At 61.1% G+C, this 46,685-nt stretch carries 29 protein-coding genes; 23 read left to right on the forward strand and 6 right to left on the reverse strand.

Annotation, left to right across the window (positions count from 1 at the left end; genetic code table 11):
* The 4 genes from B5F70_RS09380 to B5F70_RS09395 all read right to left on the reverse strand — a co-directional run.
* On the reverse strand, window positions 1-703 hold a 703-nt coding region (locus tag B5F70_RS09380), incomplete at its 3' end, for an AAA family ATPase (protein ID WP_158094980.1).
* Window positions 704-714: 11 nt separating this feature from the next.
* Window positions 715-1,818 (reverse strand): DNA polymerase III subunit beta, encoded by a 1,104-nt coding sequence (gene dnaN, locus B5F70_RS09385; RefSeq protein WP_087205311.1) that lies wholly within the window; start codon window positions 1,816-1,818, stop codon window positions 715-717.
* A 249-nt stretch (window positions 1,819-2,067) separates the two neighbouring features.
* Window positions 2,068-3,846, reverse strand: a complete 1,779-nt coding sequence (locus B5F70_RS09390) for a DnaA/Hda family protein (protein WP_087205312.1) — start codon at window positions 3,844-3,846, stop codon at window positions 2,068-2,070.
* Window positions 3,847-3,862: 16 nt separating this feature from the next.
* Window positions 3,863-5,173, reverse strand: a complete 1,311-nt coding sequence (locus B5F70_RS09395; protein WP_087205313.1) for an ATP-binding protein — start codon at window positions 5,171-5,173, stop codon at window positions 3,863-3,865.
* 353 nt (window positions 5,174-5,526) lie between these two features.
* Here B5F70_RS09395 and rpmH point away from each other — a divergent pair, with 353 nt between their 5' ends.
* The 9 genes from rpmH (at window position 5,527) to B5F70_RS09440 (ending at window position 11,349) form a co-directional block, all read left to right on the forward strand.
* Complete coding sequence (rpmH, locus tag B5F70_RS09400; RefSeq protein ID WP_019127408.1) at window positions 5,527-5,661, forward strand: 50S ribosomal protein L34; 135 nt, start codon at window positions 5,527-5,529, stop codon at window positions 5,659-5,661.
* A 20-nt stretch (window positions 5,662-5,681) separates the two neighbouring features.
* Window positions 5,682-6,014, forward strand: a complete 333-nt coding sequence (gene rnpA / locus B5F70_RS09405; protein ID WP_087205314.1) for a ribonuclease P protein component — start codon at window positions 5,682-5,684, stop codon at window positions 6,012-6,014.
* Window positions 6,015-6,021: 7 nt separating this feature from the next.
* Entirely contained in the window at window positions 6,022-6,234 is a 213-nt protein-coding gene (gene yidD, locus B5F70_RS09410; RefSeq protein WP_087205335.1) for a membrane protein insertion efficiency factor YidD, read from the forward strand.
* A 27-nt stretch (window positions 6,235-6,261) separates the two neighbouring features.
* Entirely contained in the window at window positions 6,262-7,032 is a 771-nt protein-coding gene (locus B5F70_RS09415; protein ID WP_087205315.1) for a YidC/Oxa1 family membrane protein insertase, read from the forward strand.
* An 89-nt stretch (window positions 7,033-7,121) separates the two neighbouring features.
* Window positions 7,122-7,709 carry a R3H domain-containing nucleic acid-binding protein gene (locus B5F70_RS09420; RefSeq protein ID WP_087205316.1) on the forward strand — a complete coding sequence of 196 codons (588 nt, stop codon included), beginning with the start codon at window positions 7,122-7,124 and terminating at the stop codon, window positions 7,707-7,709.
* Between the two features lie 122 nt (window positions 7,710-7,831).
* Window positions 7,832-8,575, forward strand: a complete 744-nt coding sequence (gene rsmG / locus B5F70_RS09425; RefSeq protein WP_087205317.1) for a 16S rRNA (guanine(527)-N(7))-methyltransferase RsmG — start codon at window positions 7,832-7,834, stop codon at window positions 8,573-8,575.
* Between the two features lie 855 nt (window positions 8,576-9,430).
* Window positions 9,431-10,231, forward strand: coding sequence for an AAA family ATPase (locus B5F70_RS09430; RefSeq protein WP_087205318.1), 801 nt, complete (start codon window positions 9,431-9,433; stop codon window positions 10,229-10,231).
* Window positions 10,224-11,102, forward strand: coding sequence for a ParB/RepB/Spo0J family partition protein (locus tag B5F70_RS09435; RefSeq protein ID WP_206383549.1), 879 nt, complete (start codon window positions 10,224-10,226; stop codon window positions 11,100-11,102). The genes B5F70_RS09430 and B5F70_RS09435 overlap by 8 nt, the downstream gene beginning before the upstream one ends.
* Window positions 11,092-11,349 carry a hypothetical protein gene (locus B5F70_RS09440; protein WP_087205319.1) on the forward strand — a complete coding sequence of 86 codons (258 nt, stop codon included), beginning with the start codon at window positions 11,092-11,094 and terminating at the stop codon, window positions 11,347-11,349. The genes B5F70_RS09435 and B5F70_RS09440 overlap by 11 nt, the downstream gene beginning before the upstream one ends.
* A 307-nt stretch (window positions 11,350-11,656) precedes the next feature.
* Here B5F70_RS09440 and rlmN read toward each other — a convergent pair whose 3' ends face one another.
* On the reverse strand, window positions 11,657-12,703 hold the full coding sequence (rlmN, locus tag B5F70_RS09445; protein ID WP_087205320.1) for a 23S rRNA (adenine(2503)-C(2))-methyltransferase RlmN: 1,047 nt from the start codon (window positions 12,701-12,703) through the stop codon (window positions 11,657-11,659).
* A gap of 154 nt (window positions 12,704-12,857) precedes the next feature.
* Between rlmN and B5F70_RS09450 the strand changes: the two genes are divergently transcribed.
* From B5F70_RS09450 to B5F70_RS09505, 12 genes are all read left to right on the forward strand, one after another.
* The gene (locus tag B5F70_RS09450) at window positions 12,858-13,895 is read left to right on the forward strand and encodes a D-alanine--D-alanine ligase (protein ID WP_087205321.1); all 1,038 of its coding nucleotides are present in this window, start codon (window positions 12,858-12,860) and stop codon (window positions 13,893-13,895) included.
* A complete protein-coding gene (locus tag B5F70_RS09455) occupies window positions 13,895-16,801 on the forward strand; it encodes a helicase C-terminal domain-containing protein (RefSeq protein ID WP_087205322.1) in 2,907 nt (968 codons plus the stop codon). The genes B5F70_RS09450 and B5F70_RS09455 overlap by 1 nt, the downstream gene beginning before the upstream one ends.
* 903 nt (window positions 16,802-17,704) lie before the next feature.
* Entirely contained in the window at window positions 17,705-19,093 is a 1,389-nt protein-coding gene (gene dnaB, locus B5F70_RS09460) for a replicative DNA helicase (protein ID WP_087205323.1), read from the forward strand.
* Window positions 19,094-19,378: 285 nt separating this feature from the next.
* Complete coding sequence (locus B5F70_RS09465) at window positions 19,379-20,635, forward strand: ATP-binding protein (RefSeq protein WP_087205324.1); 1,257 nt, start codon at window positions 19,379-19,381, stop codon at window positions 20,633-20,635.
* Between the two features lie 179 nt (window positions 20,636-20,814).
* Window positions 20,815-22,107 carry an adenylosuccinate synthase gene (locus B5F70_RS09470; RefSeq protein ID WP_087205325.1) on the forward strand — a complete coding sequence of 431 codons (1,293 nt, stop codon included), beginning with the start codon at window positions 20,815-20,817 and terminating at the stop codon, window positions 22,105-22,107.
* Window positions 22,108-22,257: 150 nt separating this feature from the next.
* Complete coding sequence (locus B5F70_RS09475; protein ID WP_087205326.1) at window positions 22,258-23,172, forward strand: DegV family protein; 915 nt, start codon at window positions 22,258-22,260, stop codon at window positions 23,170-23,172.
* Between the two features lie 177 nt (window positions 23,173-23,349).
* Window positions 23,350-24,645, forward strand: coding sequence for a phosphoribosylamine--glycine ligase (gene purD / locus B5F70_RS09480; protein WP_087205327.1), 1,296 nt, complete (start codon window positions 23,350-23,352; stop codon window positions 24,643-24,645).
* A gap of 754 nt (window positions 24,646-25,399) precedes the next feature.
* Complete coding sequence (locus B5F70_RS09485; RefSeq protein ID WP_087205328.1) at window positions 25,400-34,780, forward strand: FctA domain-containing protein; 9,381 nt, start codon at window positions 25,400-25,402, stop codon at window positions 34,778-34,780.
* A 1-nt stretch (window position 34,781) separates the two neighbouring features.
* Complete coding sequence (locus B5F70_RS09490) at window positions 34,782-35,126, forward strand: MarR family transcriptional regulator (RefSeq protein ID WP_087205329.1); 345 nt, start codon at window positions 34,782-34,784, stop codon at window positions 35,124-35,126.
* A gap of 1,032 nt (window positions 35,127-36,158) precedes the next feature.
* Window positions 36,159-36,779, forward strand: a complete 621-nt coding sequence (locus tag B5F70_RS09495) for an NUDIX hydrolase (protein ID WP_087205337.1) — start codon at window positions 36,159-36,161, stop codon at window positions 36,777-36,779.
* A gap of 486 nt (window positions 36,780-37,265) precedes the next feature.
* The gene (locus B5F70_RS09500) at window positions 37,266-39,041 is read left to right on the forward strand and encodes an ABC transporter ATP-binding protein (RefSeq protein ID WP_206383551.1); all 1,776 of its coding nucleotides are present in this window, start codon (window positions 37,266-37,268) and stop codon (window positions 39,039-39,041) included.
* Window positions 39,042-39,461: 420 nt separating this feature from the next.
* Window positions 39,462-40,334: a hypothetical protein gene (locus B5F70_RS09505; RefSeq protein ID WP_087205331.1), complete on the forward strand. Its 873-nt coding sequence runs from the start codon at window positions 39,462-39,464 to the stop codon at window positions 40,332-40,334.
* A 181-nt stretch (window positions 40,335-40,515) separates the two neighbouring features.
* On the opposite strand, the gene B5F70_RS09510 is transcribed toward B5F70_RS09505, so the two are convergent.
* Window positions 40,516-41,409, reverse strand: coding sequence for a PfkB family carbohydrate kinase (locus tag B5F70_RS09510; RefSeq protein WP_087205332.1), 894 nt, complete (start codon window positions 41,407-41,409; stop codon window positions 40,516-40,518).
* 329 nt (window positions 41,410-41,738) lie between these two features.
* Here B5F70_RS09510 and carA point away from each other — a divergent pair, with 329 nt between their 5' ends.
* Both carA and carB read left to right on the forward strand, forming a co-directional pair.
* Entirely contained in the window at window positions 41,739-43,133 is a 1,395-nt protein-coding gene (carA, locus tag B5F70_RS09515) for a glutamine-hydrolyzing carbamoyl-phosphate synthase small subunit (RefSeq protein WP_241145967.1), read from the forward strand.
* Window positions 43,134-46,418: a carbamoyl-phosphate synthase large subunit gene (gene carB, locus B5F70_RS09520; protein ID WP_087205334.1), complete on the forward strand. Its 3,285-nt coding sequence runs from the start codon at window positions 43,134-43,136 to the stop codon at window positions 46,416-46,418. It begins immediately after the preceding gene.
* The last annotated feature ends 267 nt before the right edge of the window (window positions 46,419-46,685 follow it).

Below are 46,685 nucleotides of genomic sequence, written 5' to 3' on the forward strand. Positions count from 1 at the left end.
GGTGCGCCCCCGCCGCGCCCCCGTCGAGCACCGTCGGCTCATAGGCGATATCCGCCCCCTCGCCGGGCGCGATGGCCGCATACGCCTCCACAAACCGCGCGCGAAGCCGTTCGAGCAGCGCCAGGCGGTGCACCATGAGCGACGACCCCGCCTGCGCGAGCGCGTCGTTCCACGCAACGAGCATCTCGCGCGTGCACCACCGCTCCTTGAGGAGGGCGTTGCGCTGCTCCACGAGGCGCTCGTAGGTGCCCAGAAGCTGCGCGTACTGCTCGTTGAGCTGCACGCCGAATCCGTCGAGCGCCGCGCGGCGGACGCTTGCCGAGCGCTTGACCATGTCGAGGTCGTCCGGGCAGAACAGCACGCTCGGCACCACGCCCCGCACCCCGGCGGCGGGGCACTTCTTACCGTTGCGGGTAAACGAGCGCTTGCCGTCGGTGACCGTGCAACCCAAGTCGACCACGCGGCCGTCGCCCTCAAGGCGGAGGGCGAGCGAGCACGCGCTCTCGCCCTCCGCCACCAGTTCAGAGGGCGCGGGCTTGCGAAAGCTCGTGCCCGACGTCAGAAGCTGCAGCGCCTCGATAAGATTCGTCTTACCCTGCGCGTTGCGCCCCACGAGCACGGTCACGCGCGGGTCGAGCTCGAGCGTGTACGACGCGTAGCTGCGGTAGTGGCGCACCGTGAGCGTGCGCGCAAAGATCGCCACGTCCCGCCTCGCTAGATGCGCACGGGCATCACGAGGTAGAGGTAGTTGATCTTGTCGTAGCTCTTGAACACGCCGGGCGCCTGGTAGCTCTTGAGCTCGAGCGTGATCTCCTTCTCGCGGTTAAGCACGTTCAGGCAGCCAAAGATGTAGTGGTAGTTAAAGGCGATGGTGCCGCTCTCTCCCTCTGCCTCCACGTCGATGGTCTCCTGGGCGAGGTCCTGGTCGCCCGAGATGGAGGAGAGCGAGAGCGTGCCGGCGTCCGTATCGATCTCGATCTTGACCGCGGGGTTGCTGCTCGCGATGACAGCGACACGCTTGAGCGCCGCGTTGAAGGAGGCGACGTCGATCTTGACGCTCGTCATGCACGACGTGGGGATCAGCTGCTTGTAATTGGGGTACGTGCCCTCCAGACGGCGCGAGACGTAGCAGGTGTTGCCCGCCTCAAACACCACTTGGGTGTCGGTCGCCCCCACGAGGATCGCCGGCTCGTCGCGCATGATGGAGAGCGCGTCGTTCATGGCCTCGGCTGGAATGTTGATTTCAAAGGCGCCCTCGAGCGTCGAGGTCTCCACCTGCGTGTCGCATACGGCCAGACGGAAGGAGTCGGTCGCCACAAGGCGCAGCGTATTGTTCTCGACCGTCATGTGCACGCCGCCTAGGATCGGGCGCGCCTTGTCGGTGGAGGTGACGCGCCACACGCGTGCCGTCATCTCGGTCAGGATGTTCATCGGCAGCTCGACGCTCGCCTCGATTGCGTACGCCGGGAACTCCGGAAAGTCCGCCGGATCGAGCGTGTTCAGGCGCACATGCGATTTCTGGCAGGTGATGGCGATCTGCCGGTCGACCGTCTCAAAGGCAACGGCGGCGTCCGGAAGCGTCTTGATGAGGTTGGCGAGCATCTTGCAGGGGATGACGGTCGCGCCCTCCTCCTCCACGTGCGCGGCGATGCGATGGCGGATGGACGTGGTGTAGTTGGACGTCTGAAACTCGAGGACACCGTCGGTCGCGCGGATGAGCACGCCCGCCAAGATGGGCAGGGTGGATGAGGTTGCAACACCTTTCTGTACGGTGGCTATCGCGTCGGCGAGAGATGACTGGCTTACGGTGAACTTCATGGCGCGCCCTTTCTTTTATATATAAGTTCTAACTACCAATGATAGTAATAAGACGGTTGATGGTGTGGATTGTGCGCATTCCCCCTGCGTACGGCCTAAAAGTTATGCGCCGTTGCGCAGTGGATAACGGGGCTGGTTTTCCACTGCGGGCCCCTGTGTAAAAGTTTTCCCGCATGCCGCTTAGGTTATCCACAGGTTATGTCCCACCTTTCCCGTCATTTTCCCCACGTCCGATCGTGCCCGTTGCCGCTAGGAGCGCAGCATGATCTTGTTGCGCAGCGCCTGCAGGTCTTCGGCAAACGAGCGGTCCTTCTTGAGGCCCTCGACCACCTTCACCGAGTGCAGGATCGTCGTGTGGTCTCGTCCGCCAAAGGCGGCGCCCACGGCCACGCCCGAGATCTCGCACATGTCGAGGGCGAGGTATGCCGCCACGTGCCGCGCGCGCACGATACCTGCCTGGCGTCGCGGCCCGATGAGGTCGGCGTGGCTCACGTGGTAGAAGTCCTCAACCACCTTCTGCACCGTCTCGACGCTGATGCGCTTGTGCGCCGAGTCGAAGTATTCGTTGGCGATGCGGTCGATGTCCTCGGCGGTCAGGTGCTCCCCCGCCTGCTCGCGCTCAAACGACTCCCCCGCGCACCGCTCGCAGAAGCTCTCGAGTTCGCGGATGTTGGTGCCCGAGACGCTCGCCATGTGCTTGAGGTCGTCTTCGGTGAGGTGGCCGCCGCCCGTGCGGATGGACGAGAGGAGCGACTGGTCGCCTCGCGGCGCCCCGGCGTCGTCGGCGGCCGGAAGCACCGTGTTCTCGTAGTAGTGCCGCAAGATCATGTACTTCATCTCAAAACCGGGCTCCGAGACGAGGCAGAGCATGCCGGCGTTAAAGCGGCTCGTCAGGCGCTCGTCCATGCCGAGGTTTTTGGGTGCGCGGTCTGAGGCGATGGCGACCTTCTTGTTGTTGCGGATGAACTCATCCATCAGGCTGAAGAAGTTGTCGATGGACGCGGTCTTCCCGATGATGTTCTGGATGTCGTCGATGATGAGGACGTCGGCATCGTGGTAGTCGCGCAGGATGGCGCGGTGCTGGTCTTTCTGCAGCGCGACCTCGTTGATGAAGTCGTCGATGTAGGCCTGGCTGTTGGCGTACTTGACGCGCAGGTGCGGGCAGTTCTCGTTGAGGTAGTTCTTGATGGCGAGCAGCAGGTGCGTCTTGCCGAGCCCTGACTTGCCATAGATGAAGAGCGAGCTGTAGCTCTCAGGGTCCTCGGCCGTGGCGGCAAAGCGGACGGCCGAGTTGTACGCATGCTTGTTCTCGTCGCCGTAGACGAAGTTCTCAAAGGTGAATTTGGAGTTGATGGGTACCGCGGGATAGCTCGCCGCCGGTGCGGCAGCGTTCCCCGTGCCAGCGGTCTGCGCGGCGGGCGCGGTTGTCCCTACGGCATGGGCCGGGGCCTGGCTCATGGAGCTCATGAGGCGCTTGAGGTCGCCCGCGCTGATGGTGTTGACCACCTTGACGCGCGCCTCGCCCTCGTCATCCGCCGGCTCGCTCGAGGCGATGCTGATGGCTGGCGCCGGTGCAGGCGCTATCGTCGGTGCGGCTGCTACGGGCGCGGGTACGGCGGCATGCGATGCCGCTGCGGCAGCCGTCGACATGGCAGGCGCCGCCTGCGCGGGCGCCGCGGGAACGGCTGCGGATGCGGTCTCCATCGTCGCACCCATGGCAGCCGGCGCGGGTGCGGGCTGCGGCGCCTGAACGGTTTCCCGTGAAACGTTCTCAGCCGCCGGCAGCGCTGTGGTCACGGTGAGCGAGACGGGCGCGAACGCGATTTCCTCGAGGTAGCGCTCGATGGTGGCGCGCTGTTTTGTGAGCGCGGCTGCGGCAAAGCGCGACGGTGCCTCAAGGGTGAGGGTCGTGTCCGTGAGTTCGAGCCCGCGCGACTGCTTGAGCATGTTGATGAGGCGCGCGTCGATTCCGTCACGCTCGCAGAACGAGATGGTATCGTCCAGGATGATCTGCGCTTCGTTGTCCATGGTCACCTCGCCCTACTTAAGAATGACTGCGCGCCCAGCTCGCGCCCAGCTCGGTCAGGTAATACTTCTGACCCTGCTTGACGGTAAAGCCGCGCTTGCCCAGTGTAGCAAGCTCGCGCGACCACGTGGGGCCGGACTGGCCGTAGGCCGCGGTGAGCTCCGAGGGGCCGGCATGACCGTGTTCCAGCAGGTAGGAGAGGGCAAGGCGACCGCGCTCGCTCACGATGAGCTCGCCCGCGGGCATCGTCGCGCCATCCCCCTCTAAGGGAGAATGCGCAGGTTGCGGCCCTGGTGCGGGCATTGTGGAAAACTCATGTCCCGTCTGTGGAAAACTCGCAGACGGTTGTGAATAGCCGGGGACCGGTTGCCATCCGGGTGCGGACGGGTACGTCGGCCAGGCGGGATATCCCCCTGCCACGGGCGCGTACGGGTTGGCGTAAGGGTTCTGGTACGGATACTGGTTCGCATAGGGCTGGGGGTATCCCGTTCCGTAGGGAGCGGGATACGGTCCGCCATAAGCTGGGGGCTGCACAGGCGGCTGCTGCTGGTCTGTGGGCACCCCGGGTGCGCCCTGCCAGCCCTGCGGCGCCCCGGCTCCCTCGCTCCAAGGTTGCGCCGCAGGGTTCGCCGTCTGCTCCTCCCAGGGGCTCGGCGGCGTCGTGCCCGCTGCGCTCTGCGTCCTTTCATCCACCGGGCGCACGGCCGCCCCACGACCGCCCGCACGCTTTATCTCGAGAACGCGCTCGGGATCGGTGCTTACGGTCACGACGGTTCCGCCGCCGAGGTTGTTTTCGATGGAGACGGCCCCTCCTGCCGCCTCGAGGTATTGCTGGACCATCGGCAGGCCGGAGCCGGTGCCGCGGATATACCGCTTCATACTGCGATTCGCCGAGGTCACGCCAAACTCGAAGGCCCGCTCCTTGTCGGCTATGCCCGGTCCTTGGTCGGCGAACCTGATGGTGTTGCCGCCGTCCAGAATCGAGATGATGGGTTCGACGAAGTGCGCGTGAATGAAGTTCTCCACTATCTCGCGGATAACCATGAGCGAGATAGCGCCCCCCTGCTCCTTCATGGCGCGGTAGACCGTGTTGGTCACTTCCTCTAGATAAGAGCGTACGGGGCCGGGCTCGATCACGATGACGCGCGGCGTTGCGTAGAGGTCGTCGTAGACGGAGATACGTGTCGCATAGGCCGCCGTCTCTGCTTTGCCGGCGGCCTCGGAGGGCGCAGCTCCCGGCTGCTCCGTGGCCGGCGTGGCGTCCGGGAGGTGCTGATTGTCCGGCGCCGGGTCGCCCGAATCGACAAAGGGATAGAAGTCGTCAGCCATGGTCTCTCAATCTCCGTTGGTGCGGTGTATAGATAGTAGCTCACCTGAAAGGTTTCAAACCTTTCCACAGGTTTTCAAAACATGTTGAAAACTGAAGAAAACGAGTGAAAAGTTATGCACACACCTTGCACAACCTGTGGAAAACTCCGAAATATGGATGAAAAGTCGTGAAAAGTTCGAATGCGCCTTCAGAGCGGCGTCGAACGCCTGTGATGAGTTGTCGTTAACCTGCGGAGATTTGTTGACATTGCCCAGATGTATTCCCTACAATCTGAAAGCTCACGTGCATAAACCGCATGTCGTGCATCATCCACTCGTACGCATGCTAGAAACGCAGCAGGAGGATTGTAACCATGAAGCGTACCTACCAGCCTAACAAGCGCAAGCGCGCCAAGACCCACGGCTTCCGCGCCCGTATGGCCACCAAGGGCGGCCGTGCCGTTCTCGCCCGTCGTCGCGCCAAGGGTCGCAAGCGTCTCACCGTCTAGTCGTTCTTGCTAGGTTCCGTATGCAGACCATCAAGTCTCGTCCGGACTTCGAGCGCGTCTATACCGAGGGAAGGCGCTACAACCATCCCCTGATGCGTATGGTGATAGTTGATTCTGTAAGCGAAGGCGGCCCTGGTAGGGTCGCCTTCGCTGCTCCTAAGCGTCTGGGAAACGCGGTGTGGCGCAACCGTTCAAAGCGGGTCATGCGGGAGTGTGCCCGCGCAGTGGGTGTTCCGGTGGCCGGCAAGGACATCATCCTGTTCGCCACGCGCGGCACCGCAACTGCGTCGGCCGATTCGCTCATCCAAGCCCTTCAAGGGCTCTGCAGGCGGGCGGGTGTCACCCTTGGCTAGCGCTGCGCTGCTTCGCCGGTGCGCAATCGCACCCATTCGGTTCTATCAGCGACACATCTCGCCGATGCTCCCGGATTCGTGCATTTACGTGCCAACGTGCTCTCAATATGCCGTCGAGGCTATAGAAAAGCACGGTGTTCTGTTCGGCATATTCCTGGCCGCGCGCCGTATCCTGCGGTGCAACCCGCTCCATGCGGGTGGCTACGACCCCGTCCCGTAGCGGGTCGGGACACGGAGGATTTCCATCATGTGGGATTGGATCGTCAACATTCTCTTCGAGATCCTGCGCCTCATCCAGAGCTTTGCTGTCGACTGGGGCCTGTCGATCGTCATCTTGGTGCTGATTGTGCGTCTGCTGCTGACGCCGCTTATGATCAAGTCCACCAAGTCGACGGCGCGCATGCAGGTGCTTCAGCCCAAGCTGCAGGAGATTCAGGACCGCTATGCGGATGATCCGCAGCGCATGAACGAGGAGATGCAGAAGTTCTACTCGGAGAATAAGTTCAGCCCGCTGGGTGGGTGCCTGCCGCTCCTCATCCAGATGCCGATCCTTATCGCGCTCTTCACGCTGCTCTCCAACCTGCAGAACTACTTCGAGGGCACGTCCTTCTCGTTCTTTAATATCCTGCCGGATCTGACCGCCACCCCTGCTGGCACCATGGCCGAGGGCATTGCGGCCGCCCTGCCGTACCTCATCTCGCTGGTGCTCTTCGCCGTGCTGACGCTGATTCCGCAGCTGTACATGTCGCGCAACCAGACGGGTGCGCAGGCCTCTACCATGCGGACCACCTCGGTCGTCATGGCCGTCATGATGCTCTTCATCGGTTGGGGTCTTCCCGCCGGCGTTCTGCTGTACTACGACGTCTCCACTGCCTGGCAGGTTGTTCAGCAGGTCTTCATTACGCAGCGCGTGATGGAGAAAGCGAAGGCCGATGAGGAGGAGCGCCTCAAGAACGCCCCGATTGAGGTCGACGTCGTGCGTCGCGAGCGCAAAGCGCGCCCGCATAAGAAGCACTAACGCGCTATAGTGGGAGACGGCTGCTGCGGCAGCCGTCTTTTTCTATCTCATTGGGAAATATTAGGTACCTAACAAAATGTGAGGCACGTATGTCAGACGCTTCTGTTGAGTTTGAAACCGCAAACGATGTGCAGGCTACCGCCGATGCTGATGTCGTCACCGGTCCCTATGCTGCTATTGAGCAGAAGTACAAGGCTGGTGAGGAGTTAACTGACGAGGAGATCGATACGCTCGTAGATGTGGCTCTTACCATACTCCGTGAGTTTCTGGGCTTCTTCGATGCTGCTGATGCGCCTATTGATGAGTACGACGGTGATGAGGGTGAGATCATCCTTGATATCACCGCTCCCAATCTTGCCGTCCTCATCGGCCGTCACGGGCGTACGCTTGAATCTTTCCAGACTATGTTCTCTCTGCTGCTGAGCCGCAAGCTTGGCTTCCGATTCCCCATCGTGGTCGATGTCGAGGGCTACAAGAGTCGTCGTCGCGATAAGATCACCGAGATGGCGGAGCGTGCTGCATCTCGAGCTATTCGTCAACATGGGTCCGTATCCCTTCAACCGATGAATGCCTACGAGCGCCGCCTTGTCCATCTTGCGCTTCGTGAGAACACAAGGGTTGAGACTCATTCTGAAGGCGTTGACCCTGATCGTCGTGTAGTTATCTCAGCTATCTAGTGTCTTAATCTAGTTGCCTTCTATTTTAGGTATGCTTAGGAGACGCACTTGGTGTGTCTCCTTTTTATTTGACTGAAGTTCATGCTTCATAGGTTTCTGTCATTGATGAGGTTCTTTTGACTATGTGTACCGCTTTTCTTAATCCTGAGTCAGATGCTTTGACTTCTGAGTTCTTGCGTCTCTGTTCCGAGAATGCTCTGAGTATTTCTCCTGAGATTGCCGAGAGGTGCGTCCAGCACTTACTATTTGTTCTTGAGGTGAATAAGACTACCAATCTCACTCGTATTACTGATCTTCATGAAGCCCTTGTGCTCCATCTCTTTGATTCTCTGACTCTTCTCTCTTATCTCTGTGCTGCACCTGAGGGACCTTGTCTTGATATGGGAACTGGTGCCGGTTTCCCTGGTATCCCTCTTTGTCTATGCTCCGATCGTCATTTCACTCTGTTGGATTCTGTTGGAAAAAAGGTCCGTGCGGTTTCATCTTTCATTGAGTCATTAGGGTTAGCGTCAAGATGCGAAGCCGTTCAGGATCGCGTTGAATCCTTCGCTGCTTCTCATCCGAGTTCTTATGCTGTTGTTACCGCTCGGGCTATGTCGTCGCTTCCTGTTCTCGTCGAGTATGCCGCACCCTTACTAGTCTCCGGGGGCTACTTACTCGTCAGCAAGGGTAATCCAACTCGTGATGAGCTTAATCATGGGAACCGCGCCGGAAAGATTTGTGGCATGCGTCTTGTCAAACAATCCTCTCTTGAGCTTCCGCTTGAATTAGGCCATCGAGAGATCCTTGTTTACGAGCGATATGCAAAACCACAAGTTGTTCTGCCTCGAGCAATTGGTGCTGCTAAGAAAGCGCCTCTCTGTTGATTACACTTCTGACGATGCAACATCTGTCTAACGTTCTTGCTTTATGACATGCCCTCAATCCTATGCTGCTCGCTCACGGATTGAGGGTTTCTGTTTCTGTTCTATGTTCGTCTTTACAAGGCGTTGCTATGAAATCGACTCACATGACAGCGTGTAATCATCTTATTTGGTGGTGACTGTAAGGTTATATGTCTGAGGAGAGTATCTGTACTCCATAAATCTGTTTTCAACCTTGCGTTCGCTCAGTTACACAGTATGCTATGCCTTTTAGATTCGTAAACGCATCTACAGCTAACTATATTGCTTCCATTCCTTTTCGTCACTTAACTAAGCACGCCCTACGGTCCTACATAGGGTGTGTATATCACTAATTACCAATGTCACAGTGTTTCACGTGAAACACTTTCATTCAGTGTTTTTCGTTTATCGAATGCTAGGTAGGCTGATCAATTTGCTCAGGTCTACTGTTCACGTGAAACATATGCTCCGAAATGATTCTTAATGAGTTCGATCTGAGTCCCATTTCATTTTTGACCATCTAAATGATTTCTACAGCTGAATCACGCTGTTCTATTAGGAGGTACAAACTCGAGCTAGAATTGCTGTATTACTTCATCCCCATCAGATACCACCGTCAATTTGAGAGTTTGTCGACAATTAGTATTCAATTCAATTTGATTAATTGAGATTCATAAATTGTCTTCGATACATATTCGTTCTCAATCTTCAATATATGGCTTGTCATTATGTTTCACGTGAAACATAATGAGCCTATGAGTCGTTTCATGTTGGTTGTTTCACGTGAAACATGCCTCATGTTGCATCAAACACGCTTAAAATAGACAAGGAGGCAGTGTGGGGTTTAGAGATACAAAGCGTTCGAAGAGCGCGAAGCCGACACGTGTGATAGCAATAATCAATCAAAAAGGCGGTGTTGGAAAGTCAACGACTGCAGTGAATCTAGCGGCTGCGCTTGGCGAGAACAATAAGAAGGTCTTACTGGTTGATTTTGACCCGCAGGGAAACAGTACCAGTGGATTTGGTATTGAAAAAGAAGAATTAAGCCAGTGCATCTATGATGCTTTGCTTAACGATGTGCCGGTCGAAGACCTTATTCATGATACCGACAGTAAAAAGGTCTTTGTTGTGCCGGCTACCATACAGCTTGCGGGTGCAGAAATCGAGTTGGTCTCAGCGATGGCGCGCGAAACTCGATTAAAAGAGCTGCTAGCACCAGTACGTGATGAGTTCGATTTCATATTCATCGATTGCCCTCCTTCACTAGGTTTGCTCACCATCAATGCGCTAACGGCCGCAGACAGCGTATTGATTCCCATTCAGTGCGAGTATTACGCACTTGAGGGCGTTACCAAGCTATTAGAGTCTATGAGAATGGTTAAGTCTCGCATCAATAAGGATCTGGATACCTTCGGTGTCCTTATGACTATGTATGACTCACGGACTTCGCTTTCAAACCAGGTGGTTGATGAGGTTCGAAACTATTTTGGCGATAAGACATTTAAGACGTTGATTCCGCGTACCGTCAAACTATCTGAAGCCCCTTCGTTTGGTATGCCGGTAATTGAGTATGCTCCCAACAACAAGGGTGCAAAAGCATATCGAGAGTTAGCGAAAGAGGTGATGAAGCGTGCCTAGTCCAAAAAAGAAGGCATTGGGTCGTGGTCTGAACGCGCTTGTTGGCGAGGCTCAGTATGAGACAGGTAACAGCGGGTCTGAAACCAAACTCTCAATTGGAGATATCGTTCCAAACCCTAATCAGCCGCGAACTCATTTTAATGAAACCGAGCTGAATGAGCTGAGTGAATCTATCAGAGAACATGGTGTCCTGCAGCCGCTGCTTGTACGTAAGAAGGGCAGTAAGTACGAGATCATCGCAGGAGAGCGTCGCTATCAGGCATCAAAGCTCGCTGACCTCACCGAAGTGCCTGTTATCATCAAGGATGTTGATGATCAGCAGATGATGGCTCTTGCTCTTATCGAGAACCTGCAGCGCTCGGATTTGAATCCGCTTGAAGAAGCGAAGGGATATCGTCAGCTCATCGATGCGAGTGGCATGACGCAGGATGCTCTCTCCAAAGCTGTCTCCAAGTCCCGCTCTGCAATAACAAACTCTCTGAGGCTTCTCGATCTACCCGAGCAGGTTCAGCAGCTTATATTTGATGGGCAGCTTACTGCAGGCCATGCAAGGGCTATCCTTGCAGTTCCGTATGAGGATGCGCGGATCAAGCTTGCTGAGCGGGTTGTCAAAGAGGGTTTGTCGGTACGTGCGACAGAACATCTTGCACCGTTGTTTTCTGTCGGAGATACACCGAAAGCTCCTCGACCTGTTACCCCTCAGTCCTTTAAAAAAGCGGCTCGAGTGTTGCGCCAGCGGTTTAATACAAACGTACGCGTGAAGAGCACTCGAGGTAAGAATAAGATTGAGATCGAGTTCAAGGACGAGGACGAGCTGAAGAGGATTCTCTCTGAGATGATACTTACAGAAGGTGATTCGGATGAACAATAAGGTTGTGACAGCTTTGATCTTCGGTGGCGCTGCGGTAGCTATTGGTTCGTTTGTAGGTTACAAGCTAGCAACTGACAAAGAGCTGCGTGAGTATCTGCTGCGCAACGTGCAGGATGCATTCAACATCTCGAAGCGTAAGGTCGCAGGTATGACAGAAGATGTTGCAATGCGTACGGCACGGATGACGAGAAACCCAAAGATTAATCAGGAGTGGGTCGAGAATCAGTGGGAGGCTATCGGGTTCTAGGACGGTTCAGCTGAGAATAGGCAATAATAAGGTACCTAACTGATATCTCATTAGGGATGGGTCAGGCCAGACAGAGCAGCGGCTATAGGCCACAATGCACCAGGCGTTGCGTGTGCGGGTGGCACTCATTGAGATGGACGGTCTGTTGTCGATCCGGATGATTTGATGCGGCAGGTACCCGAGCGCTTAAGAACTCGGTATCTTAACTCTTATGGTGTTTCACGTGAAGCGCCCGGAACCAAATGAATGGTTCCGGGCGCTTTGTCGTACGCATGGAGCGTTGTGGGGGCGTTTCGCTCCCCTATCGCTAACGCGCGTTGATGATACGCTGCTTTAGCTGTCCGCAGGCCGCATCGATATCAGAGCCGCGAGAATTGCGGATAGTGGCTTCGATACCGCGTGAGGCGAGCATGTTCTGCAGCTTCTCGACCTTCTCAACCGGAGAGGGGCGGAACGGGCTGTCAGGGATGTAGTTGAGCTGAATAAGGTTCACATGACAGAGCGTTCCCTCGCAGAAGTCGCACAAGGTGAGCATCTCAGGGTTGGTGTCATTGATGCCGTCGATCATGGCGTATTCGTACGTGGGACGGCGACCGGTCTTCTCGACATAGTCCTGCAGCGCCTCATGGAGACGGAGCAACGTGAACTTCTTGACGCCTGGCATAAGCTGGTTGCGCGTCGCCTGTACGGCGGAATGAAGCGAGATAGCGAGCGTAAACTGCTCGGGAAGTTTGGCAAAATCGCGAATCGCGGGGATGATGCCGCAGGTAGAGACGGTAAGGTGCCGGGCACCGATATTCAGGCCCTCAGGGCTGTTGAGCATGCGCAGCGCCTTGACGACCTCGTTGTAGTTGGCAAAGGGCTCGCCCTGTCCCATAAAGACGACGCTCGTGACGCGCTCGCCAAAATCACGACCGACATGGATGACCTGGTCGACGATCTCTTGCGCGGTAAGCGAGCGGGTGAGGCCGGCGAGGCCGGTTGCGCAGAAGGAGCAGCGCATGCCGCAGCCCGCCTGCGAGGAAACGCAGACGGCAAGTTTGCCGCGCGAGGGCATGCCGACGGTCTCCACAGCGACGCCATCGGTGAATTGCAGCAGGTATTTGCGCGAGCCGTCGCGTGAAACCTGCTTTGCGACCTCAACGGGAATGTTGAAGCTAAAGCGCTCGGCGAGCGATGCGCGGAGGGCTTTGGGAAGGTTGGTCATCTCGTCGAACGAGGTAGCCTGCTTCTCTCCGAGCCACTCGATGAGCTGCTTGGCGCGGAAAGCGGGTTGGCCGAGTTCGGCGACGAGTGAGCGCAGCTCCTCGTGTGTGAGCGAGCGGATGTCGCGCAAAGGCGCAGATTGTTCCATAGCGAACCTTTCTGGTGGCCGCCGCCGTGCGATATGTGACGTTTTGAATGGGCGCGCCGGCGCGGCGGTGGTGGTTGAGCCTATAGAATAGGATACCGTGAGTGAGATAGGGCACCGAGAGCGATGCAAAAACATCGCGAAGGGAGCGGTCGCTATGACAGAAAAGGCACGAGAGTCCATGCGTGTGGTCGTACTTGCGGGCGGTATTTCCGACGAGCGGGAGATTTCGCTCAACTCGGGCAAGAACGTGTGCGCAGCACTCACCGAGGCAGGCTTTGGCACGGTGGAGATGCTCGACCCTGCAGCAGGGGATTTTATCGACCGGCTCCGCGGCGGTGCCTACGACGTCGCCTTCCCAGCACTCCACGGTAAGGGCGGCGAGGACGGTCAGATCCAGAGCGTGCTGGAGTTCTGCGGGGTCCCCTACACCGGTTCGGGTGTTATCGCGAGCGCCTGCGCGGCGGACAAGGCCGTCTCGAAGGCGCTGTATCAGCATGCGGGGATTCCCGTCGCGCGTGACATGGTGTTCGAGCGCGGGGAGGGCGTTGATGCGAAGGCCGTTGTGGCCGAGCTGGGGAGCGAGCTCTTCGTCAAGCCGGCCGTCAACGGGTCGAGCTACGGCGTCTCGTGCGTGCATAGCGCCGCCGAGCTTATGCCCGCCATCGAGCGTGCGGCCGAGCACGGCGGTAAGGTGCTCGTTGAGCAGCGTCTGGTGGGTACCGAAATCACGGTCGGCGTCTACGACGCACCGGATGCGCTTCGCGCCCTGCCGGTGGTGGAGATCCGCCAGCAGGAGAACGCCGAGTTCTACGACCTCAACGTGAAGTACATCGATCCTGCCGAGGTGCACCGCATCCCCGCGCAGATCGCGCCGGAGGACTACGCGCGCGCCCAGGAGCTCGCCTGCCGCGCCCACGAAGCGCTCGGATGCACCGGGTTCTCACGGAGCGACTTTATCGTTACGTCGGAGGGGCCCGTTATTTTGGAGACCAACACCACGCCGGGTATGACGGATACGTCGCTGTATCCGGACGAGGTGCGCCACGCCGGCCTCGCGTTTAGCGAGGTGTGTGCCCGCCTGATCGAGCTCGCGCTCGACGGCACGCGCGCGCACCTTCTCTCGGACCCGCGTGTTCCGGCGGACCTCACGCCCTCGCGTTACCCGCAGCTCTGGGGGCAGGCGTGCCGATAATGGGGAGCGTGCCGGCGGCGCTCGCATCGGCGCTCATGCCCGACACACCTGCGTTTGTGGCGAAGCGGTACGCAACGCTTGCCGAGCGCGCCCGCACACGGAGCTTTGGCCTGCTCAGCGATGACGTCGTTATCCTCGACACCGAGACGACGGGTCTTTCTGCGCAGGAGAACGAGCTGATTGAGATCTCGGCCGCACGGCTCGAGGGCGGTGCCATCGCGGAGCGGTTTGACACGTTTGTGCATCCCACGGGTCCCATCCCGCCGGAGATCATGGAACTCACACACATCACCAACGCCGATGTGGCCCATGCGCCGAGCGCGCGCGACGCCGTGGCGGCGCTGGCCGATTTTGTGGGCGGACGGCCGGTGGTGGCGCACAACGCTACGTTTGACCGGACGTTTATCGAGCATGTGCCCGGCGGCGTTGCCGTGAGCGACCTCTGGATCGACTCCCTCGCACTGTCGCGCATCGCCTTGCCGCGCCTCGCCTCCCATAAGCTGGCGTCGATGGCGGAGCTCTTTGGCTGCGCCTCGGTATCGCATCGCGCGTGCGACGATGTCGACGCGCTCGCGGGCTTGTGGCCCATCCTGCTCACGGCGCTCTCCGATCTGCCCGAGGGCCTGGTGCGGGCACTGGCTGACATGCACCCCGAGGTTGCCTGGCCGTACCGGCCGCTCTTCTCGTATCTGGCAGAGGAGGAGGTCTCCGCGGCGCCGTTCTCGCTCGCGGCGGCCCGTGCGCGCGTGCTCGAGGCGGATGCGTCCCCTCAGCATGTCGATGTGGACGAGCTGCCCGCGTTGAAGGTCCCTACGCGTGACGAGATTGAGCGGGCCTTTGCCCCGGGCGGGCTGGTGGCCGCGATGTATCCCGAGTACGAGCCCCGTCCCGAGCAGGTGGCGATGGCGCTCGAGGTGCGCGACGCCCTTGCGACGGGCACGCACCGTGTGGTGGAGGCGGGCACGGGCGTGGGCAAGTCCGTCGCCTACCTGGTGCCGCTCGCCCTCACGGCAAAGCGGAACAACGTCACCGTGGGCGTGGCCACCAAGTCGAACAACCTGGCTGACCAGCTGATGTTCCACGAGCTGCCACGCCTTGCGCGCGAGCTCGACGGCGGTCTGGGGTACACCGCTCTCAAAGGATATGACCACTATCCCTGCCTGCGTAAACTCGAGCGACTCCGCCGCAGTACGGCGGAGATCAAGACCAACCGCGACCCGGCGGACACGCTTACGGCCATAGCGGTCATCTACGCGTACGTGTGCCAGTCGCCGGAGGGCGACCTGGACGCACTCGGTATCCGCTGGCGGAGCGTCGACCGCTCGAGCCTTACCACGGGGTCGCGCGAGTGCGCCCGCCGCCTCTGCCCGTTCTTTCCCGACAAATGTCTGGTGCATGGCGCCCGCCGCCGCGCCGCGCGCGCGGACGTAGTGGTGACCAACCATTCGCTCCTGTTTAGAAACGTGCAGGCAGACGGCAAGATCTTGCCACCTATCCGTATCTGGGCGGTCGATGAGGCGCACGGGATCGAGGCGGAGGCGCGCCGTCAGTGGGCGGTTGAGGTCTCTGCCGAGGAGGTGCGCGCGCTCTTCGAGCGGCTGGGCAACGACAAGACGGGTGTGCTCGGGCGGCTGCTCTCCGAGGTGGCCCAGTCGGATGCCGCCACCCTCTTTATGGGGCTTCTCGCCAAGGCGAATGCTTCGGTGCAGCGCGCGTCGCTCGTGATGGCGGACGTGTTCGACCTCACGCGCGACGTGGCCCGTGCGGCCCGTGAGCGCGGCTACGACAGCGCAAACGTATGGGTGAGCCCGGAGTTGCGCGCATCTGACGCGTGGGCGGAGCTGGCAGAGGCCGGCACCGTCGCCGTCGACGCGCTCGATCAGTGCGACAAGAACCTCAAGGCGGCCGTGGAGACGCTCGGTGCCGAGCGGCCGGAGTGGGTTGTCGACCTCGCGGACGCCGAGCGGCGCCTCGCGGAGGTGCTCGCCGGCCTCAAGCTCGTGCTCGCGGGCGAGGACGAGCACTACGTGTACGCCCTCCACGTCAATCAGCGCCTGCGCGCGGGCGGCGAGGCGCTCTCGGCGGAGCGCATCGACATCGGGCAGGTGTTTGCCGAGCGCTGGTATCCCGAGATGCGGAGCCTTATCTTCGCCTCGGCCACGCTCTCGGTGGCAGATGACTTCAAGCACTTCAACCGTGCCGTCGGCTTGGACCTGCTCGAGCCGGGAGCATCGCGCGCGCTCCATCTCGACTCGAGTTATGACTTCGACCGCAACATGGCGGTGGTGGTGGCGGGCGACCTGCCCGATCCCCGTAATCGCGACGCGTACCTTACGGCGCTCGAGCGCCTGCTGGTGGACGTGCACCGCGCCATGGGAGGATCGGTGCTCACGCTTTTCACTAACCGGCGCGATATGGAGGACCTCTACGAGCGCGTGGAGCCCGCCCTCGCGCGCGACGGGCTAGAGCTCGCGTGCCAGACCCGGCAGGCGTCGACGCGTCGCCTACGCGACCGGTTTATCGCCGAGAAGGGCTCGTCGCTGTTTGCCCTCAAGGCGTTTTGGGAGGGGTTCGATGCGAGCGGGGAGACGCTCCGCTGCGTGGTGATTCCAAAACTGCCTTTCGCGCGGCCGACCGACCCGCTCTCGTGCGAGCGCGACCTGCGCGAGAAGGGGGCCTGGGGCCGCTACGTATTGCCCGAGGCGGTACTGGAGCTCAAGCAGGCAGCGGGCCGCCTTATCCGCTCGTCGTCGGATACGGGCGTGCTCGTGCTGGCGGACTCCCGCCTAGTGAGCAAGGGGTACGGCAAGAAATTCCTGTCTTCGCTCCCCACGGGGGCGTACCAGCGTATCGACGCGGCGCAGGTGGGCCGCTATCTGGAGCTGTGGCGGCGCAGCCACGAGTAGGAGGCAAGCGGGAGGCGAGCCGCGGGGATAACATCGGCGGATTGTATGTTTGGGACCCCGCGGGGAGAAAAGCCGCGGATTGCATAGGCAGATGGTATGTTCTGATTTCGGATCGGAGAGGTTCCAGCTCAGAGGGGTGCAAAGGTGGGGCGGATTGTATGAAAAGATACAATCCGCCTCATCTTTACCCTGCTTTTCATACAATCTGCCACTTCTCTCCCTTTTCTGCGCGGACATACAATCTGCCGTTTTTCTCCCGTTTGCCCTAGAGCATGCAATCAGACGATTCCTTCCCCTTACCTGCGCGGGCATTTCGAGTTATTCGACCTTGTGCGCACGCCTGTTCCCTTGACAGATGCGAGGAGTAAGAAATCCACAGGTAGAGTGTCGTGGGTCGCGTTTTAAGAACCACCGATTGTCAGCAAACGGTCAGATGCAGGGCCGCTCTTCGGTAGCATGACCATACCATCTACCTGCGGATTTACAGAAACATAGCAATCTACCTGCGGATTCACTAACTGCACACAACTAGAGGCATAAGGGGAACGTAAGGGACGCGGTGCGCGAGGGGCGACGACGACGACCCGCTGCCTGTGGAAAACATACGGGTGGACGCACCGCCGCATTGTGGAAAACATTGATAACTGCCATTCGCGCAGGGTCATCATGGCAAAGTTATCCCCCACTTGTACAGGGCTGAGCGCGCGCATGTGGAGACCTCCCTTACCCGGCGCGCTGCCGGCCGGCACACGGGCGTGCGCGGGGCAAAAGCGCATACGGAATCTCGCGATTTGCGTGTCCGCATGCCGGTGCGTGTCGTAGTATGGGTGCTCCCAGAGTCAGAACGGGCGCCTCGCGCCGCGCCTGCACCGGCGCCCCGCCCCGCTATGTGAGAGGAGTCCCATGCCCGACGATTACGGATACGAGCTCTCCACCAACGAGCGCGCCGCGCGCCAGGGGCTCCCCAACAACACCGAGGCGGAGGCCACGGTGCTCGCGGCCATGCTGCTCTCACCCGAGGTGGTGCCCGACGCCATCTCCCAGCTGCGCCCCGAGGACTTCTACCGCCCGGCGCACCGCACGCTCTTTCAGGCGCTCATCGAGATGAACGAGCGCAGCATCCCCATCGACTCCATCTCGGTTATCGATTACCTCGTCTCCATCGACAAGCTCGCGGCGGTTGGCGGCGAGGCCTACATTTTGGAGCTCGTGGGTAACACGCTCTCGCTCGTCAACTGGCAGCACCATGCGGGCATCGTCCGGCGCGACTCCATGCTGCGCGAGATCATCGGCGCCACCAACCAGATCAACGCGCTTGCCTACGATGCCCCGCTCGACACCAAAGAGGTGGTGGAGCGGGCCGAGAGCATGCTCCTCTCCGTTACCGAGCGCGAGGTCTCGACGGCGTACCGCTCGCTTACCGAGTTCATGATCGAGGCGTACAACGAGGCGGCCGAGGTCTGCGCTGCGGGCGGGCAGGCACACGGCGTGCCGACGGGCTTCCCCAGCCTCGACCGGCTCCTGCTCGGCTTCCGTGAGGGCCAGCTCATCATCGTGGGCGCGCGCCCCGCCGTGGGTAAGACGTCGTTCGCACTCAACCTCGCGTTAAACGCGGCGGCGGCGGGCTTTACCGTCGGCTTCTTCTCGCTCGAAATGAGCGGTAAGGAGATTGCCCAGCGCCTCATCTGCGCGCACGCGATGCTCTCCATCTCCGACTTCCGCACCGGCCGCATCACGCCCGAGCAGTGGGCGAGCATCAACGAGGCCACGCAGGAGCTCTCGAAGCTCGACATCCTTATCGACGACACGCCGGGCACTACGGTGACCGAGATTCGCGCCAAGGCTCGCCGCATGCTGCACAACAAGGAGCACGCGGTGATTCTGATCGACTACCTGCAGCTGGTGAGCCCGCCGCCGGGCCGCCGCGCCGAGAGCCGTACCGTCGAGGTCTCCGAGATGAGCCGTGGCCTCAAGATCATGGCGAAGGACCTCGAGGTGCCGGTTATCGCGCTGTCGCAGCTCTCGCGTGCCGTCGAGAGCCGCACCGGCAAGCGCCCGCAGCTCTCCGACCTGCGTGAATCGGGCTCCATCGAGCAGGACGCCGACATCGTTATGTTTCTCGACCGCGCGGCGGACGAGACGGAGGCCTCGCGTGATGACCGCCCCGACCTGGGCGTCACGCGCATCATCGTCGCCAAGAACCGTTCGGGCCCCATTGGTGACGTTGATCTGGCGTTCGTGCCCGCCTCGACTAAGTTCTACGAACTCGACGCCGTGCACGACGAGGGGTAGCGCGACACACTCAAGTCGTTTATGAGCGTTAATTGCGTGCTTTCGCGATGACACAGCTTAGGTTTCGTTGAAAACGGGAACGTTTGGGCAGGAAAGTGCTTTATTACGATAAAGTGATTTTTGCGAGCCGGTGCGTTTACGCTCATAAACGACTTGAGCCATGCTTCATCACCCCCCATCGGCCCCTTTCGTTGCAACGATAATGCAACGAAACTGCTTTCGTTGCATTTGCGAGTGAATCGAAAAGCCTTTCGTTCTATAATTGATGCAACGAAAGGGGATGCCATGAGAGAAACCCGCGATTTAGAGTTCAAGCAGTCTGTTTCAAAAACATTCCTTAAGACGGTGAGTGCCTTTGCCAATTACGGTACAGGCACCATCCTGTTTGGAGTCGATGACGACGGAGAAGTTATCGGGCTTGAGGATCCGGTCGGTGATGCTCTCAAAATCGAGAATATGATCAATGACTCGATTGACCCGGTGCCCCGCTACTCTCTTCTTGTCGATGAACAAGCAAAAACGGTGGGCCTTAGGGTGTACGAGGGAAGAAGTAAGCCGTACCTTTATGCAAGAAAGGCGTATCGTCGGGGTGACTCTGCAAGCATAGAGGTCGATAGAGTTGAACTCTCTCGACTCATTCTCTCGGGGCAAAACATGACATTTGACGAGGCGCCGTCAAATGGAACCGATTTCTCGTTCGAGGTACTGTCGGAACGCATCATGTCTCACCTCGGTCTAACAAGTTTTGATGACAACACCTTGCGAACGCTTGGCCTTAAATTGCCCGATGGCAGTTACAACCATGCAGCAGAGATACTTGCAGATCATAACGACCTCGCGGGTGTGGATATGGTTCGCTTTGGTGCAACCATAAGCGAGTTTCTCGACCGTAAGACCGTCACGGGAGTGTCGGTATTGCAACAATACGATGCAACACTGGAGTGGTACGAGAGATACTGCACCTACGAGGTGGTAGAAGGGGCGTTGCGTAAGAAGGTGGAGCGCATTCCGCGGGAGGCGTTCAGGGAGGCAGTTGCAAACGCTCTCGTTCACCGCGTGTGGGATATTCCTGCAAACGTGACCATCGGTATCTATGACGATAAGGTTGTCGTCACATCTCCCGGGGGCTTGCCGGAAGGGATTAGCGTGGATGATTACCTCGGAGGAGGCATATCGGTTCCGCGGAATCCTCTTATTGCCAACGTCTTCTTCCGACTTGACTATATCGAGCAATTTGGAACGGGCATTACGCGCATCAACGATGCGTATGAAGAGGCGCTGGTCAAGCCAACGTATGAGGTGCGCGAGAGCTCAATGGTGGTGACCTTGCCCTGTGTTACCGCGGTTTCGGGAGGGATTCTTCCAGACGAGTCCTTGGTGCTGCAAACATTGAGTCGCACACTGCTTCTTTCTCGCGGTGATGTTGAGCAGCGAACCGGCTTTACCAAGAGCAAGACGATACGGATCCTCAACAATCTTGTGCAGCGCGGGCTTGTTGCGGCAGAAGGAGAAGGTCGGAGCCGGAGATACCGTAGGGTGTAGCGAGCGCAGACGCCATGGACATTCATGCCCGCACGCCACTTGCCCCCGCCTACCGGTTGAAACGGCGCGAATACCGTGCGCGCTGTGTGGCGAAGGTGGCCCGCGGCTATAATAGAGAGGTTGTTTAGTTTTTGTCCGGGCTACGGCTGCGTGGCACGGGCGCTAGGTGAGGAGACACCATGTCGTCGACCGTGTTAGTCGGAACCCAGTGGGGCGATGAGGGCAAGGGCAAGATCTGCGACCTGATCGCCGGCGATTTCGATTGCGTCGTACGTTATCAGGGCGGCAACAACGCCGGCCACACCATCGTTGTGGGCGACAAGAAGTACGGTCTCCACCAGGTGCCGTCGGGCATCATGTACCCCCAGTGCATCTCGGTCATCGGCAACGGCTGCGTCGTCAACCCGGCGGTGCTCCTCGAGGAGATCGACATGTTTGAGGCGGACGGCATCTCGACCGCCAACCTCAAGGTCTCGGGCAACGCGCATGTCATCATGCCGTACCACATCGACCTCGACGGCGCTTACGAGGAGCTGCTCGGCAGCCACAACATCGGCACCACCAAGCGCGGCATCGGGCCGTGCTATCAGGACAAGATGGCGCGCATCGGCATCCGTATGCAGGACCTGCTCGACGAGGGTGTGTTCCGCGACAAGATGGCCCGCGCGCTCGACCGCGTGAACCCGCAGCTCGAGCTCATTTTCCACCGTCCGACCTACACCGTCGATCAGATCTGCGAGACGTATCTGCCCATGGCGGAGCGCCTGCGCCCCTACATCACCGAGACCGGCCTTCTGCTGGGCGAGCTCGTGGATGCGGGCGAGCGCATCCTCTTTGAGGGCGCCCAGGCGACGCTGCTCGACATCGACCACGGCACGTATCCGTATGTGACTAGCTCCAACTGCACCGCCGGCGGCGCCGTGACGGGTTCGGGCATCGGCATGAAGAACGTCGACCGCGTGCTCGGCATCATGAAGGCCTACATCACGCGTGTGGGGTCGGGCCCCATGCCCACCGAGCTCGCCTACGAGACGCCCGAGGGGCGCACGCTGACCGAGCAGGGCTATGAGTACGGCGTGACGACCGGTCGCCGCCGTCGCTGCGGCTGGTTCGACGGCGTGATTGCCCGCTATGCCGCCCGCGTGAACGGTCTCACGGACATCGCGCTCACCAAGCTCGACGTGCTCTCGGAGTTCGATACCATCAAGCTGTGCGTTGCCTACGAGTGCAACGGCGTGCGCTACACCACCGTGCCGGAGCACGAGAGCGCCTTTGCGGCCGCCGTGCCCGTGTACGAGGAGATGCCCGGTTGGCGCGGTGTCGACATCTCGGGTTGCCGCAGCTTTGACGAGCTGCCCGAGGCGGCGCAGAACTACGTGCACCGCATCGAGGAGCTGGCAGGCACCAAGGTCTCGTTTGTGTCGGTCGGCCCGGGCCGCGACCAGACGATCGAGTGCGGCTGGGAGCACTAGGGGCTTTTTAGGCGAAGCCTCGCTCCCTCTCCTCACGGGCTATCCATCCCTAACACCTCGCCGAAAATCGTCAACGACCACGCAACATCGCCTCGCATTGGGGTACGCTTGTGAGGTGTGTGCTAGGGGTCCGCTCGGAGAGGAAACACGATGAACCAGTTCGCCGTCGTAACGGATAGCGCCGCCGACATCCCGCTTGCTCTGGCTGAGAAATGGGGCATCCATGTGGTGCCGCTGCATGTGGTGTTCCAAGGTAAGGACTATCGCGACGGTGTGGACATCACCACTCCCGAGCTGCTGAGGATGATGGACGGCGCCGAGGCCCTGCCCGTAACCTCGCAGCCCACCCCGGCGGACTTTCTCGAGGTGTACAAGGAGCTCTTTGAGGCCGGTTACACGCAGATTCTCTCAATCCACCTCGCCCGCGCGCTTTCCGCCACCATCGAGAGCGCCCGCGCCATCGCCGGGCAGATTCCCGAGGGGCTGCGCCTTGAGGTGGTTGACTCCTGCACCGCCACGGTCGCCCAGGGCGCCATGGTGCTCGAGGCCGCGGTCATCGCCCAGCGCGGCGGCACCATCGAGGAGGCGCTCGAGCGCATCGATGCTATCCGCCGGAGCTATCACATCTACTTCTCGCCGGATACGCTCGACAACCTGGTAAAGGGCGGCCGCGCCACCAAGGCGCAGGGGTTTGCCACCACGCTCCTCAACATCAAGCTCGTCATCGGCCTTTTGGAGGACGGCTCCATTGAGGTCGAGAAGAAGGCCAAGGGCGTTAAGGGCGCCATCTCGCATATGGCCAAGCAGGTTGCGGCGGACGCCGAGGCGACGGGCGAGCTCATCTACTACGTGCTGCACACCAACCAGCGCGAACGCGCCTATCAGATAGCCGAGACCATCAAAAAGACCGGCGCGCCCGTTCGTGAGCTCACGGAGGGCACCATCGGCCCGGTCATCGCGACGCACGTGGGTGAGGGCGCCATCGGCATCTTTACCATGCCGGCGGCCCTGCACGCTCCCGAGCTGGACGATCTGGCGGATTATCTCACACCGAATTTCTCGTAAGTCTGCATACCATGCATGCCCGGTGCGCAGATGGAGTCCTGCCGATCCGTTTCTAAATACGCGGTCACTCAGCACCGTTGGCTGGTAGAGTAGAAGGTGGCGAATACATCGAGCCCAGGCACCTGATGCCTGGGCCGTGTGGGCGCGCCTGCGGGCGGGCCGGGAGGAGCTGATCCCATGGGGAACACCATCAACATCCTGCTGCTGGGCAGCGGCGGCCGCGAGCACGCGTTGGCGGCCAAGCTGGCCGAGAGCCCGCGCTGCGGCGAGCTCTTTATCGCGCCGGGCAACGGCGGTACGCTCGCGGTGGGCGAGAACGTCGCGCTGGACGAGAACGATCCGGCGGCGGTGGCCGACTTCGCGCGCGAGACCAACTGCGGTCTGGTGGTCATCGGCCCCGAGGCTCCGCTGGTAGCAGGCGTTGCCGACGCCGTGCGTGCGGCGGGCATCCCCTGCTTTGGCCCCGGTGCCGCCGGCGCGCAGATGGAGGGTTCCAAGAAGTTCTCCAAGGAGCTCATGGGGCGCGCCAACATCCCCACGGCCGCCTACGGGAGCTTTACCGAGCTCGAGCCGGCACTCGCCTACGTGCGTGTGCAGGGTGCGCCCCTCGTGGTAAAGGCCGACGGCCTGGCTGCTGGCAAGGGCGTTGTGGTTGCATCCACGCTCGAGGAGGCCGAGGACGCGGTGCGCGCCTGCTTTGAGGGCGCGTTTGGCGCCGCCGGCTCCACGGTGGTTATCGAGGAGTGCCTGACCGGCCCCGAGTGCTCGCTTTTGGCCTTTACCGACGGCAAGACGGTGCGGCCCATGGCGACGTCGCAAGATCACAAGCGCGCCCTCGAGGGGGACCTCGGCCCCAACACGGGCGGCATGGGTGTGTACAGCCCGGTGCCCATCGTGACGGAGGCAGAGCATGCCGAGATGGAGCGCATCATGGCGGCGACCGTGGCCGAGCTTGCAGCCGAGGGTATCGACTACCGCGGCTGCCTCTACGGCGGTTTCATGCTCACGCCGGAGGGTCCCAAGGTGCTGGAGTTCAACGCGCGCTTTGGCGATCCGGAGACGCAGGTTATCCTGCCGCGCCTGGAGAACGACCTCGTCGAGGTTATGCTCGCGTGCGCCAACCAGACGCTTGATGAGGTGGAGCTCAGCTGGCGTCCCGAGTGGGCGGTAAGCGTGGTGCTCACGAGTGCGGGGTACCCGGGCAGCTACGAGAAGGGCAAGGTTATCACCGGTATCGAGGATGCCGAGGCCATGGAGAACGTGACGGTCTACCACGCCGGCACCGCCGTCAACGATGCGGGCGAGCTGGTTACGGCGGGTGGCCGCGTGCTGGATGTAACAGCGCTGGGCGAGACGTTTGAGGCGGCGCGCGACCTCGCCTATGCCGCCTGCGAGAAAATCTCCTTCGAGGGCAAGACGCTGCGTCGTGACATCGGCCTGCGCGCCCTCAAGGGCCGTGAGGCGTGGGCGTAACAAGCTGATTGCCAACCGAGCGCCGTTGCAGCAACTTCGGCGGTAGTTGCATGGCAATCGATTGAGGGCGGGGTCTGCACAGGCCCCGTCTTTGGTCTAGCGCATAACCTCAACGTGAGGTCAACCTTAGGGTTTAGCACGAGGCTAAATTGAGGTTTAGCGTGCACCTAGATGAGGTTTAGCAAGAAACCAGCAGGTAAAAGCCTAAACATCACCAGAATCCTAAATTGAGGTTTAGGATGAGGTTAATGAGGTTTAGGCGTTACTTGGCCGTGCGGCGTGCGGGGATTATCCTGCCCTCGGGCAATCGGCCGCTCGCGGATGATCATGGGATAGGGTGCAGCTCGGTGGAGTCTAGGTGACCGGTATAATGGACAGCCCCTAGAATCCATGAGGTATTACGTAATAGAGACCAATACACCCCGTCTAGCAGGACGGACGTTCTCAAATTCTTCAAGGTGAGCGGTCCGAATAGGGGTATGAGCGGTATCTCGCACGACACGAGTGTTATTCGACCATTACGCAAAACTTAAAGATGAATATAATTTAGATGTGGAAAACATTGGCTATTACCTGCATAAATAACAAGCCACATACCCCGTACATTAGGTAGAGGGGGTACATATTTAAGCAAATCTTAAACCTTAAAGCGAAACTAGAATGTTCCATGTCTATCGCTATGCCGTGGCGATAGCTGTGCGCAAATGAACCAGAACTGCCCGCGCACATTGGAGGAGAAGGATAGGTGTCGCTGATGTACTTGGGAAAGAAGAAGCGGTTTGGAGGACGGCTCTTTGCCCTGCTTGCCGCTCTGCTGGTCGTCGCAAGCACGCTCTTTGCCGTGCCGGCATACGCTGCCGATGGATCCACTTCGGGGAATCCCGTAGCGGACTTCTTCGGTGGTATTGCACAGACGCTTGGTCTTGCACCGGTGGATGAGAGCCCCAATGTTCAGGTGCTCTCGACCGAGGGTGCCGATACCGTGGTCGATCCCAACACGACAAATGTCTGGACTAACTTCACGCGTCCGGGCGGCCAGCCGTCTACGCAGAACGTCGGTCGCATCTGGACCGACAAGAGCGTGTTCGACGGGGATTACTCGTTCACTAACGACAACGATGCCGGGCTGAACGGCAAGAAGGTGGAAAAGGGCGACTCCGACTTCCTTGTGAGCCTGTCCGCGCTCTCGTCGACCTCGAACCTCAAAGAGATGGTCAAAACCAGCCAACCGCTCGATATTGTGCTGGTGCTCGATACCTCTGGTTCCATGAGCGGCAGCAAGATGACCAATCTCAAGAACGCTGCCAACAGCTTTATCGATGCGACGGCTGAGAACAACCGCGGGCTCGAGCAGGACCAGCAGACGCGTCTTGCAATAGTCCGGTTCGCGAGCGGAGCGAACACAGAGCGGCAGCTGAACTATGTAACCGACCAGAACGTTCAGCAGTACAAGAGCACCATCAATGGTTTCCGCGCGAGCGGCGCCACATATGCTGAAGAGGGTCTGCAGCAGGCGCAGAATGAGCTCGACCGCAACGGGCGTGCTGACGTGCAGCAGATCGTCATCTTCTTCACCGATGGTGAGCCGAACCATCAGAATGGGTTTGATAACGTAGTCGCTGCCGAGGCGGTCAACACTGCCCATGAGATGAAGCAGGACGGGACCATCGTCTATGCGATCGGCGTTATGAACGGGGCCGATGCATCGGTAACCGACGACGACGGCTTCAACGAGTACATGAACGGTGTTTCCAGCAACTATCCCAACGCAACCGCCAATGGTTCGAACGGTAGCTTTTTTGATTGGGATGGCTATTACAACACCACCTTCGGCGAGCGCGCCGAGGGTGACTACTACAAGGCTGCTTCCGACCCGGATTCAATCGAAGAGATCTTCGACGAGATCTCCGATGAAGTTCAGCAGGGTGTTGGTTCCGGTTCCCCCATTGAGGAGAACACTCAGCAGGGCAACACCGAGCCCGGTACGCTTACGTTTGAGGATCAGCTCGGCAACTACATGCAGGTGACGGGCACGGGCGCTGGTACCGGTAAGATTCAGCTTGCCTATGGTGACCAGATTTACACCAGCGACAATAAGACCACCCTAGGCAATACCGATACCTATCACTTCAGCGGCGCTGTAGATGGCAACGCGGTCTATGGTGCAGCCAACCTTTCCGATTTGGTGGTGACCGTCGAGCGCAGCGATGACCTCGCTACAGGCGACAAGATCACCGTGACGCTTCCCGCCTCGCTGCTGCCCATGCGTCACTATGACGTGGATACCGACGCCAACACCATGACCGTGTCGCAGGCATACCCCGTCCGCCTGTTCTACGGCGTGAGCCTCAAGGCGGACGCGAAGACCGCGCTCGGCACCCCGACGAGCGAGGTATATGCTGACATTGTCAAGTCCCAGACGTCCGACGATGGTGCTTCCATCGACTTCTACTCCAACAGCTTCACCAAGGGCGCTGCCGATGGTTCCACCACGGCGTCCTTCTCTCCCAACGCGGGCAACAAGTTCTACTACTACACGCAGGACACGACGCTCTACACCAATCCGGAGTGCACAACTGAGGCGAACTGGAATACCGCCAGAAACGCCAACACGCTCTACTACAAGGACGTGTACTGGGTCCAGACCGGAGACGGCAACGGGGCGCGCGAGGTGACCGACGGCTACGGCACCGTGACGAGCGGTACCGCCGAGTGGAACGCTATCGTGAGGCCGTACCAGGGCGGTGCGTACTACATCCCCGCGAACACCCAGCGCACGGAGCGCCCGCATACCCTGACGGATGGTAAAGACTCTAACGCTACCGGCACGGCGGCTAACGTCCTGAACCCGTCGTGGACCGAGGCCGGTGATGTGACCCAGGCGCTCGGCAACAACGGCAAGCTGTCGTTCGAGAAGCCCGGTTCGCTCGAGATCAAGAAGAATGTCGATTGGGGCAACGCTTCCGATCAGACCAAGCAGGACAAGAACGAGTTCACGTTTGACATCACGAATGCAGCCGCTCCGACTGGTGAGGGCGAGGCAACCGAGCCTCTTGCCGGTACGTACAACTACTACGTAGGCGATTCTGATACCGCTGCCGGTCAGGTGACGTTCACCAACGGCTCGGCAACGCTGACCGTTGACGGTGGCACCACGGTCCGCATTGACGGGCTTCCCGCTGGCACGACGTTTACCGTGACCGAGCAGGGTGTCGGTCAGAACGGCTGGACGGTGACGGACGCAACGAGCCAGGAGAATGTCGAGAACACCAACACTACGGATGGTGTTGTGACTGGTACGATTCCTGCTGGCTCGCAGGCATCGCTCACGTTCAGCAATGCATATCATGCGAACGAGGTGAATCTCAGCGCTAACACTACGCTCAAGGTGCAGAAGAATCTCGAGGGCCGCGATTGGCGCGACACCGACTCCTTCGACTTCACGATTACTGGATTCCGCGCGCCTTCGGTCGTTGATCCGGTGCCCGTACCCGAGGACACTGTTATAACCGTTGACGCCAGCACGGATGCGTACACGGCATCCTTCGGGGACATCACTTTTGATACACCTGGTGAGTATCGTTACGCCATCCAGGAAAATGGTGATCCCGAGCAGCCCATCGCCGGTATTGATTACTCCGACGCCATCTATCGTGTAACCGTGATGGTTGGCGACAGCGGAACCGGCTCGCTCGTCATTGACTCGGTGAAGATTGAGCTTATGTACGACGACGGCGGCAACCTGGCGAATACGGAGAACGAGGGCACGCCTGTTGAGGGCGATACGATGGCCTTCAAGAACACCTACAACGCCAGTACCGATACCGAGGGCATCCAGGGCAGGAAGGTTTACAACGACACCACGGGAAACAACCCCTACGAGGGTGGTAAGTTCAGCTTCAAGCTTGAGGCCCAGGGTGGCTTTGTGACCGGTAGCGGAAATGTTAATAATCTGACGATCCCCGCCGCGAACACCCCGATGCCGGATAACGCACAGGATAATGCGGTCACTACATCTAACGTGGGCGAGAACTTCACCTTCCCGACGATCACCTTCGACGGTAACGACGCGGGCAACACGTATGTCTACAAAGTGACCGAGGTTAATACCGGCGAGGCTGGTATGACCTACAGCGCTGCCGAGCATACGGTTCAGATTAGCGTCGAGGAGGTAGCCGGCGCTGACGGTACCCACATCGTTGCGACGGTACAGGCTCCGTATAACAACCCCCAGAACCTCGTGTTCGAGAACACCTACGATCCTGCCGATGCTACCTTGACAGGTGCTGACGCCATCCACGGCACGAAGACGCTCACCGGCCGCGACATGAAGGACGGCGAGACCTTCTACTTCCAGCTGACGGCAACGAACGCCGCCGCTCAGAGCGTGCTGCCCAATGCCAAGACGATTGAGGTGACGAGTCTTACCGACGGTTCTGCCAACTTCGACTTCGGTGAGATGTCCTTCTCCAAGGTGGGCAAGTATACGTTCACGGTGAACGAGGTTGCCGATCAGAACGGCACCGAGACCACCAACGTCTCCGGCATGACCTACGACGCCAACATTTGCACTGTGACGGTAGACGTGACGGACAACAAGCAGGGCGCTCTCGTTGCCGATGTGACCTACAGCAACGACGTGAACAGCTCGGTGACCGACAAGGCTCAGTTCAACAACACCTACGAGGCGTCCATGAACTACGGCGCCGAGGGTGCTGGCGGCATCGTGGTGACCAAGACGCTGAATGATCGTGCCGAGGAAAACAACACCTTCCTCTTCACCATCACGGGTGAAAACGAGGAAGATACCGCCAAGCTGCATGATCAGGACCGCAAGTTCAGCCATGGGCCGCTGACGCCCGGTGTTCCCAATGAGATGGAGAAGCTCCAGCAGCTGACCTTCGACGAGACGGACGCCGGCAAGACCTATACGTTCATTGTTGACGAGCTTGAAGACGAGTTCGGTCCTAACGAATCCGCAGATACACTCAAGGGCGTTGACTTCGACCAGTCCCAGTACCGCGTTGACATTGAGGTGCTGGACAACGGCGACGGCACCATGCATACCGTCACCACGGTGACAAAGACCATGGACAGGAACGGCTCGGCCGTGAACGAGGCCGTGTACGGTCCCTCGGATTCTGCAACTGATGGCTATACGGCCCCGAAGTTTGGCTTCGTGAACGACTACAACCCCGATCCGGCTGTGGTTGGCGGCAGCGCTGACGCAAAGATCCAAGTGACCAAGACCGTTGAGGGTGCGGATTCCGCGGCGGACTACACCTTCACGCTGACGCCCGTGGACCCGGACCAAGCTCAGTACATCGAGGGCCTGACTGACGGCAAGCTCGAGGTTTCCACCAACGGGACCATTGCCGAAGGCACTTCCCAGACGGTCGAGTTCGGTGAACTCAGGTTCACCAAGGCCGATTCGTATGGCTTCATCGTGAAAGAGAACCAGCCTGCCGAGGATGCTGGTTGGACGTTTGACGATGCGGACGGCGACGACGCTACCGACACGCACTACGTAGAGATTGTCATCACCGACAAGAACGCCGAAGGCAAGTATGACGGCAAGCTCTACGTTGAGAGCGTGACGAGCGATGCCGGTGCGGACCAGCCGGTTCAGATCACCAACAGTTACAAGGCTGACCCGGTGGTCGTGGGCGGCGAAGATGCCGAGCAGCAGATCACTGTTCAGAAGAGCGTGACGGGTGATGACACCGCTGCAGACGCTGAGTTCAACTTCCTGCTTGAGCCGGTGGTGGACGACACCAACACCGAGGCTGTATGGAGGGCCAACGTTGAGGCCGCGGAAGCAGGCTTCGAACCGAAGACCACCATTACCGGCGGCGTGACCACTGACACTCCCAAGACCGCTACGTTCGGCGGCATCAGGTTCAAGGCTGCGGGCGACTATACCTTCAAGGTGACCGAGGTTGAGGGCACCGACGATCAGGCCGATCCGAGCGGCTGGACCTACGACGGTCACGAGGCCTTCGTAACGGTCCATGTCACCGACAATGGCGAGGGCAAGCTCGGGGCAACGGTGAGCTATAACAACGACGGCGCCACGGGTGCGGATAAGGGCGTTACCAACGCCGCCGCGTTCACCAACACCTATACCGGTAGCGGCGAGCTTGACGGTGCGACGGACCTTGTGGTGACCAAGAACCTGGTGGGCCGCGATTGGACCGCCGATGACGAGTTCACCTTCTCGATTGCAGCGGGCGATCCGACAACGCAGCAGGCTGTTGATGCTGGGAACGTGACGTTGCCCGACAGCCCGATTACCATTGACTCCGAAACCAAGAACCACATTGCGGCATTTGGCAACATCCAGTTCTCTGGCTCGGGTGAGCATACCTACACGTTTGTTGTGAAGGAGAATGTGCCCGAAGGTGCCAATGCCGACAACGGCTGGACTTTTGACCACCTCACTTATGACAACAGCTTCAAGACGGTGACGGTGCACGTGACCGACAACGGCAGCGGTGAGCTGACGGCAGAGCTTGTTGATGAGTCGAGCGACGAGTTGACCTTCACCAATGTGTACTACAACCCGGATGAGGCCAAGGAATCTGCACCGGCTGAGGGCGACACCAACGGCGTGCAGGTGGGTGACATCCTGACCTACACCATCGACTGGGCCAACAACGCTGTGAACGAAAATGGTGTGCCTGTTGCCGCTGAAGTGACTGTTACCGATAAACTGCCGGTTGGCTTGGTGTACGTTGGCGTGCCCGAGGGCGCAATCAAGCCAACGAGCGTTTCCGATGATAACAAGACCATCGTTTGGGAACTTGGCAAGCAGGCCGTTGGCGCTGCGGATACCCTCACCTTCAACGCGCGGGTGACCGAGGATGCGGCACCTGCGGGCGAGGTGAACAACCAGGCCACGGTGACGGTTGGCAACAACGAACATGAGACCAACACCACCCACGACGAAATTGGCACTGGCAATCTGACCATCTCCAAGACCGTAACGGTTGACGAGGAGCAGGGCACCCAGATTGACACCAATAAGGCGTTTACGTTCACCATTGCTCTCACCGACACTGCCGGTAACCCGTTGACCGGTGCGTATACGCTGGGCAATGTTCCGGGCGAAGAAGCACCGCAGCTCATCTCCTTCGCTGGTGATGAGGCGGCGGAAATCCCCGCTGGCAGCGCTGTGGTGACGCTGAAACATGGCGAGAACATTGTGATTCAGGGCCTGCCTGAAGGCGCTTCCTACACGGTGACCGAGAACCTTAACAATGCCGAGGGCGGCGCTGACTACGGCTACGCGCAGGTTGCACCGGTTGACGGCGAGCAGGCTGCAGCGCCGGCTACGGGTACCATCCCGGTGGGCGACGAGAACGCCTCCGCTGAGTTCGTGAACGCCTACAGCACCGATCCTGGCGAGGTGCCTGGCACAGGCGATGTGGACAAGGCCTTCAACCTGACCAAGCAGTTCACTGGCCGCGACGGCAACGCATGGCTCAAGGGCGACCAGTTCAGCTTCACGCTGACTCCGGTTGATGGGGCGCCTATGCCCACCGAAGGCCTGAACGAGGACGGCACCAAGACCGTGACCGTTGGCGTCGCTAACGTGGCAGACCCCGAGAACGGCATCGCGTCTATCAACTTCGGTGATATTACGTACGCCACGGCCGGCACCTACAAGTACACGGTGACCGAGACCAACGCAGGCGACACCATCAACGGCGTCACCTACGACGGCGATACCGTGGACATCACCGTTACCGTGACCGACAACGGATCGGGCAAGTTGACGGCTGCAGTCGCTAAGACCGACGAGGATGCAAACGCGTCCTTCACCAACACCTACGACTCCACCATCCACTACGGTGCGGATGGCAAGGGCGGCCTCACGATCACCAAGCAGCTCAACAACCGCGACATGACGGCCGGCCAGTTCACCATGACGGTGACGGCTGCAGACGATGCTTCTGCCGAGAAGATTGGCGGACAGACGGTCGAGCTCAAGTCCGCGGCGGCTGCGGCCAACACGGCTGCGCCTGTGACGGGCAGCCCGTTTGACAACGTGACGTTCAACCTCGACGACGCGGGTAAGACGTTCACCTACACCATTGCAGAGACGGGCACCGCGCCTGCGGGCTATCAATTCGACACTAATGTCTACACGGTGAGTATCACGCCGCGTGACAACGGCGACGGTACGATGACCGTAAGCACGCAGGTTACGAGCGAGGGCGGCTACAACGAGATGACCGAGGGCGTGGCGACGGTTCCGTTCGTCAACACCTACGACCCCGATCAGACCACCGTGGGTGCCAACGGCAGCGCAAGCATCGTTGCCCACAAGACGCTCGAGAACGATGACATCGCCAACTACAAGGGTGCCTTCACCTTCAAGGTGACTGGCGGTGATACCGTGGTAGCAACGGGCTCTAACGATGCTGCGGGCAACATTACCTTCAGCGATATCGCCTACACGAGCGAAGAGCTCTACAAGGCAACGCACGGCGGCTCCGATGTCATCGGCACCGCCACCATGAAAACCGATGAGACGACGGGCAACGAGGTCTACACCTTTGCGTACTCTGTGACCGAGGATGCGCTTCCGGGCGATAACGGTGTGAGCTACGTTTCCGGTAACGGTGGTGTGACGGTGGTTGTGACCGACGATCACTCCGGGAAGCTCTCCGCCGAGGTCGTGTACGACAATGATGCCCAGAGCATTGAGTTCGTGAATGCGTACGGTACGGGTACCGATGGCGCCACTACGCTGACTCTTGCGGGCTCTAAGCAGCTCGTTGGCGTGAATGGCGCTCAGGCCCCGGCGCTTAAAGCCGGTCAGTTCAACTTCAGCATTGTGGGCAACGCGGCCACGGATGGCACGCGCGCTCCGATGCCCGAATCCGCGACGGCTACTAACGCTCAGAGTGGTGCGGTGAGCTTCGGTCCCATCACCTACACGATGGAGAACGTCTTTGGTGCTAAGGCTTCGGCAACCGACGAGTCCGCGACAAATGAGGGCATCGAGACCTACACCGCCGGTCGCACCAAGGAGTTCACCTACACCGTGACCGAGAATCAGGGCGGCGAGGTTATCGACGGAATCACCTACGATGCCTCCTCCCAGACCATCGAGGTTACGGTGACCGACGAGGGCGACGGCAAGATTTCCGCAGCCGTGACGGGCGTGTCCGACGCGGCGAAGGGCAATGACGACTTCACCTTCGTGAACACCTATGCGGTCACTCCGGTTGACTCCACGCCCACCGGCAATGGTGGCTTGACCTTCACCAAGGTGTTCGACCCGCAGTCCGGCACGCGCCAGCTGGCCGAGGGTGACTTCACCTTCCAACTGACCGACGCTGCGGGCAAGGTAGTGGCCACTGGCACGAACGACGCCAACGGCAAGGTGGCCATGAGCGCCATTAGGTTTACGCAGGCTGGCGATTACAGCTACACGCTGAGCGAGGTAGTGCCTGAGGGTGCCACCCCCAACGCTGACGGTAGCTACACGCTTGACGGCGTGACCTATCTGCCCGCTCAGTACACGGTGACGGCCCATGTGATGGACAACCACAACGGCACGCTTACCGTGACCTGGGACATGACCAACGCCGATGGCGATGCGACGACCACCGCTGAGTTCGTGAACGTGTACAACGTTGATCCCACCACGGTGACCTTTGGTGCCGCGAAGGCGCTCGAGGGCCGCGAGATTGCCGAGGGCGAGTTCGAGTTCGAACTCAAGGGCGCTCAGGGCAACGTGGTGGCAACGGCGACGAACGACGCGGACGGCGCGGTGACGTTCGAGCCGCAGACCTTCGGCGATGCGGGCACCTACGAGTTCACCATCTCTGAGGTGCAGGGCGATGCCGAGGGCGTGACCTACGACACGACGGTTTACAATGTGGTTCTGACGCTTGTGGACAACGGCAGGGGCGGTCTTGAGGTCACCGAGCTCACCTACAACGGCGCGGCTGCGCTCCCGGTGTTTACCAACACCTACACCGAGCCCCCGGCGCCGGTTGGGCCCGATGAGGTTATCCCTGCAACGGGCGATGCCGCGGTCGCAGCCGTCGCCGCAACGGTCGCTATTGGTGGTACTCTGGTGGCAGCGGGCTACGTGACGAGTAAGAAGCGTGGTGAGTAACATGCCAGGTACGGGTGCGTCGCTCACGGGTGTGAGCAACCGGATCAACGGCAGACATGCCTTCATCCACGAGCGCGTACTCGAACTCATTGTGCGCGAGACGGAGTTGCGCGAGTCGGTCAGCTTTAGCAAGGCCGACCTCGCGCGCCGCCTCGGGTGCTGCGATCGAACCCTCGATCGCGCACTCACCCGCCTCCGCCGCGAAGGGCTCATTATCTCCGAGCCCACGTACGGACCCTCGGGGGCACAGCTCGGCAACGTGTACCGTGCAACCGAGGAGGGCAAACAGGTTGCCCATCGCTTTACGCGCGAGAAGCCCAAGCGCAAGCCCGAGGCAGACGCGTAAGGGTGTGCGGGCAACGCGAGTTTGCCCAGCCCGACCGACGCAACCGTCCGTAAAGCGTCACACGAGATGAACGACCCCGGCTGGTCTGAACCGCCGGGGTCGTTTTATTTTTGGATCTTCTCTCCATGCACAGTGGAATGCATGGCGTCCCTCGCGCATCCATGCCGCCGTATCGGATGTATCTCTATTTGCATCTTATTTGCTTCTGATTTGCCGGCTATTTGTTCGATAAGGCACTTTCCTGCCGGCAAATCGCGACGACCCAGTCGAAATAAGCATCTACCTGCGAAATCGTGCAACTCGCTCGCTCTAGCTTTATTTGCTTCTTATTTGACGCCTATTTGCTTGGTCAATGCTTCCGTCCGTGCTTTTTGGCACGCGCGGGTGACAGCGTGGACAGGAATAGACCCCGTAGGCTACCTAGGAAACCTAGACACTACCTAGGAAACCTAGGAAGCAACTTCCTAAGTAACTTCTTAAGTAACTTCCTAGGTTTCCTAGGTAAGTTCCTAGGTACACGGTAAAACTTCCTAGGTAAGCGCCAAAACTTACTAGGTTCAGCTCATATATTTCTAGGTTCAATCGACAGCGCATGAGATTCAATCGAGACGGACTCGGCTGAGAGCAGACTCATCGTGCCCGCGCAGCTGCTGCAAAACGGCGGCGCGATAGCGCTGATGTAGCCGCGCGGATGGGGAGCCGCTTGCATAGGGACGTTTGGTGAGAGGTTCCGTGTGCTTGGCGGCTAACGACAGGAACCTGACGTTAGCGCATGCGGGCCCAAAAGATTCACCCAGGCGGAAGGTGCCAGAATGGGTACCCTTACAACGATATGTGTTGCGGTGCAGGCGGTGCTTTACGCAGTTGCGTTGTCGTCTGCGCCCGATGGCCTGAGTCCACATGCGGGGAGGCACCATGGCAGACGAGAAGCGTGACGAGGCGTTGGATGCGGCAGAGCGCACCGATGAGATTGGCTCCATCGAGGTGGAGGACGGCGACCGCACCGAGGAGAACGCCTCTCCCGAGCCCGAGATGGAAGATCTGCCCGCGCTCGTGCTGGGCGACGAGGCGGAGCACGACGCCGAGCTCCACGAGGAGGTCATCGATAGCGAGATCGCCTGGCGCGGCAAGATCTTCGACGTCGAGCGCCTGCAGGTGCGCCTGCCCAATGGCCACACGTCCGTGCGCGACGTGGTGCGCCACCGGGGTGCCGCGGCCGTGGTGGCCCTCACCACGAGCGGCAAGATCGCCCTCGTCCGTCAGTACCGCACCTCACTCGGCCGCGTGACGGTGGAGATTCCCGCCGGCAAGCTCGACCCGGGCGAGGATCCGCTCGAGTGCGCCAAGCGCGAGCTCAAAGAGGAGACGGGCTTTGTTGCCGGACGCATCGCCTATCTCACCACCATCGCGACGAGTTGCGGGTTTGCAGACGAGCTCATCCACATCTACCTAGCAACCCAGCTCTCGTTTGAGGGTGCGCGCCCCGATGACGACGAGTTCCTCAACGTCGACCTCGTGCCGGTGGGCGAGCTGGTGGATGCCGTGCTCGACGGCAAGATCGAAGACGCCAAGACTGTGGTTGGCGCACTCGCCTGCGAGGTCATGAGCCGTCGGCTTGCCGACGCCGCCGTGGCGGAGGAGGCGGGCGATTAGGCCGCCGGCACCTGCCCTCGCCGCCGCGCCCGCTCTTGCCTTAGACGGACAGTAATCTGGCGCCATTCCTAGGTTATGGCCTAACTTGGGGTGGCGCTATCTTTATGCAAGGTTATCCGTCGCGCTTGGCACTTGGATGATAACTAAGAGGCTACTGAGTGATAACTGAAAGGCAACTGAAGCCGCGTGTGCCGTGAATGAGCCGATGCGAAAACCCGCAGGTAGAACGCGTGAAGCGGAAGCGAGACCAGTGCCGAGTGACCGGTTTTGTGATTCTCAGGCAACTGAATGTGATTCGGCGGCAACTGAACCGAACGTATGTTTCTCGTTTGTCTGTAATCCGCCGCACCGCCGCACCGCCGCATCGGCCGCTGTCGTATACTAGGGCGTTGCCGCGCCGCCGCGCTTTGCCGTGCGCCTTACCCTGCGGCTTCGTTTGCGTAAACGCCCGATAGATAGCGAGTACCCATGAGCAAGCCCAAGACGATGTTCCGTCGTTTTCTCTCTTACTACCGGCCCGAACTCGGCCTGTTTATCGCCGACACCGTATGCGCCCTCGTCATCGCGGGCATCGACCTCGCGTTTCCGAGCATCCTGCGCGCGCTCACGGGAGGACTGTTTACCGAGGGGCGCGACGCCATCCTCGGCGCGCTCGGCATGATCGCCCTCGGCTTGGCGACGATGTACCTCGTCCGCATGGGCTGTCGCTACTTTGTGTCCGCGCAGGGCCACATCATGGGCGCGCGCATGGAGTCGCGCATGCGCGAGGACCTGTTTGACCAGTACGAGCGCTTCTGCTTCAGCTATTTCGACCGCGTCAACTCGGGCGACATGATGAGCCGCGTGGTCAACGACCTGTTTGACATCTGCGAGGCCGCCCACCACGTGCCCGAGTGGATCATCATCTGCGGCGTCGAGATCGTGGGTGCCTACGTGATCCTCTTTACCATCTCACCGGTGCTCGCCGGCGTGATGGCCGTGGTGACCCTGGTGTTTGTGGCCATCATGGTGCGGCAGAACCTGCGTATGCGCGCGGTGTTTGCCGACAACCGCCGCAAGATCTCCGAGGTCAACTCCCAGCTGCAGGACTCGCTCGCCGGCATCCGCGTAGTGAAGTCGTTTGCCAACGAGCAGACCGAGCGCGAGAAGTTCCGCCACTCCAACGCGCGCTACCTCGAGTCCAAGGTCAACCAGTATCACGCCATGGGCTCCTATCAGGCCACAAGCGCCCTCATGACGGGTGCGCTCTTTACCATCATCGTCGTGCTCGGCGGCTATCTGGTTGCCCAGGGCCAGATGACCGCCGTCGACATGGCGACGTTTGCGCTCTACATCAGCCTCTTTACCACGCCCATCGAGACGCTCGTCAACTCGACCGAGACGGTTCAGAAGGCCATCGCCGGCTTCAAGCGCATGGACGAGGTCATCCTGAGCATGCCCGACATCGTCGATGCGCCAGATGCGCGCCCGCTCGAGGTGACGGAGGGCGCCATCGCCTATAACGATGTCTGCTTTAGCTACGATGACGCGGAGCTTGCCGAGAACGGCTCTGCCCCCGCGCGCCCTGTGATCGACCACCTGTCGCTTACCATCGCGCCCGGCGAGACCATCGCGCTCGTGGGCCCTTCGGGCGGCGGCAAGTCCACCACGTGCTCACTGCTGCCGCGCTTCTACGACGTGCTTTCGGGCTCTATCACCATCGACGGACAGGACGTGCGCTCGGTTACGCAGGAGAGCCTGCGCCGCGCCATCGGCTTGGTGCAGCAGGACGTGTACCTGTTTGACGGAACGCTCCGCGACAACATCGCCTACGGCCGGCCCGGCGCCAGCCAACAGGAGATTGAGGAGGCCGCGCGCCGTGCGAACATTCACGACTTTATTGCGAGCCTGCCCGAGGGCTACGACACCGTGGTGGGGGAGCGTGGCAGCCGGCTTTCGGGCGGGCAGAAGCAGCGCGTCGCCATCGCCCGCGTGTTTTTGAAGGACCCCAAGATCCTCATTCTGGACGAGGCGACGAGTGCCCTCGACAACGAGAGCGAAGAGGCCGTGCAGGAGTCGCTCGAGCGGCTTGCTGCCGACCGCACGACGATCATCATCGCGCATCGTCTCTCGACCATTAAGGGTGCCGACGAGATCGCGACGGTCGAGGCCGGGCGCGTGGTGGAGCGCGGCACGCACGATGAGCTGCTCGCCCGCGGCGGCACGTACGCGCGCTACTACCGCATGCAGTTCGAGGGCGCCCGTGCGCACGAACTGGCATAACTGGCATAACGTCTGGGATAAATCGGGGGTTATTAATTCTAGTGCACGGTTGCGCGCCACCTTGCAAAGTAGAGGCGGCGCGCCGTGTCAGAAAAAGTGCAGGTAGAGAGGTCGCACGATTTTGCGCCTACTTGCGGGAGTCACTCTGAAATAGGCACTAGAATTAATAACCCCCTGCGCGGACAGGAGCGAGCTGTGTAGATAGGGGCGAAAAGGGCTAGAGTTGCCTGACGGATGCCGCATGCCCCCGCTGGTACGGCTGATTCTTATAGCGACTCAGCCTGGATTGCGCTCCGCGCGCTTTGCTTCTTACATGAGAATTGCGCAGCGTAAGGCGGCCGCCGTGCCGCTATGCGTATAATGGCGGCGCGGCGTACGCCGCCACACTGAGAACACCCCCGACGCGCACCTAGGTTGGCCATGGCAAAGAAACCCCCGCTTACTCCAGAGGAAGTCACCGAGCTCTTTGCGCAGCTCGACGACTCGGGTGTGATCGACCCCAACCGCGCGCGCCGCAAGACCGACCGTACCATCGACCCGCTTTCGGGCGACGACCCCTCGGGTTCCAAGGTCGACAACGCCATCTCGCGCGTTGCCATGGCCGTCATCATCGGGGTGCTCGTAATCGTCTTGGGCATGCAGGTGTGGTATGGCGTCAACCGCCGCCTCAACACCGCCAACCTCTCAGATACCGTTAACCCGCAGACCGTGTCTTCGGCGCTCGAGGGCGGCGTTGAGTGGGGCAACGGCTTTACGCAGTTCCCGAGCACGTTTACGGTCAATGCGGCCGACGAGCGCAGCGGCGTGGTGGAGGTGAGCGTGGTCGACACCGACTCCGCCAACGAGCTGCAGCTGTTCTCCAACAGCCAGATTCAGGCCGCCGCACTGGCGACCAACGCGCTTCTGAACGACAACATCAACCAGGTGGTCTACAACGTTTCCGCCAAGCTGGATGAGAACGGCAACATCACGCACGATCGCTTCTTGGGGCTGCTGCCCGCAAGCGGCGAGGAACGCGCGATCTTTACGTTTATCTGGACCAAGTACCGCTCGGGCGAGTCGTCCAACATCGACTGGGAGCTTCGCATCATCGGCATGGACGAGGACATCGCCGGGCGCATTCAGGAGCAGGTGAACTCGGTGTCCTCGCTTATCGATACGCCGGGGATCAATCAGGATGACCTCGATGCGCAGAACGAGGAGCTCGAGCTCGAGCGGAACCTCATGGGTAGCGAGCAGTACCTGGGCGGTACCGCAGAGAAGAGCCTCGAGGACGTGCTGCCCGAGGAGTAGGCGCGGCCGTGTCGGGCTCTGTTCGTAGGGAGCTCGTTAAGGGCAACAACGCATCGTATTGATAGAAAACCCCGTGGTGCCGTTGGGCGCCACGGGGTGAATTGGTTTGCGGCAGCGAAAAAGCACGGCCGCCTTGCGTGAGCGGGGTTACGCCAAGAGCGCGGTAACCTTGCAGGAGGGCCTACGCCAAGAGCGCGGCGACCTTGCCAAGCAGCGGCTCAAAGCTCACCCCGCGGTCCTGGAACTGCGGCTGCTGCGCCGAGACTATCATGGCGTCGTGCACAAAGTCGCCGGCAAAGCGCACGGCCTCCTCAGTGGAACGGCCCGCCATGACGGCGGCGAGGAGGCACGAGCAGTACAGGTCGCCCGTGCCGTGGAGCATGTAGGGCAGAAGCTCGTTGTGCACCTCAAAGAGCGCGCCGTCCTGAGTGCCGACGAAGTTGCGGATCAGGCCGTCGCCGCGCTGGATACCCTTGAGGACCACGGTGCGCGTGCCCTTGGCAAGCAGTGCGTTTACCAGCCGGCGCGCCTCGGCGTCGGTGATATCCTCGCCCGCCCAGGCGTCGCCGATGGGCTCGTCCAAGATGATGGCGGCCTCGGTGAGGTTGGGTGTGAGGATGTCCGCACCCTCGGCGAGCTCGGCCATGGCGGCGCAGAGCTCGGGCGTGTAGGTGGGGTACACGCGGCCGTGGTCGGCCATGACGGGGTCGACGATGCGGAGCGCGCGCGGATACATCTCGTAGAGGTCGCGGATGCGGTCGACCTGCTCGGGCGCGCCGAGGAAGCCGGAGTAGACCGCGTCGATCTCTACGCCGATCTTGCTCCAGGCGGCGAGGTAGTCGGGGAGGATCTCGGTAGTGTCGTGCATGTACCAGCCGGGGAAGGCGGTGTGCGACGAGAAGAGGCCCGTGGGGACCGGGCAGACGTCGCAGCCGGCGGCCGAGAGCACGGGAATGGCGACGCCGAGCGAGCACTTGCCGTAGCCGCAGAGGTCGTGCACGGCAGCGACACGGGGGATGTAGGCCCCTTCGCGCTGGTAGAGGGGCTGATGAGACAGACTGATTCCGTTGGACATGGGTGTTCCTTCTTTCATCCGCGGACTTATGGACCAGCGTACGGCTTCCCAGCATAGTACGTGCGCGCTCCCGATGCGTGACGTAATTGAGAAGAAACAGAAGGCGCCCTCAGCGCCGGGGGTGCGGAAAAATCGCGGACGCCGTCCGGCCCGCGCGCTCGTGCGCAAAAACGCCTACAATGAGGTGCAGCCTATCCACCTTTAAGCCGGTCCCGCGAGGCCGGGAAGGAGTGTCTATGGCGGTGACAGACGCGACGGGTGTCCTCTCCCGTCCCTACGGCGGAAACCGCGCCGTCCGCAGCGCAGCGTTGAGTGACCTCGCGCAGCACATGCTTTCTCAAACCAGCAAACAAGCGAGTGCTCCGGGCCTGTTGATGCTCGCCGACGGCACGGTCTTTTACGGCCGCGCGTGCGGTGCTGCGGGCACGGCGACGGGCGAGGTGTGCTTCAACACGTCGCTCGAGGGGTACTTCGAGGTCCTCACCGACCCGAGCTACGCCGGCCAGATTGTGACCATGACCTACCCGCAGATCGGTAACTACGGCATCGACCCGGTCGATACGCAGACCGGTCTTGGCGCCGACGGCGACCCGACGCTCACCACGCGCCCGGCTCTGCGCGGCATGATCGTGCACGATATGTGCCGCACGCCGTCCAACTGGCGCAGCGTCCAGAGCGTGCCCGCCTACCTCGCCGAGCGCGGCATCGTGGCGCTCGAGGGCATCGACACGCGCGCGCTGGTGCGCCACCTGCGCGACAACGGTGCGCAGAAGGGCATCATCACGACGGAGGTCTTCGACCTGGAGGAGCTTTCCCGTCTGCTCGCCGAGGCGCCCGATCTGGTGGGCGAGAACCTCGTCAAGACGGTGAGCCGTACGAGCACGCGCTCCTACACCGCCGCCGACCTGCCGGCAGACCACGCCTTCGCCTCCGCCGACCCCGCGCCCGCCCGCCACAAGGTGGTCGCCTACGACTGCGGCATCAAGCGCGGCATCCTCGAGGGGCTCGTCCGCGCCGGCTGCGACCTCACGCTCGTGCCGTGGGACACGCCCGCCGAGGACGTGCTCACCATGGGCGAGGGCGGCGGCGCGCCCGACGGCGTCTTTCTCTCCAACGGCCCCGGCGACCCGGATGCCGTTACCGAGACCTACACGCAGGTGCAGAAGCTCATCGGCCGGGTGCCCATCTTTGGCATCTGCCTGGGCCATCAGATGATTAGCCTTGCCTGCGGCGCCACCATGGAGAAGCTCAAGTTCGGCCATCGCGGCGGTAACCAGCCGGTCATGAACCTGCTCACGCACCGTGTGGAGATTACGGCGCAAAACCACGGCTTCGGCCTCGTCTTCCCGAGCCTCGGCGCGCTCGTGCCCGAGCTCTCGGGCGGTGTGACGGAGCACCCGTGCGGTGCCGACGGCACGCCCGCGACCGGTGACCTGCGCTTCTGGGTTGAGCGCGGTATCGCGCCCGTCGTCCAAAACGAGCGCTTCGGTCGCATCCGCCTCACGCATGTGAACCTGAACGACGGCACCGCCGAGGGCATCCAGCTGCTCGACCAGCCGTGCTTCTCGGTGCAATACCACCCCGAGGCCTCGCCCGGCCCCACCGACGCGCACTACCTCTTTACCGCGTTCGCGCGCCTTATGGACGGCGACGCCGACTACCTCAACATCGACATCTCGAAAGACCGCCTCGCGGGGTGGAAGTTCGCAGAGGAGGAGAACTAAATGCCAAAGCGGACGGACATCAAGCGCATTCTCGTCATCGGCTCCGGCCCCATCGTCATCGGCCAGGCGTGCGAGTTCGATTACTCGGGCGCGCAGGCCTGCAAGGTGCTTAAAGAGGACGGCTACGAGGTCATCCTCGTCAACTCCAACCCGGCGACCATCATGACCGACCCGGGCCTTGCGGACCGCACGTACGTGGAGCCCGTGACGCCGGAGTTTATCGAGAAGGTCATCAAGCGCGAGCACCCCGACGCGCTGCTGCCCACGCTCGGCGGTCAGACCGGCCTGAACGCCGCCGTCGACCTCGCCAAGTCCGGCGTGCTCGAGCGCGAGGGCGTCGAGATGATCGGCTGCGACCTCGCGGCCATCGAGCGCGGTGAGGACCGCAAGCTCTTTAACGAGGCCATGGCCGAGATCGGCCTCGAGGTGGCGCGCTCTGGCTACGCCTACTCCATCGAGGACGCGCTCGAGATCGTCAAGCGCGTGGGCTACCCCTGCGTGCTGCGCCCGAGCTTCACCCTCGGCGGCGCGGGCGGCGGCATTGCCCACGACGAGACCGAGCTGCGCGAGATCGTGCGCCAGGGCCTCGAGCTCTCGCCGGCGGGCGAGGTGCTCGTGGAGGAGTCCATCGAGGGCTGGAAAGAGTACGAGATGGAGGTCATGCGCGACCACGCCGGCAACGGCATCATCGTGTGCTCCATCGAGAACTTCGACCCCATGGGCGTGCACACGGGCGACTCCATCACCGTGGCGCCGGCGCAGACCCTCTCTGACCTCGAGTACCAGCGCATGCGCGTGGCGTCGCTCGCCATCCTCGAGAAGGTGGGCGTCGAGACCGGCGGCTCCAACGTGCAGTTTGCCGTCAACCCCAAAAACGGCCGCATCATCGTGATTGAGATGAACCCGCGCGTGAGCCGATCGTCGGCGCTCGCGTCCAAGGCGACGGGCTTCCCCATCGCCAAGGCGGCGGCGCGCCTCGCCGTGGGCTACACCCTCGACGAGATCGTCAACGACATCACCAAGGCGACGCCCGCCTGCTTCGAGCCCTCCATCGACTACTGCGTGGTCAAGGTGCCGCGCTTCGCGTTTGAGAAGTTCAAGGGCACCGACACCACCCTCACCACCCGCATGAAGGCGGTGGGCGAGATCATGTCCATCGGCCGCACGTTTGAGGAGGCCTTTGGCAAGGCGATGCGCTCGCTCGAGGACGGGCATGCCGGCATCTTGGCCGGCGGGCACGAGGGTGCGGGCATGGACGACGACGAGCTCGCCCAGCGCGTGGCCGAGCCCACGGCAGACCGCGTCTTCTACCTGGTAGAGGCCCTGCGCCGCGGCTGGGGTGTGGAGCGCGTCTTCGAGCTCACCCGCATCGACCGCTGGTTCATTTCGCGCATCGCCGATATGGTGGCCGTGCAGGAGTCCATCCGCGGCCTCCGCGTGGAGGATATCGACGCCGACGCCATGCGCCTGCTCAAGCAGTACGGCACCTCGGACGCGGAGATCGCCGCGCTCACCGGCTCGGACGAGCGCTTTGTGCGCGCGTACCGCAAGGGCCTCGGCGTGGTGCCGTGCATGAAGACGGTCGACACCTGCGCCGCCGAGTTTGCCTCCGCCACGGAGTACCACTACAAGACCTACGAGAGCCTCATGCGCCCCGGCGCCGATGCCAAGAAGCGCGTGGCGGCCGACGAGGTAACGCACACGCATAAGAAGAAGGCCATGATCTTGGGCGCGGGCCCCAACCGCATCGGTCAGGGCATCGAGTTCGACTACTGCTGCGTGCACGCGAGCTACGCGCTGGCGAGCCGCGGGTACGAGACCATCATGGTCAACTGCAACCCCGAGACGGTCTCGACCGACTACGACACCTCCGACCGCCTGTACTTTGAGCCGCTCACGTACGAGGACGTGATGGACATCGTCGATGTCGAGCGTCCGGACGGCGTGGTGGTGACGCTCGGCGGTCAGACGCCGCTCAAGCTCGCCCGCGCCCTCGAGGACGCCGGCGTGAACATCATGGGCACCAAGCCCCGCGCCATCGACCTCGCCGAGGATCGCGAGCGCTTCAGCGCGCTGCTCGACCGCATGCGCATCATGTACCCGCCCGCGGGCGAGGCGCGCAGCTTTGAGGAGGCCGAGCAGGTGGCCGCGCAGATCGGCTTCCCGCTGCTCGTGCGTCCCTCCTACGTGCTCGGCGGCCGCGGCATGATGATCGCCTACGACGCGCCGCACCTGCGCGAGTACATGGCCGAGGCCACCCAGATCAGCCCCGACTACCCCGTCTACCTCGACCGCTTCCTCGAGGGCGCCATCGAGTGCGACGTCGACGCGCTCTGCGACGGCGAGGAGGTCTACATCGGCGGCATCCTGGAGCACATCGAGGAGGCCGGCATCCACTCCGGCGACTCGGCCACGTGCATCCCGCCGTTCAGCTTCTCGGAGTCGCTGGTCGAGAAGCTCCGCGACACGACGCGCCGCATCGCGCTCGAGCTCGGCGTGCGCGGTCTCGTTAACGTGCAGTACGCCATCCAGGGTGAGACGGTCTACGTGATCGAGGCAAACCCGCGCGCGAGCCGCACGGTGCCCTTCATCTCCAAGGCGACGGGCGTGCCGCTCGCCAAGGCCGCGGCCTGCATCATGGCGGGCGAGAGCATCGCCGATTTGCACCTGCCGGCCGACGACCGCGACCTCGACTGGTTCTGCATGAAGGAAGCCGTCATGCCGTGGGGTCGCTTCCCGGGCGCCGACGTGGTGCTGGGGCCCGAGATGAAGTCGACGGGCGAGGTCATGGGCATCGCCAAGAGCTACCCCGAGGCTTACGCCAAGACGCAGCTCGCCATCGACTACCAGCTGCCGACGCCGGACCAGGGCAAGGTCTTCATCAGCGTGAACGACCGCGACAAGCGGCATATCCTCGCCGTGGCGCGTATCTTCCGCTACCTCGGGTTCGACATCGTGTCCACCGAGGGCACGGCCAAGGTGCTGCGCGGCGGCAACGTTAAGTGCGAGGTCGTCAACAAGTTCAGCGAGGGGCACCCGCACATCGGCGACATGATCGCCGCGGGCGAGATCGCCCTCATCATCAACACGCCCTACGGACAGGGCGCGCGCGGCGACGGCTACAAGGTGCGCACCGAGGCCATCCGCCGCGGTGTGACCTGCGTGACCGCGCTTTCCGGCGCCAACGCCTTTGTGGCGGCGATCGAGGCCGTGCAGACGGCCGACACCACCGGCGAGGGCATGGAGGTCATCGCGCTGCAGGACCTGCCCCAGTACGAGGTGTAAGCCCGTAGACAGCGTCTCCGCTTATGCACCGGCGCCCCCAACGTCCCCGCTCCGGCGGGGACGTTTTTTCTGCGCCGTTGCGTTTCCGCTCGGGTAGGGGACCCTTTGCCGCGCCTCCGCGTTCCCGTGTGCGAATCTGCCACTTTTGCCTCTTTGCGGGGATGCGGACAAAAGGTTGGACACCCGCGGGTGTCCGGATCGGAGGTCCGCATGTACGACGACGATACGAGGGCGCTGGCCGTCGAGGCCGTCGGCGCCGGGTTCACC

This window comes from Collinsella sp. An268 (assembly GCF_002159765.1).
In the GTDB taxonomy this organism is placed as follows: Bacteria; Actinomycetota; Coriobacteriia; order Coriobacteriales; family Coriobacteriaceae; genus Coprousia.

What these genes read in the sequence shown, in the direction of transcription:
- dnaN (WP_087205311.1), bottom strand. Translation starts at nt 1,818, where the DNA reads ATGAAGTTCACCGTAAGCCAGTCATCTCTCGCCGACGCGATAGCCACC.
- B5F70_RS09465 (WP_087205324.1), top strand. Translation starts at nt 19,379, where the DNA reads ATGAGAGAAACCCGCGATTTAGAGTTCAAGCAGTCTGTTTCAAAAACA.
- B5F70_RS09440 (WP_087205319.1), top strand. Translation starts at nt 11,092, where the DNA reads ATGAACAATAAGGTTGTGACAGCTTTGATCTTCGGTGGCGCTGCGGTA.
- B5F70_RS09455 (WP_087205322.1), top strand. Translation starts at nt 13,895, where the DNA reads ATGGGGAGCGTGCCGGCGGCGCTCGCATCGGCGCTCATGCCCGACACA.
- B5F70_RS09490 (WP_087205329.1), top strand. Translation starts at nt 34,782, where the DNA reads ATGCCAGGTACGGGTGCGTCGCTCACGGGTGTGAGCAACCGGATCAAC.
- rpmH (WP_019127408.1), top strand. Translation starts at nt 5,527, where the DNA reads ATGAAGCGTACCTACCAGCCTAACAAGCGCAAGCGCGCCAAGACCCAC.
- B5F70_RS09505 (WP_087205331.1), top strand. Translation starts at nt 39,462, where the DNA reads ATGGCAAAGAAACCCCCGCTTACTCCAGAGGAAGTCACCGAGCTCTTT.
- dnaB (WP_087205323.1), top strand. Translation starts at nt 17,705, where the DNA reads ATGCCCGACGATTACGGATACGAGCTCTCCACCAACGAGCGCGCCGCG.
- B5F70_RS09470 (WP_087205325.1), top strand. Translation starts at nt 20,815, where the DNA reads ATGTCGTCGACCGTGTTAGTCGGAACCCAGTGGGGCGATGAGGGCAAG.
- purD (WP_087205327.1), top strand. Translation starts at nt 23,350, where the DNA reads ATGGGGAACACCATCAACATCCTGCTGCTGGGCAGCGGCGGCCGCGAG.
- B5F70_RS09500 (WP_206383551.1), top strand. Translation starts at nt 37,266, where the DNA reads ATGTTCCGTCGTTTTCTCTCTTACTACCGGCCCGAACTCGGCCTGTTT.
- B5F70_RS09510 (WP_087205332.1), bottom strand. Translation starts at nt 41,409, where the DNA reads ATGTCCAACGGAATCAGTCTGTCTCATCAGCCCCTCTACCAGCGCGAA.
- B5F70_RS09485 (WP_087205328.1), top strand. Translation starts at nt 25,400, where the DNA reads ATGTACTTGGGAAAGAAGAAGCGGTTTGGAGGACGGCTCTTTGCCCTG.
- B5F70_RS09420 (WP_087205316.1), top strand. Translation starts at nt 7,122, where the DNA reads ATGTCAGACGCTTCTGTTGAGTTTGAAACCGCAAACGATGTGCAGGCT.
- B5F70_RS09390 (WP_087205312.1), bottom strand. Translation starts at nt 3,846, where the DNA reads ATGGACAACGAAGCGCAGATCATCCTGGACGATACCATCTCGTTCTGC.
- B5F70_RS09495 (WP_087205337.1), top strand. Translation starts at nt 36,159, where the DNA reads ATGGAAGATCTGCCCGCGCTCGTGCTGGGCGACGAGGCGGAGCACGAC.
- B5F70_RS09395 (WP_087205313.1), bottom strand. Translation starts at nt 5,173, where the DNA reads ATGGCTGACGACTTCTATCCCTTTGTCGATTCGGGCGACCCGGCGCCG.
- B5F70_RS09475 (WP_087205326.1), top strand. Translation starts at nt 22,258, where the DNA reads ATGAACCAGTTCGCCGTCGTAACGGATAGCGCCGCCGACATCCCGCTT.
- rlmN (WP_087205320.1), bottom strand. Translation starts at nt 12,703, where the DNA reads ATGGAACAATCTGCGCCTTTGCGCGACATCCGCTCGCTCACACACGAG.
- carA (WP_241145967.1), top strand. Translation starts at nt 41,739, where the DNA reads ATGCTTTCTCAAACCAGCAAACAAGCGAGTGCTCCGGGCCTGTTGATG.
- B5F70_RS09415 (WP_087205315.1), top strand. Translation starts at nt 6,262, where the DNA reads ATGTGGGATTGGATCGTCAACATTCTCTTCGAGATCCTGCGCCTCATC.
- B5F70_RS09450 (WP_087205321.1), top strand. Translation starts at nt 12,858, where the DNA reads ATGACAGAAAAGGCACGAGAGTCCATGCGTGTGGTCGTACTTGCGGGC.
- carB (WP_087205334.1), top strand. Translation starts at nt 43,134, where the DNA reads ATGCCAAAGCGGACGGACATCAAGCGCATTCTCGTCATCGGCTCCGGC.
- rsmG (WP_087205317.1), top strand. Translation starts at nt 7,832, where the DNA reads ATGTGTACCGCTTTTCTTAATCCTGAGTCAGATGCTTTGACTTCTGAG.
- rnpA (WP_087205314.1), top strand. Translation starts at nt 5,682, where the DNA reads ATGCAGACCATCAAGTCTCGTCCGGACTTCGAGCGCGTCTATACCGAG.